Annotated in this window: 50 protein-coding genes, 2 rRNA genes and 1 pseudogene (2 of these 53 running past the window's edge); 28 read left to right on the top strand and 25 right to left on the bottom strand. The window is 48.6% G+C overall.

Annotation, left to right across the window (positions count from 1 at the left end; genetic code table 11):
- Positions 1-2,727, top strand: a 23S ribosomal RNA gene (locus O3276_RS14930) (it extends 400 nt beyond the left edge of the window).
- 168 nt (positions 2,728-2,895) lie between these two features.
- Positions 2,896-3,011: ribosomal RNA gene (gene rrf, locus O3276_RS14925) — 5S ribosomal RNA — on the top strand.
- 104 nt (positions 3,012-3,115) lie between these two features.
- Here the strand turns inward: rrf and O3276_RS14920 are convergent.
- Entirely contained in the window at positions 3,116-3,715 is a 600-nt protein-coding gene (locus O3276_RS14920) for a hypothetical protein (RefSeq protein ID WP_269672057.1), read from the bottom strand.
- Between the two features lie 154 nt (positions 3,716-3,869).
- On the opposite strand from O3276_RS14920, the gene O3276_RS14915 reads away from it, so the two are divergent.
- Complete coding sequence (locus O3276_RS14915) at positions 3,870-4,448, top strand: chorismate mutase (protein ID WP_332328117.1); 579 nt, start codon at positions 3,870-3,872, stop codon at positions 4,446-4,448.
- Here O3276_RS14915 and O3276_RS14910 read toward each other — a convergent pair.
- Complete coding sequence (locus tag O3276_RS14910) at positions 4,445-4,846, bottom strand: PPC domain-containing DNA-binding protein (protein ID WP_269672055.1); 402 nt, start codon at positions 4,844-4,846, stop codon at positions 4,445-4,447. The genes O3276_RS14915 and O3276_RS14910 overlap by 4 nt on opposite strands.
- A 95-nt stretch (positions 4,847-4,941) precedes the next feature.
- Complete coding sequence (locus tag O3276_RS14905) at positions 4,942-5,601, bottom strand: 7-cyano-7-deazaguanine/7-aminomethyl-7-deazaguanine transporter (RefSeq protein ID WP_269672054.1); 660 nt, start codon at positions 5,599-5,601, stop codon at positions 4,942-4,944.
- Positions 5,602-5,873: 272 nt separating this feature from the next.
- On the opposite strand from O3276_RS14905, the gene O3276_RS14900 reads away from it, so the two are divergent.
- Entirely contained in the window at positions 5,874-8,261 is a 2,388-nt protein-coding gene (locus O3276_RS14900; RefSeq protein WP_269672053.1) for a penicillin acylase family protein, read from the top strand.
- 159 nt (positions 8,262-8,420) lie between these two features.
- Here O3276_RS14900 and ispG read toward each other — a convergent pair whose 3' ends face one another.
- The 3 genes from ispG to O3276_RS14885 all read right to left on the bottom strand — a co-directional run bounded on the left by ispG (position 8,421) and on the right by O3276_RS14885 (position 13,486).
- Positions 8,421-9,656, bottom strand: a complete 1,236-nt coding sequence (gene ispG / locus O3276_RS14895) for a flavodoxin-dependent (E)-4-hydroxy-3-methylbut-2-enyl-diphosphate synthase (protein ID WP_101748237.1) — start codon at positions 9,654-9,656, stop codon at positions 8,421-8,423.
- Positions 9,657-9,745: 89 nt separating this feature from the next.
- Positions 9,746-11,770, bottom strand: a complete 2,025-nt coding sequence (locus O3276_RS14890; protein ID WP_269672052.1) for a transglycosylase SLT domain-containing protein — start codon at positions 11,768-11,770, stop codon at positions 9,746-9,748.
- 510 nt (positions 11,771-12,280) lie between these two features.
- Positions 12,281-13,486: a hypothetical protein gene (locus tag O3276_RS14885; protein ID WP_269672051.1), complete on the bottom strand. Its 1,206-nt coding sequence runs from the start codon at positions 13,484-13,486 to the stop codon at positions 12,281-12,283.
- A 216-nt stretch (positions 13,487-13,702) separates the two neighbouring features.
- Here O3276_RS14885 and O3276_RS14880 point away from each other — a divergent pair, with 216 nt between their 5' ends.
- The gene (locus O3276_RS14880) at positions 13,703-14,017 is read left to right on the top strand and encodes a Rieske (2Fe-2S) protein (RefSeq protein WP_269672050.1); all 315 of its coding nucleotides are present in this window, start codon (positions 13,703-13,705) and stop codon (positions 14,015-14,017) included.
- A gap of 184 nt (positions 14,018-14,201) precedes the next feature.
- On the opposite strand, the gene O3276_RS14875 is transcribed toward O3276_RS14880, so the two are convergent.
- A complete protein-coding gene (locus O3276_RS14875) occupies positions 14,202-14,483 on the bottom strand; it encodes a hypothetical protein (protein WP_269672049.1) in 282 nt (93 codons plus the stop codon).
- A 152-nt stretch (positions 14,484-14,635) separates the two neighbouring features.
- Here O3276_RS14875 and O3276_RS14870 point away from each other — a divergent pair, with 152 nt between their 5' ends.
- Together O3276_RS14870 and O3276_RS14865 are read left to right on the top strand one after the other, a co-directional pair.
- Positions 14,636-15,244: a KpsF/GutQ family sugar-phosphate isomerase gene (locus O3276_RS14870; protein ID WP_269672048.1), complete on the top strand. Its 609-nt coding sequence runs from the start codon at positions 14,636-14,638 to the stop codon at positions 15,242-15,244.
- Positions 15,245-15,250: 6 nt separating this feature from the next.
- Entirely contained in the window at positions 15,251-15,448 is a 198-nt protein-coding gene (locus O3276_RS14865; protein ID WP_269672047.1) for an Lrp/AsnC family transcriptional regulator, read from the top strand.
- A 41-nt stretch (positions 15,449-15,489) separates the two neighbouring features.
- Here the strand turns inward: O3276_RS14865 and O3276_RS14860 are convergent, their stop codons facing one another.
- Positions 15,490-15,882 carry a hypothetical protein gene (locus O3276_RS14860; protein ID WP_269672046.1) on the bottom strand — a complete coding sequence of 131 codons (393 nt, stop codon included), beginning with the start codon at positions 15,880-15,882 and terminating at the stop codon, positions 15,490-15,492.
- A gap of 404 nt (positions 15,883-16,286) precedes the next feature.
- Here O3276_RS14860 and O3276_RS14855 point away from each other — a divergent pair, with 404 nt between their 5' ends.
- On the top strand, positions 16,287-16,508 hold the full coding sequence (locus tag O3276_RS14855) for a hypothetical protein (RefSeq protein WP_269672045.1): 222 nt from the start codon (positions 16,287-16,289) through the stop codon (positions 16,506-16,508).
- Positions 16,509-16,528: 20 nt separating this feature from the next.
- Here O3276_RS14855 and O3276_RS14850 read toward each other — a convergent pair whose 3' ends face one another.
- The 3 genes from O3276_RS14850 to O3276_RS14840 form a co-directional block, all read right to left on the bottom strand.
- On the bottom strand, positions 16,529-17,494 hold the full coding sequence (locus O3276_RS14850) for a hypothetical protein (protein ID WP_269672042.1): 966 nt from the start codon (positions 17,492-17,494) through the stop codon (positions 16,529-16,531).
- 165 nt (positions 17,495-17,659) lie between these two features.
- Positions 17,660-17,953, bottom strand: coding sequence for a hypothetical protein (locus O3276_RS14845; RefSeq protein WP_269672041.1), 294 nt, complete (start codon positions 17,951-17,953; stop codon positions 17,660-17,662).
- 812 nt (positions 17,954-18,765) lie between these two features.
- Positions 18,766-20,910 (bottom strand): hypothetical protein, encoded by a 2,145-nt coding sequence (locus tag O3276_RS14840; RefSeq protein ID WP_269672044.1) that lies wholly within the window; start codon positions 20,908-20,910, stop codon positions 18,766-18,768.
- Positions 20,911-21,203: 293 nt separating this feature from the next.
- Here O3276_RS14840 and O3276_RS14835 point away from each other — a divergent pair, with 293 nt between their 5' ends.
- On the top strand, positions 21,204-21,638 hold the full coding sequence (locus O3276_RS14835) for a hypothetical protein (RefSeq protein WP_269672043.1): 435 nt from the start codon (positions 21,204-21,206) through the stop codon (positions 21,636-21,638).
- 226 nt (positions 21,639-21,864) lie between these two features.
- On the opposite strand, the gene O3276_RS14830 is transcribed toward O3276_RS14835, so the two are convergent.
- The 3 genes from O3276_RS14830 to O3276_RS14820 all read right to left on the bottom strand — a co-directional run bounded on the left by O3276_RS14830 (position 21,865) and on the right by O3276_RS14820 (position 24,325).
- Positions 21,865-22,869 (bottom strand): IS110 family RNA-guided transposase, encoded by a 1,005-nt coding sequence (locus O3276_RS14830; RefSeq protein ID WP_332328272.1) that lies wholly within the window; start codon positions 22,867-22,869, stop codon positions 21,865-21,867.
- A 31-nt stretch (positions 22,870-22,900) separates the two neighbouring features.
- Complete coding sequence (locus tag O3276_RS14825; RefSeq protein ID WP_269672042.1) at positions 22,901-23,866, bottom strand: hypothetical protein; 966 nt, start codon at positions 23,864-23,866, stop codon at positions 22,901-22,903.
- 165 nt (positions 23,867-24,031) lie between these two features.
- Entirely contained in the window at positions 24,032-24,325 is a 294-nt protein-coding gene (locus tag O3276_RS14820; protein ID WP_269672041.1) for a hypothetical protein, read from the bottom strand.
- A 443-nt stretch (positions 24,326-24,768) separates the two neighbouring features.
- Here O3276_RS14820 and O3276_RS14815 point away from each other — a divergent pair, with 443 nt between their 5' ends.
- The 7 genes from O3276_RS14815 (at position 24,769) to O3276_RS14785 (ending at position 33,926) form a co-directional block, all read left to right on the top strand.
- Positions 24,769-26,217, top strand: coding sequence for a YcjX family protein (locus tag O3276_RS14815; protein ID WP_269672040.1), 1,449 nt, complete (start codon positions 24,769-24,771; stop codon positions 26,215-26,217).
- On the top strand, positions 26,214-27,218 hold the full coding sequence (locus O3276_RS14810; protein WP_269672039.1) for a YcjF family protein: 1,005 nt from the start codon (positions 26,214-26,216) through the stop codon (positions 27,216-27,218). The genes O3276_RS14815 and O3276_RS14810 overlap by 4 nt, the downstream gene beginning before the upstream one ends.
- A 276-nt stretch (positions 27,219-27,494) precedes the next feature.
- Positions 27,495-28,625: an alanine racemase gene (gene alr / locus O3276_RS14805; protein ID WP_269672038.1), complete on the top strand. Its 1,131-nt coding sequence runs from the start codon at positions 27,495-27,497 to the stop codon at positions 28,623-28,625.
- Positions 28,626-28,710: 85 nt separating this feature from the next.
- Complete coding sequence (locus tag O3276_RS14800) at positions 28,711-29,577, top strand: hypothetical protein (protein WP_269672037.1); 867 nt, start codon at positions 28,711-28,713, stop codon at positions 29,575-29,577.
- Between the two features lie 153 nt (positions 29,578-29,730).
- Entirely contained in the window at positions 29,731-30,759 is a 1,029-nt protein-coding gene (locus O3276_RS14795) for a hypothetical protein (RefSeq protein WP_269672036.1), read from the top strand.
- Positions 30,760-30,868: 109 nt separating this feature from the next.
- On the top strand, positions 30,869-31,279 hold the full coding sequence (locus O3276_RS14790; RefSeq protein WP_269672035.1) for a hypothetical protein: 411 nt from the start codon (positions 30,869-30,871) through the stop codon (positions 31,277-31,279).
- Positions 31,280-31,496: 217 nt separating this feature from the next.
- On the top strand, positions 31,497-33,926 hold the full coding sequence (locus O3276_RS14785; RefSeq protein ID WP_269672034.1) for a macro domain-containing protein: 2,430 nt from the start codon (positions 31,497-31,499) through the stop codon (positions 33,924-33,926).
- A gap of 129 nt (positions 33,927-34,055) precedes the next feature.
- On the opposite strand, the pseudogene O3276_RS14780 reads toward O3276_RS14785, so the two are convergent.
- From O3276_RS14780 to potA, 3 genes and pseudogenes are all read right to left on the bottom strand, one after another.
- Positions 34,056-34,858: pseudogene (locus O3276_RS14780) on the bottom strand (ABC transporter permease subunit).
- A gap of 77 nt (positions 34,859-34,935) precedes the next feature.
- Complete coding sequence (locus O3276_RS14775; protein ID WP_269672033.1) at positions 34,936-35,886, bottom strand: ABC transporter permease subunit; 951 nt, start codon at positions 35,884-35,886, stop codon at positions 34,936-34,938.
- Positions 35,887-36,205: 319 nt separating this feature from the next.
- Positions 36,206-37,375, bottom strand: coding sequence for a polyamine ABC transporter ATP-binding protein (potA, locus tag O3276_RS14770; RefSeq protein WP_269672032.1), 1,170 nt, complete (start codon positions 37,373-37,375; stop codon positions 36,206-36,208).
- A gap of 444 nt (positions 37,376-37,819) precedes the next feature.
- Here potA and O3276_RS14765 point away from each other — a divergent pair, with 444 nt between their 5' ends.
- Positions 37,820-38,308 (top strand): Lrp/AsnC ligand binding domain-containing protein, encoded by a 489-nt coding sequence (locus O3276_RS14765; protein WP_269672031.1) that lies wholly within the window; start codon positions 37,820-37,822, stop codon positions 38,306-38,308.
- Between the two features lie 69 nt (positions 38,309-38,377).
- Here O3276_RS14765 and O3276_RS14760 read toward each other — a convergent pair whose 3' ends face one another.
- A complete protein-coding gene (locus O3276_RS14760) occupies positions 38,378-38,749 on the bottom strand; it encodes a PilZ domain-containing protein (RefSeq protein ID WP_163371993.1) in 372 nt (123 codons plus the stop codon).
- 411 nt (positions 38,750-39,160) lie between these two features.
- Between O3276_RS14760 and O3276_RS14755 the strand changes: the two genes are divergently transcribed.
- From O3276_RS14755 to O3276_RS14720, 8 genes are all read left to right on the top strand, one after another.
- Positions 39,161-39,679, top strand: a complete 519-nt coding sequence (locus tag O3276_RS14755; protein WP_269672030.1) for a Rossmann-fold NAD(P)-binding domain-containing protein — start codon at positions 39,161-39,163, stop codon at positions 39,677-39,679.
- A gap of 11 nt (positions 39,680-39,690) precedes the next feature.
- Positions 39,691-40,815: a pyruvate dehydrogenase (acetyl-transferring) E1 component subunit alpha gene (gene pdhA / locus O3276_RS14750; protein ID WP_269672029.1), complete on the top strand. Its 1,125-nt coding sequence runs from the start codon at positions 39,691-39,693 to the stop codon at positions 40,813-40,815.
- Complete coding sequence (locus O3276_RS14745; RefSeq protein WP_209203214.1) at positions 40,808-41,791, top strand: alpha-ketoacid dehydrogenase subunit beta; 984 nt, start codon at positions 40,808-40,810, stop codon at positions 41,789-41,791. The genes pdhA and O3276_RS14745 overlap by 8 nt, the downstream gene beginning before the upstream one ends.
- Before the next feature lie 118 nt (positions 41,792-41,909).
- Positions 41,910-43,001, top strand: a complete 1,092-nt coding sequence (locus tag O3276_RS14740; protein ID WP_269672028.1) for a dihydrolipoamide acetyltransferase family protein — start codon at positions 41,910-41,912, stop codon at positions 42,999-43,001.
- Positions 43,002-43,511: 510 nt separating this feature from the next.
- Positions 43,512-45,434: a PrkA family serine protein kinase gene (locus O3276_RS14735; RefSeq protein WP_269672027.1), complete on the top strand. Its 1,923-nt coding sequence runs from the start codon at positions 43,512-43,514 to the stop codon at positions 45,432-45,434.
- A 76-nt stretch (positions 45,435-45,510) separates the two neighbouring features.
- Entirely contained in the window at positions 45,511-46,788 is a 1,278-nt protein-coding gene (locus O3276_RS14730; protein ID WP_101748263.1) for a YeaH/YhbH family protein, read from the top strand.
- Complete coding sequence (locus O3276_RS14725) at positions 46,785-48,287, top strand: SpoVR family protein (RefSeq protein ID WP_163371990.1); 1,503 nt, start codon at positions 46,785-46,787, stop codon at positions 48,285-48,287. The genes O3276_RS14730 and O3276_RS14725 overlap by 4 nt, the downstream gene beginning before the upstream one ends.
- 369 nt (positions 48,288-48,656) lie before the next feature.
- On the top strand, positions 48,657-49,097 hold the full coding sequence (locus O3276_RS14720) for an H-NS family histone-like protein (RefSeq protein WP_209277133.1): 441 nt from the start codon (positions 48,657-48,659) through the stop codon (positions 49,095-49,097).
- A 134-nt stretch (positions 49,098-49,231) separates the two neighbouring features.
- Here the strand turns inward: O3276_RS14720 and phoR are convergent, their stop codons facing one another.
- From phoR to ubiA, 3 genes are all read right to left on the bottom strand, one after another.
- Positions 49,232-50,539 (bottom strand): phosphate regulon sensor histidine kinase PhoR, encoded by a 1,308-nt coding sequence (gene phoR, locus O3276_RS14715; RefSeq protein WP_269672026.1) that lies wholly within the window; start codon positions 50,537-50,539, stop codon positions 49,232-49,234.
- 115 nt (positions 50,540-50,654) lie between these two features.
- Entirely contained in the window at positions 50,655-51,344 is a 690-nt protein-coding gene (gene phoB, locus O3276_RS14710; protein WP_101748266.1) for a phosphate regulon transcriptional regulator PhoB, read from the bottom strand.
- Between the two features lie 229 nt (positions 51,345-51,573).
- Positions 51,574-52,479 carry a 4-hydroxybenzoate octaprenyltransferase gene (gene ubiA, locus O3276_RS14705; RefSeq protein WP_269672025.1) on the bottom strand — a complete coding sequence of 302 codons (906 nt, stop codon included), beginning with the start codon at positions 52,477-52,479 and terminating at the stop codon, positions 51,574-51,576.
- Here ubiA and O3276_RS14700 point away from each other — a divergent pair.
- The 3 genes from O3276_RS14700 to O3276_RS14695 all read left to right on the top strand — a co-directional run bounded on the left by O3276_RS14700 (position 52,460) and on the right by O3276_RS14695 (position 54,397).
- Complete coding sequence (locus O3276_RS14700) at positions 52,460-52,768, top strand: DUF3050 domain-containing protein (protein WP_332328271.1); 309 nt, start codon at positions 52,460-52,462, stop codon at positions 52,766-52,768. The two genes, ubiA and O3276_RS14700, sit on opposite strands and share 20 nt — an antisense overlap.
- Positions 52,752-52,838 carry a DUF3050 domain-containing protein gene (locus O3276_RS25795; protein WP_442876603.1) on the top strand — a complete coding sequence of 29 codons (87 nt, stop codon included), beginning with the start codon at positions 52,752-52,754 and terminating at the stop codon, positions 52,836-52,838. The genes O3276_RS14700 and O3276_RS25795 overlap by 17 nt, the downstream gene beginning before the upstream one ends.
- A 503-nt stretch (positions 52,839-53,341) precedes the next feature.
- The gene (locus O3276_RS14695) at positions 53,342-54,397 is read left to right on the top strand and encodes an ankyrin repeat domain-containing protein (RefSeq protein WP_269672024.1); all 1,056 of its coding nucleotides are present in this window, start codon (positions 53,342-53,344) and stop codon (positions 54,395-54,397) included.
- 76 nt (positions 54,398-54,473) lie between these two features.
- On the opposite strand, the gene O3276_RS14690 is transcribed toward O3276_RS14695, so the two are convergent.
- From O3276_RS14690 to O3276_RS14675, 4 genes are all read right to left on the bottom strand, one after another.
- Positions 54,474-55,013: a chorismate--pyruvate lyase family protein gene (locus O3276_RS14690; protein WP_269672023.1), complete on the bottom strand. Its 540-nt coding sequence runs from the start codon at positions 55,011-55,013 to the stop codon at positions 54,474-54,476.
- Positions 55,014-55,069: 56 nt separating this feature from the next.
- A complete protein-coding gene (locus O3276_RS14685) occupies positions 55,070-56,155 on the bottom strand; it encodes a BMP family ABC transporter substrate-binding protein (protein ID WP_269672022.1) in 1,086 nt (361 codons plus the stop codon).
- 87 nt (positions 56,156-56,242) lie between these two features.
- A complete protein-coding gene (locus O3276_RS14680) occupies positions 56,243-57,169 on the bottom strand; it encodes an ABC transporter permease (protein ID WP_269672021.1) in 927 nt (308 codons plus the stop codon).
- Positions 57,169-57,671: the 3' end of an ABC transporter permease gene (locus tag O3276_RS14675; protein ID WP_269672020.1), read on the bottom strand. It continues 598 nt past the right edge of the window; the window shows 503 of its 1,101 coding nt (coding positions 599-1,101); its start codon lies beyond the right edge, outside the window; its stop codon occupies positions 57,169-57,171. The genes O3276_RS14680 and O3276_RS14675 overlap by 1 nt, the downstream gene beginning before the upstream one ends.

Below are 57,671 nucleotides of genomic sequence, written 5' to 3'. Positions count from 1 at the left end.
GGACCATCCTCCAAGGCTAAATACTCCTGACTGACCGATAGTGAACCAGTACCGTGAGGGAAAGGCGAAAAGAACCCCGTTGAGGGGAGTGAAATAGAACCTGAATCCGTGTACGTACAAGCAGTGGGAGCCTACTTACTCTTTTTTAAGGGCAGAGGGGTGACTGCGTACCTTTTGTATAATGGGTCAGCGACTTACTTTCAGTGGCAAGGTTAACCGTATAGGGGAGCCGTAGGGAAACCGAGTCTTAATAGGGCGTGTTCTTAGGAACAACAGTCGCTGGGAGTAGACCCGAAACCGGGCGATCTATCCATGGGCAGGTTGAAGGTTGAGTAACATCAACTGGAGGACCGAACCGACTATCGTTGAAAAGCTAGCGGATGACCTGTGGATAGGAGTGAAAGGCTAATCAAGCCCGGAGATAGCTGGTTCTCCTCGAAAGCTATTTAGGTAGCGCCTCGTGTCTCACCATCGGGGGTAGAGCACTGTTTGGGCTAGGGGGTCATCCCGACTTACCAACCCCATGCAAACTCCGAATACCGATGAGTGCAATCACGGGAGACACACGGCGGGTGCTAACGTCCGTCGTGGAAAGGGAAACAACCCAGACCGTCAGCTAAGGTCCCAAAGTTCTAGTTAAGTGGGAAACGATGTGAGAAGGCCCAGACAGCCAGGAGGTTGGCTTAGAAGCAGCCACCCTTTAAAGAAAGCGTAATAGCTCACTGGTCGAGTCGGCTCGCGCGGAAGATTTAACGGGGCTCAAACTAGACACCGAAGCTACGGATCTAGAGACTAGTTTCTAGAAACAAGTGACAAGAAAAAGAAGTACAGAGTTAATACTCAGCTTCTGTCTTTTAACTTGATACTTGTATCTAGAAACTAGTCTCTAGGTGGTAGAGGAGCGTTCTGTAAGCCGTTGAAGGTGCATCGGGAGGTGTGCTGGAGGTATCAGAAGTGCGAATGCTGACATGAGTAACGACAAGGGGAGTGAGAAGCTCCCCCGCCGGAAGACCAAGGGTTCCTGCGCAACGCTAATCGGCGCAGGGTGAGTCGGCCCCTAAGGTGAGGTCGAAAGACGTAATCGATGGGAAACAGGTCAATATTCCTGTACCCCTTTTGACTGCGATGGAGTGACGGAGAAGGCTAGGTCAGCGCAGCGTTGGTTGTCTGCGTTTAAGATCGTAGGCCGGGGATCCAGGCAAATCCGGATCCTCAAGGCCGAGAATTGATGACGAGGTTCTACGGAACTGAAGTGATTGATGCCATGCTTCCAGGAAAAACTTCTAAGCTTCAGGTCATAAGGGACCGTACCCCAAACCGACACAGGTGGTCAGGTAGAGAATACCAAGGCGCTTGAGAGAACTCGGGTGAAGGAACTAGGCAAAATGGCACCGTAACTTCGGGAGAAGGTGCGCCAGCTTTGGTGATCGGACTTGCTCCGTAAGCTGAGGCTGGTCGAAGATACCAGGTGGCTGCGACTGTTTATTAAAAACACAGCACTGTGCAAACACGAAAGTGGACGTATACGGTGTGACGCCTGCCCGGTGCCGGAAGGTTAATTGATGGGGTTATCTCACCTCCAGATTGCTTTTGCTGCAAGGCAAATGATGGAGCGAGCGAAGGAGTTTACAAAAGAGTAAATGACTGAGCGAGCGGAATCATTTAACGCAGTCAGCAAGAGCAATGTGGTGGTGAGAGAAGCTCTTGATCGAAGCCCCGGTAAACGGCGGCCGTAACTATAACGGTCCTAAGGTAGCGAAATTCCTTGTCGGGTAAGTTCCGACCTGCACGAATGGCGTAACGATGGCCACGCTGTCTCCACCCGAGACTCAGTGAAATTGAAATCGCTGTTAAGATGCAGCGTATCCGCGGCTAGACGGAAAGACCCCGTGAACCTTTACTACAGCTTCACAGTGGATCTTGATGTTGCTTGTGTAGGATAGGTGGGAGGCTTTGAAGCGGTGACGCCAGTCATCGTGGAGCCATCCTTGAAATACCACCCTGGCAATATTGAGGTTCTAACCCAGGTCCCGGAACGGGATCGGGGACATTGTGTGGTGGGTAGTTTGACTGGGGCGGTCTCCTCCCAAAGAGTAACGGAGGAGCACGAAGGTGTGCTAAGTACGGTCGGACATCGTACGGTTAGTGTAAAGGCACAAGCACGCTTGACTGCGAGAGGTACATCTCGAGCAGGTACGAAAGTAGGTCTTAGTGATCCGGTGGTTCTGCATGGAAGGGCCATCGCTCAACGGATAAAAGGTACTCCGGGGATAACAGGCTGATACCGCCCAAGAGTTCACATCGACGGCGGTGTTTGGCACCTCGATGTCGGCTCATCACATCCTGGGGCTGAAGCCGGTCCCAAGGGTATGGCTGTTCGCCATTTAAAGTGGTACGCGAGCTGGGTTTAGAACGTCGTGAGACAGTTCGGTCCCTATCTGCCGTGGACGTTGGAAGTTTGAGAAGAGCTGCTCCTAGTACGAGAGGACCGGAGTGGACGGACCACTGGTGTTCGGGTTGTGTCGCCAGACGCATTGCCCGGTAGCTATGTTCGGACGGGATAACCGCTGAAAGCATCTAAGCGGGAAGCCCCCTTCAAGATGAGACTTCCCTGACTCCCAGAGAGTCCTGAAGAGCCGTTAAAGACTATGACGTTGATAGGTTGGGTGTGTAAGTGCTGTGAGGCATTGAGCTAACCAATACTAATGACTCGTGCGGCTTGACCATATAACGCCAAAGCGATTTAAAAGACAGTGGGCAGTCGACAGTAACCAGTCGGCAGTCAACCGCCATACGCAAAGAGTGTACAGCAAGAAAGCTTAATGAAGGATTCCAGAGTGAGTAGAAGTCAACTGGCGACTGCCAACTGCAAACTGCCCACTCAAAAAAGTTTAGCCTGGCGACCATAGAAGGTTAGAACCACCTGATCCCATCCCGAACTCAGCAGTGAAATGACCGATCGCCGATGGTAGTGTGGGGTCTCCCCATGTGAGAGTAGGTCATCGCCAGGCACCATTTTTTACCTTGAGTACGCTCAAGGCTGAAAACCCCGATAGGGCAATCTATCGGGGTTTTTGCTTTGTGGAGAAAGATTGTTACGGTTGGATCAACAGCTTCACGTGCCTGAACAAGGCTGCCGAAGTTGCCACCGGTATGGTTCCAGCCTGTCCAGCATTCGATCGACGGCTTCAAGTGCTCTGATAAGGCGACTGAAGTATCCACCGGTATTACCATCTGCCCAGCATTCTTTGCCCTCATCCTGGCAGGATGGAATGTAGTTCTGGCACATGGCGCTGGGCGTTGTATGAAAAGGGGTGATATCCGTATCTAAATACCCCTCTGGATGAAAAATGCGTCCTTTGTATATTCCCTTCATAGCCACAAAACCTTGGAGGTGTTTATCTCCTGTTACAAGGTCAGGTGGAATATCGTCATGTAAATAACAGGCAATAAAACCATTGACGTCATCTTCGTATACCTGGATGACTGGCATCCTGCCACTACCAATTCGTCTTGTTTTGCCCGTTTTCCATGGTTGAACCGTCTCAGCAAAGCTGAAAAAACTAATGCAGAGTAGTGTTGTAATGAATACTTGCAGGTGCGTTTTTATTGGCATGGGTGCGATCCTCAGTAGGTTCTTCAGAGAGTTTGATGCGAGGACAGTACCTTTTGTTCCCTGCAATGGTGATAACAGATCGGTCAGTGGCGCTAACATAATCATAGCCCCGCTATTCTCCTCAGAAGCAGAAATTTTTATCCTCAATTTCTCGCAATCCTCGCTACGGGCGCTTAAGTCCGACAGGCTCCCAGCAGATATTTATAGGTATTGGGTAAAATATGAGCTGGGTGTCACTGGCTGAATCAATGGAATGAAACTGGTTCAAAGCTCTGAGGATTGTTGGGGAAGTATGAAGCTTTTCGTAACCGGGTTGCTCTGTTTGACGCTCTCCACCTTGGCGGTTGCAGATACAATGTCGAATGGAATCTTTCAGTTAATCAACCAGCGGTTGAACTATATGCAGGATGTCGCCTTATTCAAAGCCAGGAACCACCGCGCGGTCGAAGATCTGACCAGAGAACAGCAGGTGCTTGAGAAGGCATTGGTCAATGCACAGCAGGCAGGTTTACAACCGGACTCTATTGCTGATTTCTTCCAGGCACAGATGGATGCTGCCAAGGCGATTCAATATCGCTATATGGCTGACTGGTTATCTACACATCCTGAACATAGTGAATATCGGGATTTAGCTTCTGAGGTCAGGCCAAAGATTTCGGCGCTTGGTGATGAAATTGTGGTGAGAATCAGCGAATACCTGAAAGATGGAGGGGCTTTTGACAATAAACAGCAGAAAGACTTTGTCAGAACAGTGAATACCAGGCATCTATCGGAAAACGATAAGAAAAAAATGTTTGAAAGCCTTCAGATGATACGTCTAATTAAAAACTAGTGCTTATCAATAACAAGTTCCGTGTAGCCTGTGGATGGATCAAAAGCCCTTGAGAAGCTCAGCTGTGGATAACTGTGAATAATCACCTCAGCAGTACTATCAACGATATTTCCTTCTAGCAGGTGCCCTCCAAAAACATGCCCTTTAGCATCAGCCACAGCCATGTGGATATGCTGATGATCTGGTGTCAACGTTCCCATGACAGAGACGATTTCAAAAGGGCCCTCAGTAACTAACGTCGTTTCTGCGCCAGCAAGACGAAGGTTTATTCTGGACAGACTGCCAACACAGGAGACCAGTGAACCTGCGGAAATCCGGTGCTTGTTAACCAGTTCCTGCACGGCTGTTTTCAGGTCAGTGCCCTGAGTAAGGCGACTGGCTATTACGGAAATACTCATTGCTTTATTATATCCCCCGATCTCCCAATCAGCTTATCTTTCTCAGGATTTATGTAAAGCCCCGTTAAACGGGGCTTTGCTTTATACGCAGGCTTTTATGCAGTCTGTTGAGAGTTCATTTGCATGGGTACATTCAACCTGTTCACCAGGAAGTTCAGCAACACGCCATACATAGGCAGGAAGAACAGCATGCTGATGGCCAGCTTGTAGCCGTAGTCCACCAGGGCAATTTCCATCCAGTGTGCCGCCATGAAAGAGTCTGATGAACCGGCAAAGGCCAGACTGAAGAAGCTGAGGGTATCAATCAGGTTGCCAGCAATGGTTGAACAGGCCGGAGCTACCCACCACATGGCATTTTGGCGCAAACGGTTGAAAACGGTGATATCCAGAATCTGGCCAACCAGGTATGCCGCAAAGCTGGCAACGGCAATTCTGGCGACAAAGGCGTTAAAGCTGGCCAGGCTTGCCAATCCCTGAAAGGTTCCATCCACGAACAGGACTGACACCAGGTAGGAGATCAGCAGGGCCGGGAACATGGCGGTAAATATGATCTTCCGGGCCTGCTCAGATCCGTAGATTCTTACGGTCAGGTCTGTGGCCAGGAAAATAAACGGAAAGGTGAATGCTCCCCAGGTGGTGTGCATTCCAAAGAATTGAAACGGTATTTGTACCAGATAGTTACTGGCAGTGATGGTCACGATATGAAATATCGATAATAAAAGCAGAATGTTCAGGCCGCGATTGCTGATTTGCATAGCAAGTCCTTTTTAGTTGAGGTGAGGGAACTCAGGCGAAGTACCAAATATTAGTACGTTAGCACCATTAAAAATGAGCGGTATTCTATCGGGATTTATAACGTTGGACCAAGTGATAATTTTTGCAGGCGTATGATGCTGTTTTGATCAGGGCTGATGATGTATCTGGTGACCAGCGTCTCTTAGTTATGGGTTTTAGGATTCCATGGGCAGCCAAGTAAAACTGTGCTATTTTTCCAGCCTCATATAATAACAATAATGGAGTAGTATCGATGCTGACCTGGTTAAGGAGAGGCTTTTTTCTCCTTGTATCAATATCTCTGCTGATCATTCTTACGGCGTTTGTTCTTCTTCGCCAAAGTCTCCCCATGCTGGAGGGGGAAGTAAAGGCTCCCCTTCTGAATGCTGCGGTTACGATTGAGCGGGATGCTCAGGGTGTTCCCCTGATATCCGGCAGTGATCGTATGGATGTTGCCTTTGCTACCGGTTATCTCCATGCCCAGGAACGATTTTTTCAGATGGATTTGAATCGGCGTAACTCTGCGGGTGAACTGTCTGAACTGGTGGGTGAACTGGCGCTGGATCACGATAAACGTCAGAGAAAACATCGTTTCCGCAAGGTTGCTCAGCAGGCGGTTGAGATTATGAGCGCTGAACATCAGGCTCTTTTGAATGCCTATACCGATGGTGTCAATCATGGCCTGAAAGATCTTGGGCAGAAGCCTTTTGAATATCTGTTGCTGGGTGTGGAGCCTGAGCCCTGGCAAAACGAAGACTCTTTTCTGTCGATCTTCAGCATGTACATGGATCTCAATGATGATGAAGTAAAACTGGATAACCTGAAAGGCTTTCTCAGTCGTGTAACTGTACCTGCTGTTATCGATTTTCTTTCGCCGCTGAAAACCCGCTGGGACTCACCAATGCAGCCCGGTGAGTTGCCGGATATGCCAACCCCGGGGGCAGAGCTGGTTGACCTGCGCAGCAAAGAGACAGAGCTATATGCCAATCTGGGTGGAACGACGCTGGAAGACAGTCTTATTGGCAGTAACAACTGGGCGGTATCCGGAGAGTTAACGGACCATGGTGGAGCCATCATTCAGGATGATATGCACTTGAGCCATCGGGTACCCACCATCTGGTATCGGGCTTCCTTGAGTTATCCACACCCGGACCAGCCAGAGGACAGGGTCAGTATTACCGGAGTCACATTACCGGGCACACCGTTTATTGTGGTTGGCAGCAATACCCATATCGCCTGGGGCTTTACCAATACCGCTGGTGACTGGGTTGATCTGGTGGAGCTGGATATTGATGATGGCCAGTACATGACCAATGATGGGCCGAAATCCCTTGAACGTTGGACTGAAACCATCCATATCAAAGACCAGGAGCCGGTTGTCGTTGACTATTCAGGCACCCATTGGGGGCCGGTGGTTGATTCGGCCTACGACGATACGCAATATGCCCTGCGCTGGACTGCCCATCGTCCGGAGGCGACCAATGTTAACCTGGTAAGCCTGGAAGTTGCCCGCAATGCAGAACAGGGAATGGCCATTGCCAACCGCAGCGGAATTCCACCCCAGAACTTTACGGTGGGTGACCGTGAAGGCAATATTGGCTGGACGGTTGCCGGACAGATTCCAGACCGTTCAGGTATCGATTCCACTTACCCACTGTCCTGGCAGCAGGCTGATGATAACTGGGATGGCTGGCTGCCGGATGTGCATTATCCCCGCGTATATAACCCTGCGGATCAACGAGTCTGGACTGCCAATGCCCGTATCGTAAGCGGAGCAGACTACGACAAGATGGGCAACGGGGGTTATGCCCTCGGACCCCGGCAGATACAGATTCGTGATGCGCTGATGGCACTTGAGCGTGCTGATGAACAAGCGTTGCTGGAGATTGCCCTGGATCATCGTGCTCTCTATATGGATAACTGGCGGCGGCTGGTGCTGGATACACTCACGGATGACGTGATGGCGGGGAACCTTTCCCGCCAGACGTTTTATCGCTATGTGAACAACTGGTCTGGCAAGGCTGCTACTGATGACGTTGGTTACCGTTTGGTCCGTGAGTATAAAGATGCACTTAAACTGAAGATCATGTCATCACTGGGGCGCTACTTTCTGTCCCTCTCTGCAGAAGCCAAAGAGAATGTAGAAGATGGCTTTATGCAGAAGTTAAACCATGAAAGCGAGATGATATGGCGTCTTCTGGAAGAACGTCCGCTGCATTGGCTGAGTCCTCAGTACGAAAATTGGGATGAGTTGCTGATCGAAACCGTGGATCAGGTGGTGAGTGATCTGGGAGGCGCAGATCAGCTGAGCAATGCCACCTGGGGACAGAGGAATACCGCTGATATCCGCCACCCTTTGAGTGGTGCCATTCCTGTCTTTGGCAGACTGCTGGAGATGCCCGCCGTACCTCTCTCTGGCGATGTCTGGATGCCCAGGGCCCAGCGTGCCGATCAGGGGGTATCTGAACGGTTGGTGGTGTCTCCCGGGCGTGAAGATGAAGCAATATTTCACATGCCGGGTGGTCAGAGTGGTCACCCGCTCTCTCCTTTCTTTAGCGCAGGTTATATGGACTGGGTGGAAGGGAAGGCCAGTCCGTTCTTACCGGGTGATGCAAAATATACCCTGACCCTGACGCCTTAAATCCCCTAAAGCTTGTCCTGAGACGGTCTTTCCGATGAAGTGAAAGGCCAATCAGGGCAAAGCTGGCGAATTAGATGGATGTCAATTTTGCTGAGGGAAAAATGAAGAGAGGGCAGCACCGCCACAGTGTGGCGGTGCTGATGTATCAGATTTTTAACATCAGTTGCTGGCAATCACCTGCTCCCGGGGAGCATAGGTTTTCTGAACATACTCTTCGATCAGTTTCTTATAGTCTTCAGCGATGTTCTCACCTTTCAGTGTGGTGAATTTCTCACCATCAACAAATACCGGGGCAGAAGGTGCCTCACCGGTACCGGGCAGACTGATACCGATGTTGGCATGCTTGCTTTCCCCCGGACCATTAACCACACAGCCCATCACGGCAACTTTCATATTCTCCACACCGACATACTGGTGACGCCAGTTCACCATTTTACTGCGCAGGAAACCGTCCACTTCATCGGTCAGAACCCGGAAGAAGGTGCTGGTGGTACGACCACAGCCAGGACAGGCGGTCACTTCCGGAGCAAAACTGCGAACATCCAGGGCCTGAAGGATCTGCTGAGAGACAATCACCTCTTTATCGCGGGAGGCTCCGGGCTCTGGCGTCAGGGAGGTGCGGATAGTGTTGCCAATACCATGCTGCAGAAGAATACCCATGGCGACACTGGATGCCACAATGCCCTTGCTGCCCATTCCGGCTTCGGTCAACCCAAGGTGCAGGGCGTATTCACAGCGATCAGCCAGCATCTGGTAGACGCTGATCAGATCCTGTACCCGGGAGACTTTACAGGAGATAACGATTTTGTTGGCACCGAGACCACGCTTAACCGCAGCATCGGCACTGGTCAGGGAAGACAGGACCAATGCTTCATGGAGGATTTCCTGGGAAGACTTCGGGTTGGCGGATCGGGCATTTTCATCCATCAGCTGGGTAGAAAGCTCTTTGTCGAGGCTGCCCCAGTTAACGCCGATACGCACCGGTTTATCGTATTTGATGGCAACATCAATCATGGCATTAAAGCGGTCATCCTTCTTATCGCCAAAGCCGACATTACCAGGGTTAATTCTGTACTTGTGCAGCAGCCTGGCGGTTTCATCGTACTTGGTCAGCAGGAGGTGACCGTTGTAATGGAAGTCCCCGACAATGGGTACATTGCAGTTGTGTTTGGCCAGCCCTTCGTAGATTGCCGGAATAGCGGCCGCTGCTTCCTCTGAATTCACCGTTACGCGAACGATTTCAGAGCCTGCATCCGCCAGCAGGCGAATCTGGTCAATGGTTTTCTGGACATCCGCAGTATCGGTGTCCGTCATTGACTGAACCACAATGGGAGCATCACCGCCAATGGTGACGTGTCCAACCTGAACAGCATGGGTTTTATGACGCCTGTCCATAAACGTTGTTCTCCAAATAATAAAAATTAGAACTAATCAGTGTATCAGAACCTGAAGACTTTTCCTGAGCGGAAAACCGAAGCACCCTGTCATGGTTGCCCTTGCTCTCTCTGGGCAATAATCCTGGACTCCTGCAGGTTAAGACTGAGGGAGGCCATCTCCTGAGATGAGAGCATACGTGCAGGCTGGTCTTCCAGCAGACTGTAAATCACGCGATAAGCCATGACATTCTGGACGTACTTACGAGTTTCATCGTAGGGAATGGTCTCAATCCAGATATCCAGTGGCAGATGCCCTCTCTGTTTCAGCCAGCGTTTCACCGGAGTACTCCCGGCATTGTAAGCCGCTGTTGCCAGAATTCGGCTGTCTTCAAACCGTTTGGACAACCAGGCAAGGTGAGTAGTTCCAAGGGCGATGTTAATTTCTGGTTTAAACAGTTCTGACTTCTTTCTATAGGGTATTCCGGCCTGTTTAGCCGCCTGTTTCGCGGTTGTCGGCATCAACTGCATTAACCCCATGGCACCAGCGCTGGAGCGCGCCATGGGATGGAACGCACTTTCCTGACGGGCAATGGCCAGAACCCAGGGATAATCCAGTTTACGTTTTTCTGCCTGCGCACTGAAAATATCAGCGTCCGGTGTCGGGAAGCGGAGGCTAAGGTCGTCCCAGAGCGTTGCCCGGGCAGCCGCCATAATCGCCTGATGGTGCCATTCCCATTGATGGGCGAGATAGGGAATTAACTGTTGCTGGGTTTTATCCAGACTCGGGGTTATCCGGTTCAGCTCCATTTGGGCGTTATAAAAGCGCTTATGGTGCAGCCATTCACGAATACGTTTAAAGCCCGGATAATATTGCTTGAGTCTGTGCAGATCCTGTTGGTGAATGGCTTTTTGCTGGTGGTTCAGTTGAAAGGGTTGTCCTTTAAGATCTGCCACCAGAAAAGCGTAAAAGTTCCGTTCCTGGCCCAGTGCGCTCAGTGTCGGTGTTTGCAACAGCGTGGGTTTGCTCGGCAGAGGCATCCCGACCAGCTGATAGCTTGCCTCCTGAAACTTGAGCAGGGCGACTTCGTTCCAATAGCGCCAGCGGCTGCTGTTTCTGATAGTCGCTGGCAGATGTTCTAACAGAATCAGGACTCTTTCCCAGTCCTGATCAGCCAGCGCCAGTCTGATTCGCCACTCGGTGACCTTTTGATAATGAAAATTGGGGTCAATGCTGGCAATAATTTCTTCGGCGTTGTCCACAAAGTTCTTGGCCGCTTTCATGGCGATCCGCTGGTCGACAGCGGATCGCTGCTTCGGGGAAAAAGGGTAGCGGTTGCGCATTGCCAGCCAGGTGCTGACGGCAAGGTCCAGATCTTTGGTAATCAGTTTCTTGATGCCATGAAGCATAATGATCCGCTGATGTTCCAGGTCACCATTAAAGCGGGCGGTATGAAGCAGTTCAGGATGTTTGTTGACTTCCCAGAACAGCTCTGTCGAGACCTTGAAAGACGTATCTTTAATGGACTTATTCAGGTAGCGGGCAAGGGACAGGTTGTTTTGCTCAGCAGCCATCCAGAAGCGGGCAATAATCAGGCTTTGAGTGAGTTCGCCAGAGGCTTTCCAGCCGTCGAATAACGGATCGCAGGCCTTGTGTTGTGACTGGCCTTTCAGCCAGAGACTTTTTGCCTCCAGCCAGGCCTGTTCGTTCTGTCCCAGTGCGTGCAGGGCTACGCCTTTCAGGCACTGATAGCGGCCGCCATCATCCTGCTGATAGGCAGCAAGATAGGATTGCCAGCGCTGGTTACTGGCCAGATGCCGCAGCCATTTGTAATGGAGCTGGCTGGTTTGCGGTAAATCGGGGTATTGGCTGGCAAACTGGTCAATATCGCTCTGGTTGATGCGATCAAGATCGTTGGTGAGGCTGAGGTACTCAAGGTAGGGAGCCAGAGGGTAATCACTGAGTTCTGATCGATAACTCTCGTAAAGTTTATGGTCCCCTGTCTTCAGTGCTTTTTCAACGTGCTTGAACAGCATCTGCTGCCGTTCTGACTCGTTAGCCAGACTGTATGTGGGGAGCAGAAGTGATGTGGCCAGTGAAAAAAAGAGTAAGCAATGAGATAACTTGTTCAACATAACAAAAGCTTCAATCTCTATGATCCCTGTTAGTGACTGCGTAAAACGTCCTGTTTTACTTTTGGTGTGATAAAAGCGCTGGCCGTGAGTCGCTCACCCTGCGAAAGCATTGACGGAAGTTTGGTGAACGTCTCATGGCAACTCTTTATACATTGTTATATTTTGTCAGCTTATAACAGTCAATCGGCAGATTGATAACAGGGTGTAGCGCCGGGACTTGTAAAACATGGCTGTTTTCTGGCCTGCCAAAGGAGCTGGTAAAAAATAGACTCCTGATAATTTCGTTCAGCTTACTCGAACGCGGTTTCCCCGGCTATGAATAAACTACTTTGAGGTAAAACAGCTTCACTGTGAAGCTGGGGATTACCTTGATAACACCAAGTGCTCAAGCACAGACAGCATTTCCACTGCCTGATGGCATCATTTGCTCCCGATGCAGAGCATCTATCGGTATATTCCAGCTTCTTTGAGTGGTTCGTAACATTAGAGGGTATGTAAAGCAATAATTATTTAAAGATATTTTGTGCTATCTCTCAAACCCTGAAACTCTTGTTGGCCTTCTTTAATAACTTCAACAAGTTCATCCACTGAATGACCATCAAAGAAATTGGCATCATGAATTATTGCAGGCGACATTCCTTCGGCCATCAGTAGTCCATTGACTAACAGGCACCCTATAGCCCTTGCATTGCCATCTTGATATGGATGAGTTACCTGAATATTTCGACACACTTCAGCTATGGTGGTTATAATTTTGTGCTGGGTTACTTCTTCAGAGTTATAGAGAGTTTTGATAACAGAAATTTGTTTATTGTATTTATCACAATATGTTTTAATATTTTCTCTGTTTAAAGGTATTTCGTGATAAACTCGACCTATTATTATTTCTTTTCCACTTTGGTTAACAAGTTGAACAGGATTAATCTCTCCAAAGATTTTGTTATGATTTTCATCAATCAAAGGCTTAAAATTAAGAATTTCAATCCCTTTCATGTTTCTTGTTAACTCTGATATTTCCTTGAAACCTTTTTTACTACAGTTTGAATCCCCAGTGTCGTTGAAAACAAGATTTACTGCGCATTCAACATTGTCATAATTGGGCAGTGGCTGTCCATTTCTACCAGAAACACCCTGAACACACAGATCATGGATCTTTGTGACTCTTTCTGAATCTAAAACACCATCCGAAAGAATACTTTTCATTTCCAGAAAACCGGATAACATGGCTTTGGTGTAACCAGATTCATTTTCATATGCAAAAAAAACAGGTTCAGACTGCCAATCTTTTCTATCAATAAATAATCTATAAAGCTCTCTAACAGGAAAACCTGAAGTTAATTCATTTGAATCAAATTGAGATTGCAGGGCTGCTGCTACCTCATTAACTGCTTGAAAGTAGCCAGGCTTAAGTCCGCCAGGATCATTTAATATTCTTTCAGCTGCTCTTGCATCCAAATTGATTTTGGGGGGAACTATGATATCTTTCCTTGAAGGCATCTTATTGTTGAAGGGGTTGTGATCATTCGCAGCATTGTGAGCGGTTGGTGGTATTGATACTGATTTTGAAAAAATGGAACTTTTCGTCATTTCCCTAAGTTCAGTTATCTTATTTGAGGCTGGATCGTTTGCTGTATAACTTAAATCAGTTGGATTTATCATGATTCCTTTCCTTTCCATTTTTTGGTAGGATTTTTTTAGCGGGTTTTTCAAAGCCATATAAGAACGGCAGGTGATGTTTTTCGATTTTCTTTTAATATTTGAGTACAATTTCGGGGAAAAGTTCCATCTACGAAAATTTCCTGCTGGCTAAGGATGTCGATGGTTTGTATCGGTTTTTCTGGTGAGGGATGGTATTATCTTTAGCGATTTTCACGTCAGTCAGTCTGTAAGTGACTCGCCATAGGATTAGCTGTTTGGTTTTATGGGAAAGTAATGATTCGTTTGTGTTCTATTGATGAGCTTCAGGATCCCGGTAGCAAAGGTTTCCTTAATGAGCGTGGACATATCTTTGCCGTACGCAAAGGTGATCAGGTATACGTCTACGAAAATAGTTGCCCGCATTTTGGTATTAACCTTGAGTGGCAGCCGGATCAGTTTCTGGATTCAGAGAAGCGGCTGATTCAGTGCGCTACCCACGGTGCCCAGTTTCTGATTGAGACGGGGGAGTGTATTGCCGGGCCTTGTCCGGGGGATATGCTGACTGCCCTGGAGTGTGAGGTTATTGAGGGTGTTGTCTACCTGAAATAATACCGCTTCTAAAAACCTGCTAAAACCTACTCATAGTTATCTAAACCTGAGTATTTTTTGCAAGACGCCAGCCGAGCAGTACTACTGACGGCAGCCATATTGAACCGAAGTTCATGTGCTTGCCGCCATTGGAAGCCAAGGGTCTATAGGGTTTCAGAAGCTATAGGGTTTTTTCAGAAGATAGTTACGTGAAATCACGCATGGGATCACCCCAGGGTAGCTGGAGAGCGTAAAAAAGAATACTAGCGTTCGTTGCCAGTGTGATCACGGATCTGGCAGAAACATCTCTGCCTTCCCAGATACATTGCAACAGACTTAAACTGGTTCCTGCGATACCAGAAAAAGCGATAACATCACGTTCTCGCCAGATAGTCCGGCTACCAGGAGAGTGAACTCTACAATTGAGATCGATGACAGCTGCCAAACCAAGCCCCGCCAAACCTGTTGCCATATTGCCAATATTCATGGTGACTCCAATTTCTGTTAAAAGTACCTGTATGGACACTTGAATATAGTGAAAGGTTCATTGACCCAAATGTTTTGCATTAATGCTCCTGATCAATTATCTGTCACCCTCTCTATGTCAAACTGTTGGAAAATGATTAGAAGAGATGGACCATGAATTTAGACCACAACCTGCTGGTTTCAGATGTCATGCGTAACAGTGTTGCCGGACAGATCGAAGCACTCAAGTCTCTGGAAACCAGAATCAATGGTAGCTTCACGGCTGCCCTGGAGCTGTTGGCCGAGTGCCGTGGACGCACCATTCTGTTTGGTATGAAGCAGTCTGGCCTGGTGGGACAGAAAATCGCTGCAACGCTTAATGCCACAGGCTTGTCTACGCACATACTGAATGCCGCTGAAACCTGGGAAGACAATCTGAGTATGATTGGCCCCGGTGACGTTATTATCATGTTGTCGTACAGTGGCAGGACTGGGGAGCTGCTACGGCTTTATCCGGCAATTCGGCAAATGGGTAACAAAGTGATTGCCATTACCGGTGATCCGGCGGGGCCGGTTGCTGAGCAGGCGGATATCGTGCTGGATGCCAGTGTGGTGGAGAGCCGTGAAGACCGGGAGCCAGCCCCCACGACCTATACTACGGTTCTGCTGGCTATTGGTGACCTGTTGGCTGAAACCCTGATTCGTCGACGTCTGTTCAGTTCCCCCGAAGCGCAGCAAAGTGACCAGAATGTGGTGGGCCTGCTAACCAGTGACAGCATTTAAAACATTATGGATAAAATTGACTGCAATATATTACGGGAGTTGCAGGAGGATACGACTCTCTCGTTGGCTGAGCTGGCTGAAAAAGATATTCAGTCATTTGATTGCTTCTATAAGGCGCTGGTCAACACCGTGGAGGGATTGACCGATGTAACCTCCAGTTTTGCCATGGAACAGATGAAGTTCACCACTACGCTTCCTCTGTGAAGGGAGCAGTATGGCTCCCACCATTACAATCTTCGCAGAGATCAGAATCGGCAGGCGTTCACAGAGACGAGTTTACCAATCTCTAATACGGCATCGTCATAATGCAGGTTTGAATCATAAATCATGTTATCCAGTTGAACACGGTAATAACCGTTGCTCTGCTTAAAGAGACGGCAATGTGGCTGCTTCAAATCACTGGCTACATTGACTCTCAGGTTGTAATAGCCCCGACCGAAAAGCTCAACGAAGCTAATGAATCTGTTGTCTCCGGGCTTGAGCTGGATGGTATAGGTGGAATGGGCCACGGAATCCTCATAGCTGGGCGGTAAATCATTTTGGTAAGCAGGTGCCGCAAGTTCAAAAGCCCCGGCTGACAGTAAAGTCGTACAAAGTATCAGAGAAGATAGCCTGAACAGTAATTGGATGAGTTTCATGGAATCAGTCCTTGTAAATTATTCAAATAGTAAGAATTAAAGGGTTTTCTCTAACATCAGACTGATAAATTGGAAAATAGTTCCTTATTGAGACACAAATGCTCATGACCGACATTTCGGTCACCCCACACAATGAAAATTAGGCTCTGCCACAATCATCATGGTGCAGAGCCTGACAGTGGTCGTTATCTTTGCAGTGGCTTGTAGACCCTGAACACAAATTGACCCGGGCTGGATCGTTCGCACCCTCGCTTATCTCATGGTTCTGAACTGGCACCATCAAGGTTACATTTCTGAAACATTGAATGCACGGCAAACAGTCCTGTTCTCCAGGTGAGATCATGGCGATCCGATCCAGTCCGTCAGGCTCTGCCGTTCCTCCGTGAACGTTTGGAGCATAGACGATGCAAACCATTGTGAAAAATTGCGCAGGCATTGATGTCCATAAAATGATGGTCATGGTTGCCATACGCAAAGAAATGCCAGACGGCAATATTCAAACATTAACCCGTGAATTCGGCACCTTCCGGAAAGACCGGGAGCTGATGTGCCAGTTCCTGAAACAACATCAGATTGACCTGGTGGTCATGGAAAGTACCGGTGTCTACTGGAAAAGCATTGGGTGAAAGTCTCATACTGACAAGTACTATGGATCTACTTTATTAGGAAATGGGATGACATTGCCGTTATGACCGCTGATCTTGGCTCGATAGGTGACCGACAGAAGCCGCCAGCCCTTATCAAACCAGTCGCTCTGGATTAAAGACCTGATCGTTAGAATCCCTTGGCCTCCCGGATTTCTCCACCGCATTCCCGAACATTTCATGCGCTGAGTAACCAGTGTTTTGCATGCTGCTTCAATCACTCCGGAGCCGATGGGAAGACTTTTTGACAAATGCTCTACGTACTTCATCCGTGGGCTATTTTTTCTGAAGTATTCCAGTTCGGTCTTAAGCTTGGATCGGCGCGGGTGTTTTTTGTGTTGGTAAGCCAGGGCCTTGATGACTTTATCAATTCCGCCAGTTTCTTCTTTCAGAATATGCCGGTACGTTTTGAACTTCTCTTTAGCCTTTGGACTATTTTCACCGTACGACAGATCAAAGGCTTTCTTCAGGTGCTCTGCCGCATGGTAAAAGTCGATAATTTCATGACCTTCAGGTAAATCGCTGGAGAGATATGTCCAGTTGTCTTTGGCTCCATCTGCGACTTTCACCAATGTCAGACCCGGCTTTTGTTCAAGGACCTTATTCAGGTGATTCTTGACGGACTGTTTCAATGTCTCCTTTTTGCTCTCGGGCATTCGCCCCATCCTTATGGTGGATAGACGATTACCCAGATCATCATAAAACGACAGCGTCCCACAACTGGCTTCCTGACAACCCGCAGGGCCTCTGGTACGCTTGCCTTCAGCTGCTCCCTTGTCCCGTTTTTCCTGACGCTTTCCGTCCTTCATAGGCAGCATTACACCATCAAGAGAGGCCGCTACCGTCACAGCATTGGCTGGAACCTGAAAGTTGTCTGCCAGAATATACTCAAAAGGTTCAAGATACTGTTCCCACCGTTCACTGAGTTTTGCAGGAAGACGAGCCAAAGTACTGGCCGACGGTTTCATATTTCCCTGCAACTCAAGAAGGCTTGCAACTTCGGTTGGTGGCAACTGAGCCACCATCCATGCCGCTTGCTTTGCTGCCCTGGGTAACCAGAACCCTTCAACAATCCCTGCCTGGAGTTCCAGGGGGACTATACATTTGCTTCCTGAGCCGGATCGATACAGGGTTCACTTTACCCGGACAGGGCCAGCAGCAGATTGGTATGTTTGATGATTTTGAGCCACCCTGCGATAAACAGTGCCCTTGACCTCAATAGAAGGTTCATTGACGTCCAGTTTTTGGAGGTCTTCAGAGAGAATCTCCTGCTCTGCAAGAGCCATGAGGTTATGCAGTTCATTTTCGTAATCCTCCCAGTGGAGCTCATGGCATGACTGGCGAAGAAGAGATAACCGATGTTGCAGCATCTCGATTGCAGGGCAGTGATTACTAGCGGGAATGGTCAGTGGGTGACATACTTCCATGGAGGGCGGCCTCTCGCAGATGATTCTTTTGTCGCATGAAAATCATAGCTGCGTTTGGTCGCCTTTCCTGTTCGGGTATTTTGGCTCCGGGACGTAAAACCTATGCTCCAGAGTCTGGAGTTGTGCTCAGTATGAGACTTTCACCCAAACTTTTTGGCCTGGATGGTCATGCAGGGCATTGGTTACAGGAAAAGGAAAATTCATGGTGTAAAAGGATAGGCCAGAGACGTGTATTTCGCTTTATGTCAGCACTTTCTGAGAACTTACCATTGAATGGCTGAATCAAAACTATGAACTACTCTCATTTTTGCAAGGTCGTTTGAAAAATGATGACTCAACCCCTTTACACGTACTTTTGGTAACTCCCCCAAAAACAATACGTTCTTTGGGCAGTGGGTTTCCAAAAGCACAAAAGTATATTATGACGCAGCTATGTCAACTAATTGCAAATGGTCTTCCACTAGTTGAGTTACTTAACTTAAAGACAACGATGGCTGCACACCTCTGCACAAACTCTTTTCCTGTAAATCTTCCTGTGAAGTAATCTGTAATCTGTTAATTCAGAGACTTGGTCCTGAAACATTTTTTACGCTGATGCATATCAAAGACAAACAAGGCAATACTGTTATGGATCATTGTTCAAAACTCCTCAACCATTTGCATAAAGAATACAAAAATTTGTTTCTGAAACTTCCCGCTGCGGTTAAAGTTCAGAAGCCCGATGATGAAGTATCCGCTGATACATAAGCAGTTATAAGAAAACATAAAAAAAATGACGAAAAGCAATCAGTGGCTCTTTATTAAATCAACATCTAACGTTGATCAGAACTGACTGAATTTGTAGAAATACCTTCGGATAATATCAGATTCCAGTCTTTTCCGGTCAACTTGGCCAGGCCGCAATAAATTGCATTATTTTTGGATTCCATCATCAGTTCACGCACCTGTTGGAAGAAAGCCCCTCCAAACTCACCGCGCAAAAACAACGCCAGGTCATCATCAGGACTGCCTGCCTTTGGCTCAAGAAGCGATCTTATCTCTGCATCATAAGTCATGTTCCCATAAAACAATTGCCCAATAATTTTATCCAGCAGACTTTGCTGACCGTCCCCATCCCTGAACGATGATGCCAGTAGAGCATCATCGGAAAAATCCGCCCTGAGGATATGAAATAAAGTGGGAATCAAGAGTGAAAAATTATCACAAATATCACCAACCAATTCATTCACGTCTATATCGCTACCAGTATCTTCCGTACTCACAGGACACTCCACAGTCGTTGCCCTGCAAACCTCAAAACGTCTGAAAGACAGGGGGGCAAGTTGCGATCTGAGATCGGGCATATTTAAACCTGAAGTACGATAAGCAATCAGCTTTTCTAAATTCACGTGGTTTCTCCGTAACGCTTTGCCACACCCTATGAGTTTTACCTTAAGGGCTTCAGGAATCGCCCCGGGTAACAGGCTATTGGCCAGAGAGAGGCATGACAGCCATTCTTGCTGGTTTTCGCTCAATAACCCACTGCTATAGGTGATCGCTTCCAGGAGAGATGGACGAAAGTGTGATTCAGCAAAGTGATTGGCACCAACCATGCCTGCAAACCCAGACACCAAATCCTGAGTTGCTATCGGGGATAACAATGGCCTTAGCTTTTTACACAGGTCCAGCGCCACAGAATAGTAGTTGTATGCCTGCAAATCGTGGGTGAGGCCTCTGCCAAGCTGCTCAATTCTTGCTCGCTCAACACTGGCAACAGGGTTATGCATGGCAGGGGTGTACTGCTGTTTGGCTGGAGGTGAGCCAGGCAGCTCGGGCAGCGGGGTATCGCCATCTGGCCGCAACGGCAGATAAGCCTTACCCAGCAGATTCATAAACGTAGCGCTGTTAGCCCCTTCCTGAATCAGGGGGCGATCAACACAGCTGATCCATTCAAATAATGGTTTGGGTACCGGGCCACAATACAGAAGCTCGACAGGTTCATGAACCGAGTTCTCCCATTCCCTGTTCTGCAAATCATAAAATGGCACCTGCAAGGATTTTTGTAATACCCGAAGCCGTTCAAGATTTGCCAGTGGGCTCAATACCAAAACCACCGTTTTCTCCAACTCTGAGGTATGGCTTTTCACGACCCCTGACAGCAATCTTCTGATAATCACGTCATGGGCAGGCTCCAGGGCATGATGGTGAATACCATAAAGTGGCAGCAAATGAATTCTACCGGCTTCCGTTTCTCTCAGGATTTTTGTCAGGCTGGCGGCTCTTGAGTCGCCCTTCATTAGCGCCGGGATATCCGGTTTTTGCAGTAAATAAGCGGTCTGATAGTTTGCCAGCGCCGGAAGGTCCAGGTTCTGATGCATGCCATTGCACCGCTCGATTCTGGGCGTCGTGTTGCTCCATTTGAAGGGCGGAATAACAATCGCCACTTTTGACACCAACCATGAGCGGTTACCGTTCATAGCCCAGAAACCAAGGGGTTGCACCAAAGGTCTTTGGTTAATAGCGCAATGATCCGCCAACTGTTTAAAAGGAATACACTCACACACCAGGCCAGAATAATGCAAAGTCTGTACGCCATCATTCCCGGGGTTAAATTCTGGCATGAATAACCGCAGCTTATCCTTCATCCGCTGCCATTCATCCTCCCCATTAAATTTCAGAACCAGCTCGACCCTGCCTTTAAAGCCAAGGTGAGCCAGCCCTTCGATGATACTGAATGCAGCTGTATGGTCTCCCTGACCGGGACTCTCGGCAAGCCCCACCCGGATAACAGGAATGGCACCCAGCTTCTCAGACAGGCTACTCTCTGCAGTATCAACCTTCCTCTTACCCAACAGGGGTAGATCAATGTCTTTTTTGGGCGACTCGTTATCACAACCGGATAAATGCTTGCGAACAGCGATAGCCCGAATGGATGAACAAACTGGAGAATCAGCAGGTCGCTTGCCACTTCTATTCATCGATCGCCTGGTCAGGGCATTTACAGACAGTGACGAATTCACGGCTATATCCGATTAACAAAAGTTCCCTAATATAGCTCGTCCCTCGTCCCGCTGCCCTGGCAAGACGGCAAGTTATACTGACAATCGAAACCTATCAACCGAAACAAATAAACAAATCCTCCCCAGATGGTCTACTTTTTTAACGGCGTTCCTGCTGCAGCATAAAAAGTCAATTGAACTGTGATGCGGGATTCTATTCCCGGCTGTGGTGGCCGCTGATTCAATCTCATTTAATAAATGGTCTGCTACCCATGAAACATTTACTGACATTTATAGTGACGCTATCACTGTGTTCAATTGCGCAGCTCTCAATCGCCGCCCAGTATCTGGATATGCCGCCAAGCTATGAAGATGCCACTACCTATACGATTCACCTGAAACCGGGTGATGACAGGGAAATCAATATGAGTGAAATCTTTCGTCTTTCCAGTGAGGGCTATACATCCATAAGAATCAAAGTGGCTACTGCTAACAGGGTTAATAGAACCAGCCCAGCCAGGCGGTATCCGTTTTTCCATAACGACATCGCTGAACGAATCCCTCATTGCCGCCTGTTAAGGCAGCATGACTACGATGATAATTATCGGGTATTACTGGACAACACCATTTATCAGTCCAATCTCAGCTACGATGATGCCATTTTACTGATTGGCAAACTCGTATCGGTGAACTCCTGTACATTTTGATGTTCATGGGCACAGCTTAAAAAATCCTGGCCCGGCCCTTCATCACAGGGCCAGGGCGTAAGATGCTATAGCCTATTGGTTAAATTACTGATATTAAGAATCTGACTGGCTCGGGAAACCATTTCGGTTCTGCATACATTCTCTTTGCCGTGAAAATCCCTGAACTCAAGGTGCAAGGAACCGCCCTGTACAGAACAAGGAACTATCGTATTAATAAAACTCAGGCTTATTTCTGAGCCTGAGCCAGGTAGCCGTAATCGACCAGTTTGTTCAACCAGCGTGCCGCATTCTTCCTGACCATCAAACCCTCGTAATCAGTGTCAGGATCAATATAAAGCTGGCGTAGCTTTAGTAAGGTATAAATTACACGAATGAGCTTGTGAGCTATGGCAACCAGGCTTCGCTTATGGCCCCTGCGAATGACCAGGCTTTGGTACTTGCCCTTGAACTGGCTCTTGGTCTTGATGGCAGCATTAGCCTCCTCGCACAAGATCGTTTTGATCATCTTGTTCCCTTTTCGGGTTCGACCACTTTTGCATTTCCCAGCACTCTCGTTGTTGCCCGGACACAGCCCCGCCCATGAGGCGATTTCCTTCATGCCTCCGAACTTGCTCATGTCATCACCGATTTCTGCGATCAGTGTTGCTGCACTCATTTCACTGACTCCGGGTAGCGTCTGCAGTATCTGCCAGGCTTCTTTCAAGGGCTCAATGCTTTTGAGAATCTGTTTTTCCAGCTTATCCTGCTGCTTGCTCAGAAAATCAATGTGATCCCGAATATCTGTCAATACGATGCGATGAGAAGGTGAAAGCTCTTCATCCATGCTGGCCATCAGCTGCTTTCTGTCGGCCTTCAGTCGACTATCAGCCTTCTTGATAATGTCCTGAAGAGATTCGCCATCAATCAGAGCGTTTACCATGCGCTGGCCAGACTTGCCGTTGATATCACTGATCAGGCCACCCAGTCGGATACCGCTGTCGTCCAGAATTTTATGAAGACGATTCTTTTCATTGGCCATTTGCTTGACCAGTGTGTCTCGCCGACGAGTCAGTAAACGTAATTGTTCCTGATCTGGGTGAGGTACAAAGCTCGGGCGAACCAGGCCGCAATGGGCAAGATGGGCGAGCCACTGGCTGTCCAATGTATCCGTCTTGCGACCGGGTACATTCTTGACGTGCCGGGCATTCACCACCCAAGGGTTCAGGTTGCAACTAATGATAGATGCGTAAATGCTTTGGGTGAAAGTCTCATACTGACAAGTACTATGGATCTACTTTATTAGGAAATGGGATGACATTGCCGTTATGACCGCTGATCTTGGCTCGATAGGTGACCGACAGAAGCCGCCAGCCCTTATCAAACCAGTCGCTCTGGATTAAAGACCTGATCGTTAGAATCCCTTGGCCTCCCGGATTTCTCCACCGCATTCCCGAACATTTCATGCGCTGAGTAACCAGTGTTTTGCATGCTGCTTCAATCACTCCGGAGCCGATGGGAAGACTTTTTGACAAATGCTCTACGTACTTCATCCGTGGGCTATTTTTTCTGAAGTATTCCAGTTCGGTCTTAAGCTTGGATCGGCGCGGGTGTTTTTTGTGTTGGTAAGCCAGGGCCTTGATGACTTTATCAATTCCGCCAGTTTCTTCTTTCAGAATATGCCGGTACGTTTTGAACTTCTCTTTAGCCTTTGGACTATTTTCACCGTACGACAGATCAAAGGCTTTCTTCAGGTGCTCTGCCGCATGGTAAAAGTCGATAATTTCATGACCTTCAGGTAAATCGCTGGAGAGATATGTCCAGTTGTCTTTGGCTCCATCTGCGACTTTCACCAATGTCAGACCCGGCTTTTGTTCAAGGACCTTATTCAGGTGATTCTTGACGGACTGTTTCAATGTCTCCTTTTTGCTCTCGGGCATTCGCCCCATCCTTATGGTGGATAGACGATTACCCAGATCATCATAAAACGACAGCGTCCCACAACTGGCTTCCTGACAACCCGCAGGGCCTCTGGTACGCTTGCCTTCAGCTGCTCCCTTGTCCCGTTTTTCCTGACGCTTTCCGTCCTTCATAGGCAGCATTACACCATCAAGAGAGGCCGCTACCGTCACAGCATTGGCTGGAACCTGAAAGTTGTCTGCCAGAATATACTCAAAAGGTTCAAGATACTGTTCCCACCGTTCACTGAGTTTTGCAGGAAGACGAGCCAAAGTACTGGCCGACGGTTTCATATTTCCCTGCAACTCAAGAAGGCTTGCAACTTCGGTTGGTGGCAACTGAGCCACCATCCATGCCGCTTGCTTTGCTGCCCTGGGTAACCAGAACCCTTCAACAATCCCTGCCTGGAGCTCCAGGGGGACTATACATTTGCTTCCTGAGCCGGATCGATACAGGGTTCACTTTACCCGGACAGGGCCAGCAGCAGATTGGTATGTTTGATGATTTTGAGCCACCCTGCGATAAACAGTGCCCTTGACCTCAATAGAAGGTTCATTGACGTCCAGTTTTTGGAGGTCTTCAGAGAGAATCTCCTGCTCTGCAAGAGCCATGAGGTTATGCAGTTCATTTTCGTAATCCTCCCAGTGGAGCTCATGGCATGACTGGCGAAGAAGAGATAACCGATGTTGCAGCATCTCGATTGCAGGGCAGTGATTACTAGCGGGAATGGTCAGTGGGTGACATACTTCCATGGAGGGCGGCCTCTCGCAGATGATTCTTTTGTCGCATGAAAATCATAGCTGCGTTTGGTCGCCTTTCCTGTTCGGGTATTTTGGCTCCGGGACGTAAAACCTATGCTCCAGAGTCTGGAGTTGTGCTCAGTATGAGACTTTCACCCTTTTGTTTCGCCAGGGAATGATAGATGCGCTCGAAATGATCACTCCATGGCATCATGTTGGGGTTGTTGTTTTTTGAGTAGAAAAAAGGTGTGAAACCGGTGACGGACCTGCTATTGATTTTCTCTTCAGGACAGCATCTAACCGCAGGGTTTAATGATTGCTGCTTACATGGGGTCGTATCATCTGAGGCTTCTACCTTCAGTACCCTTTTTGAGCCTTTAAATGTAACATAATGATTTTTAATCTGATTTAGTAATTATTCAGAGAATTAGACTCTTAAAATCGAGAATGGTTCAATGAAACCAATAAAGACCAAGGTCAAGCAGTCTTTGCTGATTGGGCAGGATAAAGCGATGGCTCTTGCCAGGTCTGCAGCCAGTTCCCTGGAAAATGGCGTCGACCGGCTGCTTAACCGGCGAATGACACTGGGAGTGACCGGCTTCAGTGGCAGTGGCAAAACCACCCTGATCACCAGTCTTATTCATCAGTTACAGCACTATCCTGATGCCCTTCTGGCTGCCTTCCCCCCGGTGCTTCAGGATCGCTTATTGGGGGTAAAACTGTCCGCTCTGAATGGTGTCACACTGTTTCCTTATCAGCGGGGTATTGACGCTTTATCAAGAGAGCGGTGGCCGGAAGCTACAAGGGATGAGTCTGGCTGCCTGCTGGAGATCAAGTTCCGTCAGCCACCCGGGTTATTGCGCCGGGGAAAACCGGGAATCAGTCGTCTTTATCTGGAGATTCGTGACTATCCGGGGGAGTGGCTGCTGGATCTGCCGCTACTGGCCATGGATTACCGTGCCTGGTGTGGGCAATGTCACGCCCTTTTTGACAGTGCCATACGCCGGTCTATTGGCCGGAGTTTTATCGAAAAGCTGAAGTCCATTAATCCTCTGGCGACCATTTCCGAGCTGGAACTGCAAGTATTGTGGCAGGAACAACTGACCTTTCTCAAGGCTTGTCAGCAGGCGGGCTTGACCATGATTCAACCCGGTCGCTGGCTGCATGCTGCACCTTCAGGTGATGAGAGTAAACTGCCGTTTATTCCCCTGCTTGCCATCACTGGTTGTTCAGAAGATCAGTTAAGTGAAGCTGTGGAGAGTTCTTTATTCAAAGTGTGTGCAAGGCATTATCAGCGTTACCTGGAAACCCGGGTCAAACCCTTTTATCAAAATACCTTTCAGAAGGTGGATCGACAGCTGGTGCTGGTGGATGTGCTCAAGTCGTTGAACCGTGGCCAGGAAGCGTTTGATGATCTTCGCTTCTCGTTGACTCAGGTACTGCAAAGTTTCGATTATGGGCGCAACAGTCTGCTCAGACGATTGATTCAGCCACGCATTGACCGGGTCGTTTTTGCCGCCAGTAAAATTGATCAGGTGCTGCCTGACCAGCATGAAGCGGTGAGGGGGCTGACAGCAAACCTGGTTCAGGAGGCCAGGCGCAGAGCGGCGTTCAATGCGACGGATGTCCGCTGTGAAGCCGTTGCCGCCGTTCGCTCAACGACATATGTCGATTATCAGGGGCATCAGGCTCTACAGGGGATGACGGAGCAGGGGCCGGGAGTACTACTGCATCCGGATATTCCGGAACAGATTCCGACGTTGGATGACTGGCAGGCTCTGGGCCATTGGCAACTGCGCCGGTTGCTGCCGCCCGGGGGGCTGCAGCTGATCACAGGTGGCCGATTACCCCATATCCGTCTGGATAGCATTCTTAATGATCTGCTGGGAGACCGGTTTTCATGACCCGACATCACGATCCGTACTTTATCCCTCTGGAACCAGAGCAACTCCTGGAGACTCCGGAGTCCATCAGTGATGGTTTCCGGGATCCGGTGTTGCAAGGACCTGAACTGGCGGCCAAACCACTGCGCTTTATCCGGTCGGCATGTTACGGGCTGCTGACCCTGTTGTTGATATTGGTGCTTTGGCAAACGGTGGAACTGGGCCTTTTTCTCTATCAACTGCATTGGTCTTTGGCCTTAGTGTTTGCCTTGCTTTTTCTGGCCCTGACGGTCACTGTCGTTAAAGCCGTGGTGGAGTTTTTCCTGTATCAACGGGACTTTCGACAGATCACCGAACTACAGGCGCAGGCTGCACAGTTTCGAGACCAGAGAACGACCGTATTAGCCAGCCAATGGACCGGGCAGTTGAGTAAGCTCTATCAGGGTAAGACCCAGCAGATGCTGCTGGAACAAGTGTGGTCTGAGATGCCGGATTACAGCGATGACAGCGAGCTGCTGGTTTACCTGGATAGCCATTTTTTCCAGACACTGGACCAGCGGGCGCTTGCCTGTATTTCACAACATAGCCAGCAAGTCGCTTTGATGGTGGCTCTCAGCCCATTTGCCGCCGTTGATATGCTGCTGTCGGTCTGGCGCAGTATCCGGATGCTGGATGAGATCTGTCAGGTATACGGCGTCAGGCCTTCATTGCCTGCCCGTAGCCACCTGTTAACCATGGTTCTGGAACAGATGGCGCTGGCTGGTGCGACAGAACTGCTGTCTGATCAGCTATCAGACTTTACTTCCAACCGGTTGCTGGGCGTGGTCAGCTCCCAGGCCGCCAGCGGGGTTGGTGTCGGTATCTATTCTGCCCGCATGGGGCTCAGGGCCATGGCGCTCTGTCGTCCAATTCCTTATGCGGATGGTCAGAAACCTGGCATTGGTCATTTAGCCAGAAGTATTCTCGCTGCCATGGACGCCCGGTTTCGGACTATGGCAGATCCCGGAAAAAAAGCAGATTAGTTTTATTCCCGCCTCATTGAAGGAGCACCTGCAGCGACAGGTTGCTCCTTAATCTTTATTCCCATTGACGTCGGCATTTTCACTGAGAAACTGACTCTGTTTAGTGGACTCTTACGGTCTATTAAAGATTAAAAAGCAATCAAAACTATGGATAAATACGATCAAAGGGTATTATTTATTCAATATAATGATTTCGATAAACACATAAAGAGCTGTTAGTTATTAATTGATAGGATGCTGCCCTTAACTGGCATTTCCGGGGGAGTCTCAAAAGGCATGGGCCGACCAGCAACAGCAAAGATAAACCTTGATGCACTGCGTCATAATTATCGTATTATCCAACAACTGTCTGCCAGGGGCGCTGGTAATGGTCAGGTGATGGCAGTGGTCAAGGCGGACGCCTATGGCCATGGTGCAACAGCCTGTGCAACCGCGCTGGCGGATATTGCCAGAGGGTTTGCCGTTGCCTTTATTGAGGAAGCCCTGGAACTTCGTGCTGCTGGCATCAAACAACCCATACTGCTGCTGGAAGGTTTCTTTGAACCTGCAGAACTGGAAATGATTGACCAGTATCGTCTGGATACGGTGATCCATCATCAGTATCAGATTGATGCATTAGTCGCCCACCGTCCCAACCATCCGGTAAGGCTGTGGCTGAAGATGGATTCCGGTATGGGGCGGGTCGGTTTTGCCCCTGACGAGTACCGCAAAGTCTGGGAGCAACTCAATGATCTACCTTATGTCAAAGACATTGTGTTGATGAGTCATTTCGCCTGTGCCGACGAGCCGGACAGTGATCATGCCCAACAGCAGCTGACAACGTTCAATACTTATACCCTTGGCCTGCCCGGTGAGCGCAGTTTTTGTAACTCTGCCGGGCTGGTTGCCCTGAAAGAAGTGCAGAGCGAATGGAATCGTCCTGGCCTGCTGCTGTATGGGGTTTCTCCATTTGCACAAATTCATGATATCCAGCAAACAATAAAACCGGTGATGGAACTGAGTTCAGCCATCATCAGCATCAAAACCATTCCTGCCGGGAGTTCCGTGGGGTATGGCAGTCAGTGGATTGCCCGGAGAACCACCCGGATCGGTGTGGTGGCTATCGGCTATGCAGATGGTTACCCCCGCCATGCCGCCAATGGCACACCGGTGTATATTAATGGCTGCCGTGTACCGCTGGTGGGCAGAGTATCCATGGACATGCTGACGGTGGACTTAACCGATTTGCCCGATGTGCAGATAGGGGATCGTGCCATCCTGTGGGGAGATGACTTGCCCATTAATGAGGTGGCAATGGGTGCAGGTACTATTCCTTATCAGCTGCTTTGTAATTTGAACCGTGTTCCTGTGCTATATCACGGCATTCTCATCCCTGAGCAACTGGATTTTGATCAAATGGAGATCTGATACCAATGCTATTTGCAAATTTCTGAAGCGGAACTTTTTCCCAAACCTATGTTCTGAAGGAAGGGAAAAAAGTAAAGGCATAACCATGAACGCTGCAAATGCTGTTATTGATCGTTTTGTCAGTTTTTCCGATTATCAAAGGTCAAGCGAATTTGTAAATTATCCAACAGCCAATATATTCAGTCCGTTACGAAAGGTAAGTTCAGAGCCTGCAAGAAATAATTATTTACCATTGAATCATGACTTAAAATTTGAAATTGCCAGATATCTTAATTTGAAGGACTTTATCGCCTTTAGCTCAATCAATGTTGATAGTTATTTTTCGCTTAGATCGGACGACCTTCTGGTAAGAAGAGTTCTTGAAAATGAACCGCTGGTAGTATTGTTTGAAAGACTCAATGATTTGAAACAAAAAGCACGACAATATCCCTTCGAAATTAATGGGCCAATTGAATTGAATGAGAATTATGACGCAATAATACCGCCTGTGGTCATATCTCCCGGGCCTGCACGACTTCTCTTAAAGAAAGATCCTGTAAACTATAAATATCAATCAGCTAATTTTGTTAAATTATTTCAATGTCTATGTACGCTTGCCAATGATGATTCAACGGATGTCTTTTTTAGAGCACATATATGTTCGTTAACGATAGATATTAATAACAGAATGAGTTTAAAGTGCGGTGAAAATACTGAACGTGCTGCACTGCTTGCGTTATATTTTATAGAGATTGCATCACAAGTAAACCAACTGATAAATATTGAAGAAAAAGATAAGAAGCTACATACATTAGCCAATATGATTGAAAACAATGAACTTATAATAGGTAATCTGAGTAAAGTTTATTATTTTAATTCAATATTAAGAAATAAGAACGCGTTCGATTGGGGCAAATTTATTGATTTTCTGCGACTAAAGAAGAATAAAAAACTGGAACTTTCTGATCTTTAGGCCGTCCACGATCTACTTTTCATGGTATCCAGAAAAAATAAAACCTGTGATGAAGTGTGTATTTGACTCAGGATTTTCATTGATCAATCCGAAGCGGAACTTTTTCCCAATCTGATGATCAAACCAATATAGAATTGCAGAAATGTAGGCATAATGATGAATTCTGAAAATGCCATTGTTGATAGTTTTGCTAATATTTCTGATTATCATAGGTCAAGTGAATTTGTAAAAAATCCATCGGCTAATATATTCACCCCGTTACGAAAGGTGACTTCAGAGCCTGCAGAAAATAATTATTTACCATTATCCCAGGAATTAAAATTTAAAATTACCCGACACCTTAATTTGAAGGACTTTCTCGCCTTTAGCTCAATTAATGTGGATAATTACCTTTCTCTTAGATCAGATGATCTTTTAGTAAAAATGGCTTTTAAAAACAAACCAAAAGTAAGAATTCTTGAAAGGCTTGAGGATTTAAAACAAAAAGCAGAAAAATACCCTTTTGATATTGATGAAAAAATTAAAACTGACCAGTCTCTGAATGTAATTATACCGTCTATTGCCCTATCTCCGGGTCCGGCAAGACTTATCATAAGAGATATTTTTGGCATTAATGACTATCAACCATACGATTTTGTTAAATTATTTCAACAACTATGCATGCTCGCCAAGGGTGATTCATCGGTAACTGAGCACAAACGACCAGAAGATTCTACAGATGATCCTCTGCAGCCTGATAGGGTTGATGAAATGACGACTGAAATTGAGGTTTTGTCAGTCAACAATGGGCAGTTAGATTCTACATGCAATCCTCTACAGCCTGGTAAAATTGCTGAAGTGATGACAGAAACTGAGGTTTTACCCATCAAAAATGTACAGTTAGATCCAGAGGATGTCTTGTTTACAGCACATATTTGTTCATTAGCGATAGATATTAATAACAGAATGAGTTTAAAAGGTGAGAAATATGCCACAACATTCGCTTTGTCTTTTTTAAACATTGCATTACAGGTTAAGCAAGTAATAAAAACTGAAGATAAAACTGATAAGGTGGATTCATTAGCCAATATGATTGAAAATAATAGAATTCACCTGGGCAGAATGAGAAAGGCACATTTTAATCGAGCTTTAATTAAAGCTGAGTTCGATTGGGACACATTTATTAATGGTCTGACTAAATAGCTAACCAATTTGGAACTTTTTGATCTAAAGGCTGTCTACTCTCTGCTTTTTGCAAAAAGCCAGATGACCAATTCTCAAGACTGGCTACGCCTGTCACGGGAACTTACTGGTGAAATCACGAGGTGACCGGTCAGTGAACGGTGTTTCCGGAGGTATCGTATATCCACAGGCTGCTCAACCCAACGGGGCCAATGAAGCTGCGACTACCCTGGCTGCGAGAGTGTCTGCATTTGGGCGGCGTTGTTGTCTGAATTCTACTGTCGGGTTATTGGGCGGATATGTTCTGCTGGTGGGTGGTGGCGTGGGCGGTGGTTTTCTCTATTCCCACTCCCGGGGGCGGGAGGTGAATGAGGTTGATACACAAGTTAATGTCATCTACGGTGCCCTGACCGGTTTAATGGTTTATGCCGCAGGGGTGTGTTGTGCATTTGCCTGTAAAAAGGCTATCGGTGCAAGGGCTGTTGAGTTGGTTCAGGAACCTTTACCGCTGATGGATCAAAATGGCTCACACAGCCGCTAAACCTGGATATTTCAAAAACGTAGTTGAGATATGAAGACACCATCCTTCGACTCCGCTTGTGGTGGAGGATATGGTTCTAGTGCAGAAAATGCTTACTAATTTTGGAACTATATTACCGATTTTCAGTCTAATTCCATTATTGGGTCTACAGTTGCCTTTATTTGATTGCACAAATAAATACTAAATACCAATTTTAAGATAATTTAAGGAGGCTGAAATGGATAGTGCCATTGAAACATTCTGTCGTTGGGTAATGGGTAATAGTTCTCTTATAATGGAGGAATGCGGAATTGATGAATGGAAACAACTGGTCTTTGGGCGAGAGGTTAGTTCAATTGATAATGCTCGCCTGCTTAAACAACTGAAAAAATATCCAGCCCTGAGTCATATAGTTGAAAAACGCGTTGTCAGAGCAAATGATGTGTCACGTTATTATCTTAATCTGGCTAAGGAGACTGAAAAAACATTGCCTGGCGAGGTAACACTGGTTACTTGTAATGAGGGATTATTGACATGGGTAAAGCGTAAAGATGACCTTGTGCCCTATGGGATAGTGAACTCTGTGGACACGAACATGCAATTCCATAGAGGTATTGCCAAGGTTATCAAAGAAAGTTTTGGTGGCAACAATAGTAATTATGTTCAGGTGTCTCAGCAGCGCGGGAATCGTATCCAACACGGTGAATGTTTTACTTATGACTGTACTCGTGGTGATAAACCACCTGAATTTAAAAATTGCCGGACAGTTCACAATGTGTTGGTTCCTTTAGCGGGTGATGGGGAGTTTGCAGAAAAGCTTGAAAAAACGTTTTTTGAGTTATTTAAAGCGGCTGATGCCCACCCAGGACTATCTCGGATTTACTGCCCTCTGCTCAGTTGTGGTCTTGCGGGTGGCAAAGGAAAAGATTTGGCAGAAGCGATTTCGAAAGCCAAGAAAAAATTTGAATCAACAGGCAGGCAAGCACCACAACTGGTTCTGGTGGGCAGGTCTTCTGAAGACAGTGACCGGACAGCATGCCAAGAATTTGCAAGTCACTGGAATATGCTGGCTCAACTTAATTCCGCAACACGTTCACCGGTTCGCCGTGTAACAACGCCCCCTGCAATGAGCAACCCCGGGGCTGTGGCCACGGCAATTAACACGACAGCAAGCACAGGCCGTGCTGACAAGGGAACGACAGAGCTGCTTCCCAGACAGCTGGAAATAGCAATGCACCCTGATTATGGCATGTTTGGTCGTGCCAGAGAGCTCTCGAAACAAGGAAAACCATTCGATCTGGTCAATGCTGCAAATAGTCAAATGCAACATAGTGGGGGTATCGCAGGACAATTTGCCCGTGATCTTGGCGCTCAATTTAACCACGATACCAGTATTAATAAGGTTGGAACTGGCGAGTGTTATACCACCGGGCCCTATGGATATGCCACTGATTCCACCCGTGGTTTGCGCCATTGCCAGCATATTCATAACGTGGTTGCCCCAAATAAGAAAGATTATGGTTTGAATGTTAACCGTTCTGGTGCAGGGGTAAAAAAGTATCAGCGGGATTTTACCAATGCTTTTGTTTCACTGCTCCTTGGAGCCAGCCAAAGGGGCAGCAATACCATTGTCAGTTGTTTTATAGGCTGTGCAATTTTTGGTGGCAGTGGTGAGGATATGGCCCAGGCGCTCTATGCGGCTTATCAGGATCCTCGTATACAGAAATTACCCAAAGTACCCAAGTTAATACTCGTGGGTTGGGATAATAAGAGTAATAAGGATAAGGAAGTACACGACGAGTTTATTCGAGTTTTCAAGAGCCTGAACGCGGCTAATCCGTTACATTTACCCTCGGGGATAACACCTGTCGGTGCCCAACCGGCAGGTGTTTCAGGCACTATGCTTGCTGTAGGACCGGGTGCAATCCCTAAGAAAACGGCCTCGTATTTCCAGACAGCCCAATCGGGAACTGCCAGATCTGAATCAACAGTGCCCTCCAGGTCAAGGCCTCAATCCCGGGTTTCAACCCCAGTCGATTCGCCCATACCAAAAAACTTTGCCAGGCTGTTTAGTAATTCAGGTGGGGTACTTGGCTTTGCTCATCAAAATTATGGTGATCGTAGATCATTCTCACTGGTAAATGCCGTGCAGAGACGTGGTGATGTGCTGAATACTGTTGTGGCGCTTCGTGGGGGTGCAAGAGGGGGGTATATCGAGCACATGATCAAGGACGGCGGTCAGGCTACCTTCATTCGCAAGGGATACTATCAATGTCAGGCATGGCGATATAAAGAGACTGACGGCTTTAAAGGCTGCGAGAAAATTCATTCGGTATTCTTTCCAAAAATAACAGATATAAGTGGGTTTTCGCAGCAGCTGGTAACGTTAATCACCAACGCTGCTCGGGAAGAAAGGCTGGTGTTCCCACTGCATGAGCTTGGAGGGGCTACAGATAGTGAACTCAAAGCTGTACTTAATCAGGTTTATTCAGATCCTCAGGTATTATCGATGGCCAGGCGAAGGGTGCTGCCAAAACTCTATTTTGTCGGTATGAAAGACGAGGCATCGTTGATGCCGGGTGATGCTATTGCACAAACGACAACGGGTTCGGACATAAGCCATCCAGGGGACGGGCACCCCTCGCCGCACGAGCTTGATCCAGACTGAGGTCGCAGGCTTTTGGAGTGAGGACGTCAAGCAGAAATGCACGACGTGACAATCCCGGAGCATCGAGGTCTGGCAAAAGTTGAGGAACGAATTAAAAAGCCGGAGTAGATCCGGCTTCTGATTATTACGTTAACTGGTGCCAAACCTTTCCAGGCTGGCCCTTCTTTCCCTTTCGGAGCGGCGCATAAACCACCAGCCAAACAGGGCTGCCAGAGAGACCACCAGAATAATCAGCGTCGCCATGGCGTTAATTTTTGGTGAGATCCCCAGGCGCACCGATGAGAATACCACCATTGGCAGAGTGGTCGACCCGGGCCGGAGACAAAGCTGGCAATCACCAGATCATCCAGAGACAGGGTGAACGCCAGTAACCAGCCAGCGGCTAACGATGGGGCAATGGTCGGAATCGTGACCAGAAAGAACGTCCGCAGTGGTGTTGCACCGAGATCCATCGCTGCCTCTTCAATCGAGCGATCCACCTCCCGCAACCTGGCACCAACGACAACAGCCACATAAGCGGTGGAAAAGGTGACGTGGGCGATCCAGATGGTCAGCATGCCCCGTTCCATGGGCCAGCCGATCAGGTCGGCCATGGTGACAAACAGCAGCAGCAGCGACAGGCCGGTAATCACATCGGGCATCACCAGGGGCGCCGTCAACATGCTGTTGAAGGCGGTTCTGCCACGGAATTTGCCAAAGCGGTCAAGGGCAAAAGCCGACACCGTACCCAGAATGACCGCCATGGATGCGTTATAGAAAGCAATTCTCAAGCTGATCCATACCGCGCCCATCAGTTGTTCATCCTGAAACAGCTCCACATACCATTTGGTTGAGAAGCCGGCCCAGACGGTCACCAGTCGTGAAGCGTTAAAGGAGTAAAACACAAGGATAAACATGGGCAGATAGAGGAAGATCAGCCCAAGTATCAGCATGATGGTGGAAAAAACCGGTGTTTTGATTCTTCCCAGGGTGCTTGTGCGTTCAGTTGCTGTTTCTGTAGAAAGCGTCATTACAGGCTGGCCTCCAATTGCTTCGCCTGCTGGCGATTGAAGAAGGCGATGGGCAGACACAGGATCAGCAGCATGATCATGGCCAGGGCACTGGCCAGCGGCCAGTCACGGTTGTTGAAAAACTCCTGCCAGAGCACTTTACCGATCATCAGGCTCTCAGGCCCACCCAGCAGCTCAGGAATCACGTATTCACCCACGGCAGGGATAAAGACCAGCATACAGCCCGCGACAATGCCACCCATGGACAGTGGTAGTGTAACTCTGAAAAAGGTTTCCCATGGCCGACAGCCCAGATCGTTGGCCGCCTCCAGCAGTGATTTGTCCAGCTGGGTCAGGTTGGCGTAAATAGGGAGCACCATAAAGGGCAGATAGGCATAAACGATGCCTATATAAACGGCGATGTTGGTGTTCAGGATCTGCAGGGGCTGGTCAATCAGGCCACACCACATCAGCAGGTTGTTCAATAACCCGTTATTTTTCAGTATTCCCATCCAGGCGTATATGCGGATCAGGAATGAAGTCCATGATGGCAGAAGCACCAGCATGAGCAGGAAACTTTGTTTTCTTCCCGGTGCCTGAGCCATGGCGTAGGCCATGGGATAGCCCAGCAGAAGGCAGAAAAAGGTGGCGACCAGGGCCAGCCGGATCGAGGTCAGATAGGCCTGCAGGTACATCTCGTCCTCGGCCAGGAACAGGTAGTTGCCCAGATTTAAATTCAGTGTCAGTACTTCATCAAAGTACTCAAAGATGGCCGAATAGGGCGGAATGGCAATTTCTGCCGATGAAAAGCTGATCTTGACCACAATCAGGAAGGGGACAAGAAAGAATAGCAGTAGCCAGAGATAGGGGACGCCAAGAACGAGGCGACGTCCCCACAGCTCCCTTAAGGCGTTTAGCCTCTCTGGTCCCCACGCGGTTGCGGAGGCACCTTTTGTTAACAGGTTGGACATGACAGATTCCACAAAATATCCGTTACCAGTGGCTTACATGTACGGCGGTAAGCCTGAATAGTTTACGAAATAGAAAGCCTTCGGCTTTTAGCCAATGTAAGTAGTTAACCAAATGAAATCATATATTTCTGACTAAGTTGTCAGTCACTCTGCGGCGTTGCAACTCCGGTCACATAGCTACGGCTATGCTCCCTACGTTGCGCCTTGCATAGCAACTGCCCACTTAGCCAGAAATATACGATTCCATTTGGCCAACTACTTAAAGCCTTCAGACTGTTCTTAAACACGAAAAATATTGAATAAGGTTAGTGGTGATTGATCAGCTATTCAGGACGACACCACTGTCGTCATCCCAGCTGATATAGACTTCATCACCCCAGGTCGGGTTGTCGGCGGTCCGGATCACATTCGCCATGTTGGACTGTACCATCATGCCCGACGGAAGCCGGATATGATAAACCGAATGTCCACCCAGATAGGCAATGTCGTGTACCACACCCTTGCTCCAGTTGTAGTTCCCTTCCGGCTGCTCCCGGTTCACCATGGTTTTTTCAGGACGCACGGCAATCCAGACTTTGCGGTCTTCCAGTGGTGCCATGATACCGTGGCCAATGTAGATCGGCTGTTGCACCTGTTGCGATTGGATGATGACGTAACCCGCTTCTTCTTCGGTGATTTCTCCTTCAAACATATTGACGGAGCCAATGAATTCGGCGGTCATGCGGCTGTTGGGGTTTTCATAGATATCGATAGGGGTACCCACCTGGACAATCCAGCCGGCATCCATAATGCCGATACGCTCGGCCATGGTCATCGCCTCTTCCTGATCATGGGTCACCATAATGCAGGTAACACCCACCTCTTCGATGATATCCACAACCTCAAGCTGCATGCGGCTGCGCAGCTTCTTATCCAGCGCACCCATGGGCTCATCCAGCAACAGCAACTTTGGTCGCTTCGCCAGGCTTCTTGCCAGGGCCACACGCTGGCGCTGGCCGCCGGAAAGCTGGTGGGGTTTACGGCGGGCATACTTTTGCATGTGCACCAGTGTCAGCATCTCCTCAACACGCTGGGCAATGATGTCTTTGGGCAGGCGGTCCTGCTTTAATCCAAATGCCACGTTTTGCTCCACGGTCATGTGAGGGAACAGGGCATAGGACTGAAACATCATATTGATGGGGCGCAGATACGGTGGCAGGTGAGTAATATTCTGCCCATCCAGGTAAATTTTGCCTTCAGACGGTGTTTCAAAGCCTGCCAGCATCCGGAGTAATGTGGATTTTCCAGATCCAGAGCCACCCAGCAGTGCGAAAATCTCACCCTTTTTAATATTCAGACTGACATTATCAACAGCGATAACGTCATCGAACTTTTTGGTGACCTGGTCGATTTTGACCAGTATCTCATTGCCTGAGCGACTTTTTGTCGCAGGTGTCGAAAGCGTCGACGGCGTTGGGGAATGTTTCGGGGAGGCAGATGCTGTACTCATCTAAAATTTTCTCCAGCCCGGAATATAAAGAACAGGGTAGAACCCGGTGAGTGTGCTTTAATAGGCTCTGTTGGCATAAGTTTATCGTTAGAAACTCAGGTTCGCTTGTGGCGATCATTGTTTCTTTACTTATGAAAAGAGCCTTCAAACCCTCAAGGAAGTGAAAAGCCCGCGCATTGTCCATAAAAATGCAGGGATTGAAAATGATTTTGCGATAAACCCTGATGGGGGATATTAGTAATCCTCACTTGCAGATTCATCATTGGTACCCTAACCTCCGTCTGCTGAAGGGGAGGTGATTTACCCATTAGATATTAGAATAACGGTTGTCTTAATCAGGATCTGTCCTAAAAAAGATGAATACAAAGCTCACTAATCCCGAATGCTATTGTGTTCCACTTTTCCTGGTGCCTGAACACGCATTGTCAATAAACGACTGAAATCATGAGAAGCCGAAAAGAAGTTGTTCGCCAGTTGGATCGTATCGATCGTAATATTCTCCGTACCCTGCAAGAGCAAGGGCGTATTTCGTATGTAGAGCTGGCGGATAAGGTCGGGCTGAGTACGACGCCGTGTATGGAACGGGTCAAGCGCCTGGAAAGGGAAGGCATTATTCAGGGCTATTCTGCACGCCTGAACCCGAAGTATCTTCATGCAGGGCTTCTTGTGTTTGTGGAAATCAGCCTCTATACCAAATCTGCTGACATTTTTGATGACTTCCGCAAAGCGGTCATCAAGCTGCCAAACGTGCTGGAGTGCCATCTGGTCTCGGGTCACTTCGACTATCTGGTCAAAGCCAGGATTTCAGAGATGGCCTCTTACCGCGAGTTGTTAGGGGATATTCTTCTGAAGCTGCCGGGGGTCAGGGAGTCCAAGAGCTATATCGTGATGGAAGAGCTCAAGGAAACGCTCAGCCTGCCAATTGCAGATTAACCGTTACCTGGCTTGTTAAAGTTTGTTTGTGAGTGTTTACTTCTGCCCGAATTGGCTTCAGAAAGGTATTTAACCTTCCTGAAGCTCACCTGCTACCTGATAATCCCTTATGTAGTAGTTCAATGCGACTTCGTCTTGGTCCTCGATACTGCGTAAAACAAAACCTGCGGCGAAATCAGCCTGCTCACTGACGGTTTGACACCAGACGCACTCGGCACTCATGGACACTCGATAAGCACCTTCCTGCGGCCCGGGCAGGATCAATGTGACATTCCGGGTTTCTGATGGCCTGACACCTCGATCGGTCAGGATGCTGAATCCTCCTTTTGAGACATCTTCAAGAATGCCGATAGACAGACCGGTGTCGTTATCCAGTACTTCTGCGGTTTTTTCCAATGTTTTTCTGGGAAATCGACGCTTTTCTTGTTGTATTTGCGACATTTTGGCCTCCATGGATTAGAGGGAAGGAAGAACTAAGTTATCACCTTTTGTTTTCAAAATGCATCTTTTACCTGTTTTGCCAAAACAGGTTGTTATGAAAACGTGCTTTATGGTTGGTGAGATTTTCAGTCAATGAGTTGATTTAAATAGCGGCCAATGGCGGCAGAGCATGACGTTTTCTAAAACTTATTGACTGTTGACAATAGGGCTTAACTTCCTCTGTAATCGAATAAGGCGTTATCAGAAAGCCTGGTTGTTGATAGAGCTTAAACCGCTGAAAGTGATGAAAGTTCTACCCTGTAAAACAACAATAAATAGCCACGTCTGTCAGCTTGCCCTAACCCCGGGATGCCGATAGACAGGGCGCTAAACCAGAGCCTGCTGCTCTGCAACATACGGAGGGATCCCGTCATGTTCAGACAAATTGCCGAGGCACGAATCAACGATCTTCATTGCAAATTCGATGAAGAATCCGGCCTCAAATCCGTCATCGCTATTCACAGTACCCGCAGAGGGCCAGCCCTCGGTGGATGTCGAATCATTCCTTATTCGGTGCCCTGCGATCTGTTCAGCCCCTGTGGCCTTGGCGGCGTCCTCAATAGCGACACCATTGGCAAGTTACAGTGTGCTGCTGTTGCCGGCTCAGCCAATAACCAGCTATTGACGGAGGAAGACGGTATTGCGCTCTTCGACCGCGACATTCTCTTTGCCCCGGACTACCTGATCAATTCCGGTGGATTGATTTTTGTGGCCATGACTTACCTGCAAAGCAGTCAGAGTGATATGCACCATCGCCTGCGTGGCATTCATGACACCCTGTTAGAGATTTTCAACCGACAGAATCAGGCCGGGTTACCCGCCAGTGTTATTGCTGACCAGATGGCAGAAGCCATTGTGCATGGTGATAACCCTTCACAGTTGACGGCATAGGGAGAACAGAAATGGATTTAACAGCAAACCCTGCCCTCGCCATGGAGCAGTTTCTGGATGCTGAAGGCGAAGTCATCAAACGACTGCCAGCCTGGGTCAGCAATCACGACATTCTCATTGATTACTACCGATCCATGGTGATCGCCCGGCAGGCCGATCAAAAAGCGGTGGCATTGCAGCGGACCGGTAAGATGGGCACTTACCCTTCCTGTCTTGGACAGGAAGCCATCAGCACGGTGTGTGCTGCCCTGCTGGAAAAAGAAGATGTTCTGATTCCTTATTACCGGGATCTTCCGGGGTTAATGCGACGAGGCATTGCTCTGAGTGATGTCATGCTCTACTGGGGTGGTGATGAACGCGGGAGTGCCAGTCCGGCGTGGGGTCAGGATCTGCCGAATTGTGTTCCCATTGCGACCCAGGCTGGCCACGCGGCCGGTATCGCCACCGCCATTAAAATCCGCCATGAGGCCGGTGACCCATTGCAAGTGGCCTTATGTGCACTGGGTGATGGCGCTACGTCGAAAGGGGATTTTGGCGAAGCCCTGAATCTGGCCGGTGCCTGGCAGCTGCCCGTGGTTTATATCATTAACAACAACCAATGGGCCATTTCGGTTCCCAGAAAAATTCAGTCCGGTGCACCGACGCTGGCCCAGAAAGGGCTGGCTGCTGGCCTGCCGTCTTACCAGGTGGATGGTAATGATGTTATTGCCCTCCATGAAGTGGTCAGCGCCGCTATTGACCGTGCACGCCAGGGTAAGGGCGCTACCGTGATAGAAGCGGTCAGCTATCGGCTTTGCGATCACACCACGGCCGATGATGCCAGCCGTTACCGTGCCAGTGAAGAACTCAAGGAGGCCTGGCAACAAGAACCCATCAAGCGGCTCCGTAACTTCCTGCACCACCGGGGGGTGTGGGATGAGCACAAAGAACAGGCTTTAAAAGATGAGGCTGACCGTATCATTGAGCAGGCCGTGGCCACCTACCTGAACACTCCGCTGCCCGCTATTGAAGACCTGTTTGATTATCACTACGCGAATATGCCAGCCCAACTGGAGCAACAGAAAAACGAGGCGCTTGCCAGAGAACAGATGCGTCAGGAAAACATGAAATCAGCCGGAGGCCATCTCAATGGATAACAAACTGACCATGGTTGAGGCCGTCAACCTGGCGCTTGATCATGCTATGGACAATGATCCGGATGTTGTGTTGCTTGGCGAAGATATTGGGGTCAATGGTGGTGTCTTTCGGGCAACCCAGGGGTTGCGGGATAAATATGGCCTCAAGCGGGTGATGGATACCCCACTGGCGGAAACCCTGATTGCCGGTATCAGTGTGGGTATGGCAGCCCAGGGAATGAAACCGGTGGCGGAAATACAGTTTATGGGGTTCATCTTTCCGGCAATGGAACAATTAATCTGCCACGCAGCCCGCATGAGAAACCGAACCCGGGGGCGTTTGGCGTGTCCCCTGGTGCTGCGGGCTCCTTTCGGCGGAGGTATCCACGCCCCGGAGCATCATTCGGAAAGCACCGAAGCACTGTTTGCCCATATTCCCGGGCTAAGAGTGGTTATTCCATCGTCACCGGTCAGAGCCTATGGATTGCTTCGTGCTGCCATTAATGAGCCGGATCCGGTTATCTTCCTGGAGCCAAAGCGCATCTACCGGGCAAGTAAGCAGATCATTGATGCTGCCAGTGACCCGCTGCCATTGGACACCTGTTTCACGTTAAAAGTCGGGCAGGATGTCACATTGGTCAGTTGGGGGGCATCGGTTCGTGAAACCATGGAGGCAGCCGACATTCTGGAGGGGCATGGCATTTTTGCAGAAGTGATTGATGTGGCTACCATCAAGCCTCTTGATATGGAGACTATTCTGACGTCAGTCAGAAAGACCGGACGCTGTGTCATCGTTCATGAAGCTTGTCGAAGTTTTGGTGTGGGGGCCGAGATTGCTGCCGGTCTTATGGAAAGGGCATTTGATGATCTGAAGGCACCCGTTGAACGGGTGACCGGTTTTGATACGACAATGCCCTACTACAGGATGGAAGACCATTATCTGCCCCAGGTCGATGATATTGTCAGGGCATCGATCAAGAGTCTTGCCAGACACTAGCCATCATTTGCCAATACCGGAATCATTATTTCAATAGCCCTGAGCGGCAAATATTGCCAGAACTGTAGGACTGCAAAACCAGAAGCAGGCAGTATTTTTATAATAAAAAGGTACATTCATGCGCTTTTTCAATTTACCCGATTTAGGGGAAGGTATTCCTGAAGCCGATATTGTCGAATGGCATGTGGGAGAAGGGGATAGCATCAGGGAAGATCAGCCGATGGTCTCAGTCGAAACAGCCAAAGCCGTTGTGGAAGTGCCTGCACCCTGCACCGGAGTGATTGCCCGTCTTTGTGGCCAACCCGGTGACACTATTCTTACCGGAGCCCCGCTGGTGGAGTTTGTCACCGATGGGGAAGATAGCGGTACGGTAGTCGGCAAACTGGTCAGTGATGATGCCAGCACCAGTAGCGATGATGCTTTTATTATTGGCTCACCAGCGGATGGCCAGATGCCACCGTCGTCTTCATCTCACATGGTTCAAAGTGGACTTCAATCACTGGCTGAGCAATTCCAGGTGGAGCTGGGTGCTGTCACAAATCATAGAACCGCTGCACAACCTGCCATTGCCTATCCCCTGGACAATCCAGAGCCATTGAAAGGTGTCCGCAAGCATATGGCCCGCACCATGGCAGAGTCTCATGCTTCCGTCGTCCAGGTAACGCTGTTTGATGATGTGGATATTGATCACTGGGATACTAAAGAAGACATCACTGTTCGTTTGATTCAGGCAATTGCCAAAGCCAGTGCCGTGGAGCCTGCGCTTAATGCCTGGTTTGATGGCGCTTCCATGAGCCGTCAGCTTCATGATGCTGTTGACCTGGGTCTGGCGGTTGATAGTGACGAGGGACTATTTGTTCCGGTGATGCGTGATGTGGCAAAAATGAACAAAGCAGAAGTACGAGAGAGTATCAATAAGCTCAGGGAAGGGGTGAAAGACAGAAGTCTGCCAAACTCAGAGCTTCAGGGTGCAACCATCACGTTAAGTAATTTTGGTGTCTTTGCCGGAAAATACGCGACACCGGTTGTTGTGCCGCCAACCGTTGGTATTATCGGTGTTGGCAGGTTAAGGGAAGAAATCGTCAGCGTTGATGGCAAGCCTGAGAGCCACCGTACCCTGCCTTTGTCACTGTCGTTTGATCACCGCGCAGCAACGGGTGGTGAAGCAACACGCTTCCTCCATGCAATGATTCAACAGTTGCAGAAGTAGTCAAAAATCCACATTATAAATTCTGGGGCAAGAAAAAATGCGCTATCAGCTTGCGGTGAAAAACGCAGGGTTGTTTTGATAGTGCCATGCTTGTCGGGCAGATTCTCCAAGGCTAAGTGCGAGACCACCAGAAGTTGTGAGCGATGAAGAATAATATCTCTGCCAGCATGCTGCAAGGAAGTCCGTTGTTATAAGTTGTTATGAAAAGTGCATCAATGTAGGCCAGATTTTTTCGACTGAATGTTCGTATCCCGCTTTTGCCGGTCATGACACCGAGTTCTCTGGTTTGTCGGACGGGCATTATATGCCACCTTTTTCTATAGCATTGTTGATCAGCATGAACTGCTTTTCTGGCATTCATAGCTGCTCAATAAAAGTTATAAAAAAATGTGGTCAAAGTTCTGACTCTGCCGATAGCGTAATTGAGAAGGATAAGCTTCCAGATGAGCTATCGGTCAAACGTTCCTGGTCGTTGTTCAGGAATTCAAGCAGACAAAGGTGGGTGAAGGCATGGACATCTTCAATACATATCAGCAGAGATTTCAATCAACCCAGCAGGAAGAGCTGACCATCGAAGAGTATCTGGCACTGTGCAGGCAGGATTCTTCTGCCTATGCCAATGCGGCTGAGCGCATGCTTATGGCCATTGGTGAGCCGGAGATGGTGGATACCTCAAGGGACCCAAGGCTCAGTCGTATATTTTCCAATAAACTGATTAAGCGTTATCCGGCATTCCGTGAATTTTATGGAATGGAAGAGGCGATTGAGCAGATCGTTTCCTACTTTATGCACGCTGCCCAGGGGCTGGAAGAGAAGAAACAGATACTATACCTTCTGGGGCCAGTGGGTGGTGGTAAGTCTTCTCTGGCAGAAAAGCTGAAGGCATTGATGGAGAAAGTCCCATTCTATGCAATCAAAGGTTCACCGGTTTTTGAGTCACCTCTGAATCTGTTTAATCCTGATGAAGATGCCGACATTCTGGAAAAAGAATTTGGCATTCCCAATCGTTACCTGGGCGGCATCATGTCACCCTGGGCGGTTAAGCGGTTAAATGAGTTTGGCGGTGATATCACCAAGTTCAGAGTGGTGAAGCTGCATCCCAGCATTCTGAATCAAGTGGGTATTGCCAAGACCGAACCCGGCGATGAGAACAACCAGGATATATCCAGCCTTGTGGGCAAGGTGGATATACGACAGTTGGAAGAATACTCTCAGGATGACCCGGATGCCTACAGCTTCTCTGGCGCACTCTGCCGTGCCAATCAGGGCATGATGGAGTTTGTGGAAATGTTCAAGGCACCCATCAAGGTACTCCACCCGCTGCTGACCGCCACCCAGGAAGGTAACTACAACAGTACCGAAGGCATGGGTGCCATTCCTTATAACGGTATTATTCTTGCCCACTCCAATGAATCCGAGTGGCAATCATTCCGGAATAATAAGACCAATGAAGCCTTTATTGACCGGGTAAACATCGTCAAGGTGCCTTACTGCACCCGGGTGACGGAAGAGATTCATATATATGAAAAGCTGCTGGCCAATAGCTCACTCAAGGAATCCCCCTGTGCACCGGATACCTTGAAAATGCTGGCCAAGTTCACCGTCCTGTCGCGCATCAAGGAGCCGGAAAATTCCAATGTGTATTCCAAGATGCGGATCTATGATGGCGAAAACCTGAAAGATACCGACCCCAATGCCAAGCCGCTGCAGGAGTACAAAGATTCAGCGGGTGTTGATGAAGGCATGGAAGGCTTGTCTACCCGTTTTGCTTTCAAGATTCTTTCCAAGGTATTCAACTTTGACCCTACGGAAATTGCCGCTAACCCCGTGCACATGCTCTACGTACTGGAACAGCAGATTGAGCAGCAGCAGTATCCGAAAGAGGTGCATGAGCGCTATCTGCGCTATGTGAAAGAGTTCCTGGCACCCAAATACATTGAGTCCCTGGGCAAAGAGATTCAGACCGCCTATCTTGAGTCTTACTCCGAGTATGGGCAGAACATTTTTGACCGATACATCACCTATGCTGACTTCTGGATTCAGGATCAGGAGTACCGTGACCCTGAAACCGGCGATATTCTCGACCGCTCGGCCATCAATGATGAGCTGGAGAAAATCGAGAAAGCAGCCAGTATCGCCAATCCAAAAGATTTCCGTAACGAAGTCGTTAATTTCGTGCTCAGGGCCAGGGCCAATCACAATGGGCAAAACCCGAGCTGGCTCAGCTACGAAAAAATGCGCACTGTGATTGAGAAGAAAATGTTCTCCAATACGGAAGACCTGCTTCCGGTGATCTCATTCAATGCCAAAGGCAGCCAGGAAGATCAGCGCAAGCACAATGAGTTTGTTAAGCGCATGGTAGAAAGAGGGTATACCGAGAAGCAGGTCAGGTTACTGGCTGAATGGTATATCCGGGTGCGCAAGTCGCAGTAACTGCCGTCCGGGTAGAGAGGCAGGGCGAACGGATTCTCGCCCTGTTTGTCATAAAGGGCACACAAGGAGCGTGTTCATGAGTATTATTATCGATCGACGGTTGAATGGAAAAAACAAAAGTACCGTCAATCGCCAGCGGTTTCTTGAGAGATATAAGAAGCACATCAAGAAAGCAGTGTCTGATGCTGTGAATAAACGCTCCATTACTGATGTGGTTTCTGGCAGCGAAGTCACCATTCCCCGAAAAGATCTTTCTGAGCCGGTATTCCGCCACGGTCAGGGTGGGCGTTATAAGCAGGTTCATCCGGGCAACAAGGAGTTTGTCAGTGGTGATCGTATCAAGCGCCCATCGGGCGGCAGTGGCTCCGGAAGCGGTAAGGGCAAGGCTGGCAACAGCGGCGAAGGGATGGATGAATTCAGCTTCCAGATAAATCATGATGAGTTCCTGGAGCATATGTTTGATAACCTTGAGCTGCCAAACCTGGTTCGGAAGCAGCTGGAGGATATGACGGAATTCAAGATTCGACAGGCAGGGTATACGACAGCAGGCTCTCCGGACCGCCTGAATGTGGTGCGCTCCCTGCGTTCAGCCCATGCCCGGCGTATTGCCTTATCCGGTGGTGATCGTCGGGAGATACGGGCCCTGAAAAAAGAGCTCCGGGAAATGGAAGTCAGCCCGGATGAAACGGATCAGCAACGAGTTGTTGAATTAAGAGAACGGATAAAAGAGCTCAATGCCAAGCTGAAAAGACTACCATTTATTGATGACTTTGACCTGAAATACAACAACATGGTCAAAGTGCCTTCGCCCAGTAATAAGGCCGTGATGTTTTGTGTGATGGATGTGTCCGGATCCATGACTCAGGACATCAAAGACATGGCCAAGCGCTTCTTTATTCTGCTCTATCTGTTTTTGCAGCGTAATTACAAAGAGATTGAAGTGGTCTTTATCCGTCATCATACCGCCGCTAAAGAGGTGGATGAGGATGACTTTTTCTATTCCAGGGAAACCGGGGGAACCATTGTTTCCAGTGCCCTGGAAATGACCCGTGATGTGATCAATAAGCGTTACAGCCCGGTGGACTGGAATATTTATGTTGCCCAGGCATCGGACGGTGATAACTGGGAAGGGGATTCCAGTGTCTGCACCAAGATTCTCACCGAGCAGATTATGCAGAAGGTTCAGTATTACTGTTATGTGGAAATCACCGACCGTGCCCACCAGAATTTATGGCGTGAGTACCAGAGCGTAGCGGAGAAGTTTAAAGATCACTTTGCCATGCAGCAGATTAAATCGCCCAGTGATATTTACCCGGTGTTCCGTAAACTGTTTGAAAAAAAGGAAAATGCATGAGCAGCCAGTTGATTTCCAGTGAGCCGGAGTGGACGTTTGAGCTGATTCAGGAATACGACAGGGAACTGGCCCGTCTTGCTGATCGCTTCCGCCTTGAAACCTACCCGAATCAAATTGAGATTATCAGCTCTGAACAGATGATGGATGCCTATGCCTCAACGGGTATGCCATTAATGTATAACCACTGGAGTTTTGGTAAACACTTTCTTCATACCCAGCAAAACTACCAACGGGGCAGAATGGGGCTGGCCTATGAAATTGTGATTAACTCAAATCCCTGCATTGCCTATTTAATGGAAGAAAATACCATGACCATGCAGGCACTGGTATTAGCCCATGCCAGCTATGGTCATAACTCATTCTTTAAAGGGAACTATCTGTTTCAAACCTGGACCGATGCCGAGTCCATTATCGACTACCTGTTATTTGCTAAACATTATATTGCACAATGTGAAGAGAAGTATGGCATTGAGGCGGTCGAGGAAATACTCGACGCCTGTCATGCATTAATGAATCAGGGAGTGAATCGATATAAACGGCCCCGGCCCTTATCCGCTGAGCAGGAACAGGCCCGGCAGGAAGAGAGGGCGGAGTATATCCAGAGAACTCTGAACGACATTTGGACCACCATTCCAAAGGTTGAGAAAGATGAGCAGGAACAGGAAGAGCGCTTTCCTAAAGACCCGGAAGAAAACCTGCTCTATTTCCTGGAAAAGAATGCACCGTTATTGGAAACCTGGCAGCGGGAGCTGTTGCGAATAGCCAGAAAAATTGCCCAATACTACTACCCTCAGAAACAGACTCAGGTGATGAATGAGGGGTGGGCCTGTTTCTGGCATTACCACCTTCTGCATGAGCTATACAATGAAGGCAAGGTGTCCGATGGTTTTATGCTGGAGTTTCTTCACTCCCATTCCAGTGTTATCTATCAGCCACCTTTTGATAGCCCGCAATACAGTGGCATCAATCCATACACCCTCGGCTTCAATATGTTTATGGATATTCGTCGTATTTGTGAAAACCCTACCGATGAAGACCGGGAGTGGTTTCCGGATATTGCCGGCAGCGACTGGCTGGATACTGTGCACTTTGCCATGAAAAACTTTAAGGATGAAAGCTTTATCCTGCAGTTTCTATCACCCAAAGTGATGCGAGATTTAAGACTGTTTTCAATTTTGGATGATGAGTCTCGCACTTATCTTGAGGTGGACAGTATTCACGATGAAACAGGCTATAAGGCCATCCGTGAGTCACTGGCCGCTCAGTATAACCTGGGTAATCGGGAACCAAACATTCAGGTTTATAATGTCAATATCCGGGGTGACCGCATGCTGACGCTCCGTCATTACCAGCATGAAGGTCGGCCATTGGGAAAAGAGACCGACGAGCTGTTGAAGCATATACACCGGATCTGGCAGTTTGATGTGGAGATTGAGTCGTTTGAAAATGGCGCAGTCACTCAAAGCTGGCAGTGCAGTGAGAATAAGAAACGCAAATAAACGTCGATTGATTGCTGGTACGCTTACGGTAAATATTAAGCAACTATCCATTAATTTTTGAACCACAAAGGACACAAAGAGCACGAAGAAGAGCTTTTCTTTTCCTTGGTGCTCTTTGTGTCCTTTGTGGTTCCCATTCAACATGATCCATATCGGAGTTATACAACTTATTCCTTTTGATCAAAAAAACAACCTGCCTGATTTTGGATTAATAAACTGACAGTTTTTACTATCAGTGATTCACATTATTTTTAAAATTTATATAATGGTACTTCCATCTAAAAAAATCTTGCTGTATAAAGTTCATCGAATTGAACATCTTTATTCCTAAGTAGGAAGTTCTATCAAGACCAAGGAGTCGTAGAGTAAATGAATATTTTTGAAGAAGTTCTGCATCGCCTCAGCAGCAAAACCCGTATTCGCTCACTGTTTAAAGATGTACACGCGGAAGATCTGGAGCGTATCATTTCCCGTCTGAACGATGTGCTGACTGAGAAGCAGGAAGCACGTGCCAAAGACGAAGAAAAGCGTAAGAAGAAGCAGGAAAGCATTGAAGCCATCAAGCAGATTATGGCTGACCGTGGTGTTTCCATGAATGATCTGGGTGTGGGTAATCTGGAACCGGAAGAGACAGTACAGAAGCGTCGCAGAAACATTCAAAAGTACACTTTTGAATACGAAAACGAAGCGGGTGAGCGCATTAAGTGGGAAGGTGCCACTACTGGCCGTCTGCCACGTGATTTCCAGGCGTACCTGGAGCGCACTGGCAAGAAGCGTCTGGACTGCGCTCTGGAACAGATCGAAGAGTAAGTTTTATTCGCTCTGAATAAAAAAGGGTCTTGCAGACCCTTTTTTATTTTGTATTTTGGCAAGTACGGCGTTAATATCACCATTTACCGGAAAGATCGTGTTCAACCGGCCTGCTATACGTTGACGACGTTGGCTTACTTGATTCTCGACAGGGGAAAGTGACATATAAAACGACTGCCTTTTCCCGGATGGCTACTGATACTGATACGACCTTCATGCCTTAATAACACATGTTTTACAATCGCCAGTCCAAGACCGGTCCCCCCTGTCGCATGACTGCGGCTCTTATCCACCCGGTAAAAACGCTCAGTCAGTCTTGGAATATGAACGGGGTCAATGCCAACACCATTGTCCTGAACCATCAGATGTCCACCTTCCTGATCCTGCCACCACTTCACCTGCACCTTTCCCCCAGACGGGGTATAGCGGATAGCGTTATAAACCAGGTTAGAAAAGGCACTGCGCAGCTCCACGGCATCCCCCGTTAATAAGGCTTCATCGTCGCATTCAAGTTGTAACTGGTGCTGATTTTCACCACTCAATGCTTTGGCGTCGTTAACGATACCGGCAAGCAGAGACTTAAGCATCACTGACTGACTTATTCTTTCCGGTTCCGTCGCTTCAAGCCGTGAAAGTAACAAAAGATCCTCAATCAGTCGCTGCATTCTGGTTGCCTGCTCCTGCATTTGACCAAGAGCGCGATTAAAGATGGGCGGTGTATCCGGATTCATTGCCATACCATCACTCATGGTCTCCAGATAACCGGAAATCACGGTTAGAGGTGTTCTCAATTCATGGGAAACATTGGCAACAAAATCGGTTCTCATGATTTCAAGCTGATGCAACCGGCTGACATCCCTGACCAACAGAAGTCGATTGCCCTGCCCATAAACGGTAATGGCTATTTGAAGCTGCCGACTCTCATGCACCGGTGAATCGATCTTAATGGGCTCTTTGCCGTGGCTATTGTCCATATAGCGGGCAAATTTTGGATTTCTGACCAGGTTTGTCAGGAGCTGTCCCTGGTCATCGGGCATTTGCAGGCCCAGTAACTCTCCGGCGGCACGGTTCCACCACTCAAGGGAACCATTCTGGTCGGCCATGACGATTCCGTCGTTTAATGCTGCCGTTGATTCCTGTATGCGTTCTATCACGCTGGCAAGTCGCTGTTTTGAGCGGTTGTGTTTGCGCTGAATTCTATAAATACCGTCAAAGATCTCACCCCATACGCCTGTGCTTTCCGGGGGATCCAGCTCTTTGTGGGCAGCCTTATCAAGCCATATCAGCAATCGGTGCAGTTGCTGGTGGCTCCAGAGAAGGTAGAATAATGTGGCAAGAAAAAGCCCCAGAAAAATCCGGTCCGCCAGCCAGCCGACCAGCAGCCCGATGGCAAGCATTGACACTATTCGACCGGTAAACCAGGATCGGACAGAGGTGGTCACAGGCAGTTCCGCAGTTTGTTGAGCTTATGGTGATTGATCCTGACCATCATTCTTATGTCATCAGGCGGTGATGAGGAAAACGTCACTGAAGCCATTTTCATTGAATTCCATCATTCTACGCTTTAGTGGAAAAACGGTAGCCAGTACCTCTGACGGTTTGAATGTAATTCTCATAGCCACTGCCCAGCGCTTTTCTCAGGCGGCGAATATGGACATCCACCGTTCTCTCTTCAACATACACATTGCCACCCCAGACCTGGTCAAGCAACTGCCCACGGGAATAGGCTCGCTCCTGATGAGTCAGGAAGAACTGCAGCAGCCGGTATTCCGTTGGCCCCATTTCGGCAGGGTTGCCATCAATACTGACCCGGTGGCTGACAGGGTCCAGTTCCAGTCCTTTGACGACGATAGCCGACTGTTCGTCCATTCCATGAGTTCTGCGCAGTACGGCCTTAAGTCGGGCAGCGAGCTCGCGGGGGGAGAAAGGCTTGGTGATGTAATCATCGGCACCGGTTTCCAGACCCTGGATTTTATGGTCTTCTTCCCCTTTGGCGGTCAACATAATGATCGGAATTTCTGCGGTCAGCTGGTCACGCTTTAGTCGTCTGGCCAGTTCGATACCCGAGATGTCCGGTAGCATCCAGTCCAGAAGGATCAAATCGGGTCGGTTATCCACCACCAGTGAATGCGCCTGTTTTGCATCAGCTGCTTCCAGGCACTGATAACCAGCCATTTCCAGCGCCATAGCGACCATTTCCCTGATGGGTGCTTCATCATCCACAATTAGAATTGTTTTGCCAGACATGAGAATACCCCGGGGTTGAATGAGAGAAGATTGCTTTGGTAACCGTTTATCTTTATGACAGGTATTACAGCGAGGGAATGTTACAGAAAAATGACGTTGAGGAAAATTTGATGGACTTTTTGCGGGTTGTCCAACCCATGAGTTACTGTTTTCCCGTCGTTGAAGTGATAAGAGGTGAAGGTTGAGCGCTTTCGGCTCAACCTTCAAATTCAGGTGTTTCAGTCGGTCATCACAGAGAACAGGCCAGACCGAGAAATATGGCGGCACCAACCCAATGATTAGAAAGAAAGGCTTTGAAACAAGGATCCCTTTCACGGTTGCGGGTTAACCATTGCTGGTGGGTAAAACCTGCGGCGGCGGCAACAAGGCTGACATAGAATGGCCAGGCTAATTCCAGCTGCAACCCCAGCATCACCAGGGCTACCAGGGTAAACGTCTGAAAACAGGCAATAATCAGATTATCCATCTCGCCAAATAAAATGGCGGTGGACTTAATGCCAATCTGCAAATCATCGTCTCGGTCCACCATGGCATACTGAGTATCGTAGGCGACAGTCCATAGCAGATTGGCGGTAAACAACAGCCATGTCTGAGTTGTCAACGTGTCGGCCTCGGCGGCAAATGCCATGGGGATGGACCAGCCAAATGCGGCACCCAATACCACTTGCGGCAGATAAGTGTGTCGTTTGGCAAAAGGGTAGGCTGAGGCGAGTAGCAGGGCGGCAAAGGAGAGATAAATGGTCAGGGCATTGGTGGTCAATACCAGCAGAAAGGCCACGAAAAACAGGCTGGCGGCGTATATCAGGGATTCTTTCGAGGTTATCTTTCCGGTCACCAACGGACGTTGCCGGGTTCGTTTTACATGACCATCAAAATGTCGGTCAGCATAGTCATTAACAACACAGCCAGCGCTGCGGGTCAGCACCACCCCAAGAATGAAAACCACCAGATTACCAACCGAGGGTATGCCTTCGGCCGCCAGCCAGAGCGCCCAGAGTGTTGGCCATAGCAGTAGATAAATGCCGATGGGGCGATCAAGGCGAGCCAGTTGAATAAAGTCTTTCCAGCGTGGTACATGCTGATCCAGCAGCTCTGCACATTTATCAGCGCCTGTTATCGATTGTATAAATTTCATCTGCGCCCTTGGAGTTCTGTGTTTTGGAAATATAGTCAGGGTCTTTGCTGTATGGGATTTTATGTCGCTGGCAAAAAGATTGCAGCTTGAGTTTACTTCCATGCCGCTACCCTGGGTGCCAGTTACGGATGTCCCGTCTGCCCGCTTCATTAATGAAATTATTCTCTATGAAGTAGCCAGTTATTTTCTTTTCGGCCGTGAAGATGCCATTCCGCAGATGTTTTCTTCCCTGTTGAATCATTGGGAAATCCCCCCCGGCGTCCGTTCCTGCCATGACCTACTACCTTGAGAGACATATTGACCTTGATGGGAATGAGCATGGCCCGGCAGCAGAAAACCTGTTGAAACATTGTAAGTAGCTGGCCATATGGAATCACATATTTCTGGCTACTTGGGCAGGTGCTATGCGAGGCACAACGGAGGGAGCATAGCCGTAGCTATGTGACCGGAGTTGTAACGAAGCAGAGTGCCTGAACAAGGAGTCAGAAATATATGATTTCATATGGTTAGCTACTTATTAATGGGGACAAAACCTCAGAAGCGTCGGCCGTTGCCGAGGTGAAAGAGGCTATTTCAGCACGAATAAGATTTTGGGATGGTCTTGAGAAGCAATTGGACAAAGTTACCGCTGGACAGGCGGCTGTTGACAAAGCAGAGCCTATACTTCCCGGTTTTGTCTGAGACATTGCGTTTTTTTCAAATCAAGAAGGAACTTTGGCTGATAATTACTGTCTGAGTGTACAGTTGTGATGGTTTCTGAGAAAGTTCTTACCCGAAGTTTGTACATCCCAGTCAAAATATCATTTATGGGATTATCAACAAGCTTTGTTTAGACACTTTCTTCATCACGTTACAAATGCTCATGATCGACTCTGCCGGGCATTTATATTCGTTAAAAATAACCATTGATGGAGATTTTAAAATGCAGGTAACGAATACTGATCAGCCACTGAAATATGAAAAACCTTCTGGTGCAGATTTAAACAAACAAACTAAAAGTGAGCCACGTTTTGCAGATTCCAGTGTTGCAACCACCAAAATTTCGCCAAAAACCGAAACAGAAATATATGCCCCAACATCTCCCACTACTTCCATTGCTGGCGTATCCTGCAAGGTTATCAATCCAGATGGCGCTGCCTCAATCACTGTCAGGAATGCCTCCGAATCACTGAAGAGGCCTTTCAGTAAAGATTCAGGCTATGAATCGACACTGTGTAAATTGATGAAAAGTGATTTAATCACTCCCTCTGCAGACCGCACCAGCCCAGACATTTTTATAAAAACGCTGTTAACGGCGATTACCGACACTGATACTTCCAACGCTAAAAGGTTATTATCCGAACACGGTGCCACTGAACTTTCCGGGTATCGATGCTCGTTTTCCTTTGAAGGTACAACTTACCTTGACATCACACCTTTTGCTCTTGCGTGCAGACTTGGCAAGTTGGATCTGGTCAAGGAGCTATACGCCAAACCAGAACAACTAAACCAGAAATTTGATACCACAAACGAAGGTATTGGACAAACACCACTCATGTTAGCTGCTTTGAGCGGGAATTTTGAATTGATCAGGCAATTATTAAAGTGGGGAGCTGAACTTCAAACTCTTGATAAAGATGGCAATGTAGTTGATGTAATTGGTAAAGTTCTTAACCTGGGAGATATACGTGAAAAAACCAGAAACTTAATAATAGAACATTATATAGAAAATGACCTGATATCTCGTGAAGATTCCCCTATCCGCATTGGTTACAATGAATTCACTGATGATGATGGTATAGGTGGTACGAATGATGAATATGTTTATTTAAATCCTGACTACAACAAACGTCAACAGGTTGATGAAGGTTCCCATAAGCTGGGCCTGTTAGACAGGTTATTCTCCAAAAAGCCCCAACCCGGTAGCAATGGTTATTAGGGCGTTAGCAGTAAAAAAATTACCGGCTTAATGCAATGCCCTTCACATGCTACCAGGAGTTAACCAGGCGCTGTTCTCAGACAGCCCCTCCGTCCTCACGCTCAGGCAAAAAAACCTCACAAACAGAAATAGGCTTATCCCGCAAAAAAAACAAGGATCGTCTGGCCCAGGCGATTTCTGCTGTAAATTTCACATCAAGGTGTGCGTTAAATTCACTGGCTTTGATATCGGCAACTTCAATCGGTCCACGGCGCAGGCCGGGCTGACTGAAAATATATTCACCTAATGGCCTGTCCTCCAGTTCCAGAAGTACTCTATTCTCACCGGACAGACTGGACTCTGGTAACACACTGCGGGCAAAAACCACCGGTTGACCTGAGCCAAACAGCAGGACTTCTCTTATGCTGGCACGCTGATCATCGCAATGAAGAAAGGCTTTCTCTGATGCATCCGGCTCCTGCCAATCATGGGAAATGACCCGGACAAAAAAATCGTTGTTGTGTGCTTGTTTCAGCCGTCGGGTCAACGAATGTTGATCCAGTATCATCTCACGCAGTGCGCTGGGTATCGCTTTGGCATCCCGGGCGGGTTGCCAGTTCATGTCAGCAAAGGGCATCGGCAGTACATCCTGCCTGGAGCCGATGACTCCAGGATCTGTCAATCAAGTGGGGATCAGTTAGGCAAAGAGCCTTCAACGCCCTCCACATACCAGTTCATGGACAGAATATCACCATCGTTCAGCTTTGTACCCTCTGAAACTTTAATGGAACCATCCTGTGCCTTGATGGGGCCTTCAAAAATGGTGAAGGTGCCATCGGCAATCTGTGTCTTGAAGGCTTCGACCTGGGCAACAACGGTTTCAGGAATGGCTTTGTTATAAGGGGCCATTTCAACCATGCCTGCGGAGAAGCCGCCCCATACATCTTCTGCCTTCCACTGCTTATCCAGTACTGCTTTGGCCGTGTCAGTATAGAAGCCCCCCCAGTGAACCATGCTGCCGGTCAGGTGGGCATCGGGACCAAAGCGTGTCATGTCCGTGTCATAGCCAAAGGCAAATACTCCTTTGTCCTGGGCGGCCTGCACCGGAGCGGGTGAGTCGGTGTGCTGGTTGATGATGTCGGCGCCCTGGGCAATCAGTGACTCAGCCGCTTCACGCTCTTTGGCAGGGTCGTACCAACTGTTGATCCAGACCACTTTCACGGTGGCATCCGGGTTGACACTGCGCAGGCCGAGGGTAAAGGCATTGATCCCCTGGACCACTTCAGGAATCGGGAATGAACCCACATAGCCAATCACATTGTTTTTGGTCATATGTCCGGCAATCACGCCCGTCAGGTAACGGCCTTCATAAAAGCGGGCAGAGTAGGTGCCAACATTTTTGCCACGCTTGTAACCCGTGGCGTGCTGGAACTTAACGTTGGGAAATTGCTTGGCCACTTTCAGTGTTGGGTTCATGTAGCCAAACGAGGTGGTAAAGATCAGGTCGTGTCCCTGCTGTGCCAGCTTACGGATGACCCGCTCGGCATCGGCACCTTCAGAGACACTCTCAACATAAGTGGTTTCGATATTCTTGCCCAGCTTCTCAACCATCTCCAGTCGGCCTTCATCATGACCATAGGTCCAGCCGGCATCACCCACCGGGCCGACATAGACAAAGCCCACTTTCAGCGGCTTTTCAACCGCCGACGAGAGTGTCGACAGGGTCATCAATCCGGCCGTGGCCACAGAGACGAGGGCCTTTTTAATCAGGGATTTCATGGGATGATCAACTCCTTACAGGTCTGTTTTATCGTTAGATTAATGGCCTGAGTTCCCTGTCAGGCCAGGTTGGAACCGTTTTAAAGATTACCCCGCCGGGTGGTAGGGTTTGCCAAGGGACATTGGTGCCAGCAACCGGCTTCTGGACTGGTTGCTTGATAGCAATACCAGCACCACAATGGTCGCCAGATAAGGCAGGGTCGCCAGCAAGTTGGATGAGATAGAGGCACCCATCCCCTGCAGTACCAGATGCATAATGCTTGCCAAACCAAACAGCCAGGCCCCCAGTAATACCCGTTCTACCTTCCAGCTGGCAAATACCACCAGGGCCAGGGCAATCCAGCCGCGCCCTGCTGTCATGCCTTCCGCCCACAGCGGCGTATAGGCCAGTGACAGATAAGCCCCCCCGAGGCCCGCCATGGCACCACCAAACAGTAACGCCAGCCACCGGGTCCGTATTACCGGTAAGCCTACAGCCGTGGCTGAGTCTGGGCTTTCCCCGATGGCTTTCACCATCAGGCCGGGACGGCTGAAGCGGAAGAACAGCCAGATAGCCAACGCGATACCCAGAGAGCAGTAAACCAGAATGTCCTGACTGAACAGGGCCTTGCCCAGAATCGGTATATCCGATAACAGCGGGATCAACATGGGCTGGAAGCCTGCCAAAGCCTGACCGATGTAGTCAGTGCCCACATAAGCACTCAGGCCTGCACCAAAAATGGTCAGGGCCAGGCCGGTGGCCACCTGATTGGCCCGCAACTGGATCGCCAGCAGGCCAAACAACATGGCCATGGCCATGCCAACCAGCAGACTCATTATCACCCCGAAGATCAGGCTGCCTGTGGTGAGTGCGGCAATAAAGCCGATCACCGCGCCCATCAGCATCATGCCCTCCTGCCCCAGGTTAAGCACACCGCTCTTTTCACACACCAGTTCCCCCAGGGCAACCAGCAACAGTGGCGTACCGGTTCGAACCATAGCAAACAGAATGTTAGTGATCAGGTCCATATCCATTAGCCGTTGACTCCTACATGATGTCCCTGAGCCGGGGGTTGATGAGCAGAGATTTTCAAGCGGTAACTGATCAGAAAATCACAGGCCAGCAAAAAGAACAGCAACATCCCCTGAAACAGACTGCCCATGGCCAGCGGCAGGCCAAGATCAATCTGACCCATCTCGCCGCCCATATAAACCAGCGCCATCAGCAGGCTGGCCAGTAAAATACCAATAGGGTGCAGGCGACCAAGAAAGGCAACAATAATGGCCGCATAACCGTAGCCGGGGGAGACCGATGGCACCAGCTGACCAATCGGGCCACTGACTTCCGAGATACCGGCAAGCCCGGCCAAGGCACCACACAGCAACAGGCTGAAATACACCAGACGGCGTTCACGGAAACCGGCAAAGTGCCCGGCACTGGCATCCAGACCAATGACCTTCAGCTGAAAGCCCAGGAAGGTCCTGGTCATCAAGACCCAGATGCACACCCCGGCCAGCAGCCCGAAGGCCAGACCAA

It is taken from the genome of Endozoicomonas sp. GU-1, from assembly GCF_027366395.1.
Taxonomy (GTDB): domain Bacteria; phylum Pseudomonadota; class Gammaproteobacteria; order Pseudomonadales; family Endozoicomonadaceae; genus Endozoicomonas.
This window is presented reverse-complemented; position numbering and strand designations above follow the sequence as displayed.

Excerpts from the sequence above, each read along its gene's own strand:
- phoB (WP_101748266.1), bottom strand. The coding sequence starts at position 51,344 with ATGTCTGGCAAAACAATTCTAATTGTGGATGATGAAGCACCCATCAGG.
- O3276_RS14870 (WP_269672048.1), top strand. The coding sequence starts at position 14,636 with ATGAATTTAGACCACAACCTGCTGGTTTCAGATGTCATGCGTAACAGT.
- O3276_RS14860 (WP_269672046.1), bottom strand. The coding sequence starts at position 15,882 with ATGAAACTCATCCAATTACTGTTCAGGCTATCTTCTCTGATACTTTGT.
- alr (WP_269672038.1), top strand. The coding sequence starts at position 27,495 with ATGGGCCGACCAGCAACAGCAAAGATAAACCTTGATGCACTGCGTCAT.
- O3276_RS14775 (WP_269672033.1), bottom strand. The coding sequence starts at position 35,886 with ATGTCCAACCTGTTAACAAAAGGTGCCTCCGCAACCGCGTGGGGACCA.
- O3276_RS14730 (WP_101748263.1), top strand. The coding sequence starts at position 45,511 with ATGAGTATTATTATCGATCGACGGTTGAATGGAAAAAACAAAAGTACC.
- O3276_RS14820 (WP_269672041.1), bottom strand. The coding sequence starts at position 24,325 with ATGGAAGTATGTCACCCACTGACCATTCCCGCTAGTAATCACTGCCCT.
- O3276_RS14795 (WP_269672036.1), top strand. The coding sequence starts at position 29,731 with ATGATGAATTCTGAAAATGCCATTGTTGATAGTTTTGCTAATATTTCT.
- O3276_RS14855 (WP_269672045.1), top strand. The coding sequence starts at position 16,287 with ATGCAAACCATTGTGAAAAATTGCGCAGGCATTGATGTCCATAAAATG.
- potA (WP_269672032.1), bottom strand. The coding sequence starts at position 37,375 with ATGAGTACAGCATCTGCCTCCCCGAAACATTCCCCAACGCCGTCGACG.
- O3276_RS14850 (WP_269672042.1), bottom strand. The coding sequence starts at position 17,494 with ATGAAACCGTCGGCCAGTACTTTGGCTCGTCTTCCTGCAAAACTCAGT.
- O3276_RS14755 (WP_269672030.1), top strand. The coding sequence starts at position 39,161 with ATGTTCAGACAAATTGCCGAGGCACGAATCAACGATCTTCATTGCAAA.
- O3276_RS14885 (WP_269672051.1), bottom strand. The coding sequence starts at position 13,486 with ATGGCTTTGAAAAACCCGCTAAAAAAATCCTACCAAAAAATGGAAAGG.
- O3276_RS14825 (WP_269672042.1), bottom strand. The coding sequence starts at position 23,866 with ATGAAACCGTCGGCCAGTACTTTGGCTCGTCTTCCTGCAAAACTCAGT.
- O3276_RS14915 (WP_332328117.1), top strand. The coding sequence starts at position 3,870 with ATGAAACTGGTTCAAAGCTCTGAGGATTGTTGGGGAAGTATGAAGCTT.
- O3276_RS14685 (WP_269672022.1), bottom strand. The coding sequence starts at position 56,155 with ATGAAATCCCTGATTAAAAAGGCCCTCGTCTCTGTGGCCACGGCCGGA.
- O3276_RS14890 (WP_269672052.1), bottom strand. The coding sequence starts at position 11,770 with ATGTTGAACAAGTTATCTCATTGCTTACTCTTTTTTTCACTGGCCACA.
- O3276_RS14905 (WP_269672054.1), bottom strand. The coding sequence starts at position 5,601 with ATGCAAATCAGCAATCGCGGCCTGAACATTCTGCTTTTATTATCGATA.
- O3276_RS14835 (WP_269672043.1), top strand. The coding sequence starts at position 21,204 with ATGAAACATTTACTGACATTTATAGTGACGCTATCACTGTGTTCAATT.
- ispG (WP_101748237.1), bottom strand. The coding sequence starts at position 9,656 with ATGGACAGGCGTCATAAAACCCATGCTGTTCAGGTTGGACACGTCACC.
- O3276_RS14760 (WP_163371993.1), bottom strand. The coding sequence starts at position 38,749 with ATGTCGCAAATACAACAAGAAAAGCGTCGATTTCCCAGAAAAACATTG.
- O3276_RS14815 (WP_269672040.1), top strand. The coding sequence starts at position 24,769 with ATGAAACCAATAAAGACCAAGGTCAAGCAGTCTTTGCTGATTGGGCAG.
- O3276_RS14725 (WP_163371990.1), top strand. The coding sequence starts at position 46,785 with ATGAGCAGCCAGTTGATTTCCAGTGAGCCGGAGTGGACGTTTGAGCTG.
- O3276_RS14765 (WP_269672031.1), top strand. The coding sequence starts at position 37,820 with ATGAGAAGCCGAAAAGAAGTTGTTCGCCAGTTGGATCGTATCGATCGT.
- O3276_RS14680 (WP_269672021.1), bottom strand. The coding sequence starts at position 57,169 with ATGGATATGGACCTGATCACTAACATTCTGTTTGCTATGGTTCGAACC.
- O3276_RS14800 (WP_269672037.1), top strand. The coding sequence starts at position 28,711 with ATGAACGCTGCAAATGCTGTTATTGATCGTTTTGTCAGTTTTTCCGAT.
- O3276_RS14785 (WP_269672034.1), top strand. The coding sequence starts at position 31,497 with ATGGATAGTGCCATTGAAACATTCTGTCGTTGGGTAATGGGTAATAGT.
- O3276_RS14745 (WP_209203214.1), top strand. The coding sequence starts at position 40,808 with ATGGATAACAAACTGACCATGGTTGAGGCCGTCAACCTGGCGCTTGAT.
- O3276_RS14910 (WP_269672055.1), bottom strand. The coding sequence starts at position 4,846 with ATGAGTATTTCCGTAATAGCCAGTCGCCTTACTCAGGGCACTGACCTG.
- O3276_RS14735 (WP_269672027.1), top strand. The coding sequence starts at position 43,512 with ATGGACATCTTCAATACATATCAGCAGAGATTTCAATCAACCCAGCAG.
- O3276_RS14875 (WP_269672049.1), bottom strand. The coding sequence starts at position 14,483 with ATGAATATTGGCAATATGGCAACAGGTTTGGCGGGGCTTGGTTTGGCA.
- O3276_RS14690 (WP_269672023.1), bottom strand. The coding sequence starts at position 55,013 with ATGCCCTTTGCTGACATGAACTGGCAACCCGCCCGGGATGCCAAAGCG.
- O3276_RS14840 (WP_269672044.1), bottom strand. The coding sequence starts at position 20,910 with ATGAATAGAAGTGGCAAGCGACCTGCTGATTCTCCAGTTTGTTCATCC.
- O3276_RS14880 (WP_269672050.1), top strand. The coding sequence starts at position 13,703 with ATGATTCGTTTGTGTTCTATTGATGAGCTTCAGGATCCCGGTAGCAAA.
- O3276_RS14810 (WP_269672039.1), top strand. The coding sequence starts at position 26,214 with ATGACCCGACATCACGATCCGTACTTTATCCCTCTGGAACCAGAGCAA.
- pdhA (WP_269672029.1), top strand. The coding sequence starts at position 39,691 with ATGGATTTAACAGCAAACCCTGCCCTCGCCATGGAGCAGTTTCTGGAT.
- ubiA (WP_269672025.1), bottom strand. The coding sequence starts at position 52,479 with ATGAAATTTATACAATCGATAACAGGCGCTGATAAATGTGCAGAGCTG.
- O3276_RS14920 (WP_269672057.1), bottom strand. The coding sequence starts at position 3,715 with ATGTTAGCGCCACTGACCGATCTGTTATCACCATTGCAGGGAACAAAA.
- O3276_RS25795 (WP_442876603.1), top strand. The coding sequence starts at position 52,752 with ATGACCTACTACCTTGAGAGACATATTGACCTTGATGGGAATGAGCAT.
- O3276_RS14900 (WP_269672053.1), top strand. The coding sequence starts at position 5,874 with ATGCTGACCTGGTTAAGGAGAGGCTTTTTTCTCCTTGTATCAATATCT.
- O3276_RS14720 (WP_209277133.1), top strand. The coding sequence starts at position 48,657 with ATGAATATTTTTGAAGAAGTTCTGCATCGCCTCAGCAGCAAAACCCGT.
- O3276_RS14695 (WP_269672024.1), top strand. The coding sequence starts at position 53,342 with ATGATCGACTCTGCCGGGCATTTATATTCGTTAAAAATAACCATTGAT.
- O3276_RS14865 (WP_269672047.1), top strand. The coding sequence starts at position 15,251 with ATGGATAAAATTGACTGCAATATATTACGGGAGTTGCAGGAGGATACG.
- O3276_RS14740 (WP_269672028.1), top strand. The coding sequence starts at position 41,910 with ATGCGCTTTTTCAATTTACCCGATTTAGGGGAAGGTATTCCTGAAGCC.
- O3276_RS14845 (WP_269672041.1), bottom strand. The coding sequence starts at position 17,953 with ATGGAAGTATGTCACCCACTGACCATTCCCGCTAGTAATCACTGCCCT.